44 protein-coding genes and 1 other annotated feature are annotated in these 51,058 nt (G+C 43.8%); of the genes, 30 read left to right on the top strand and 14 right to left on the bottom strand.

Translation table 11 applies throughout. The annotated features are described in order from the left end of the window. Both ACEQ1T_RS18555 and ACEQ1T_RS18550 read left to right on the top strand, forming a co-directional pair. Window positions 1-710: catalase-related domain-containing protein (locus tag ACEQ1T_RS18555; protein ID WP_370224145.1), on the top strand; the 710-nt coding region annotated here is incomplete at its 5' end. A gap of 407 nt (window positions 711-1,117) precedes the next feature. Continuing rightward, entirely contained in the window at window positions 1,118-1,981 is an 864-nt protein-coding gene (locus ACEQ1T_RS18550; RefSeq protein ID WP_370224144.1) for a GyrI-like domain-containing protein, read from the top strand. A gap of 42 nt (window positions 1,982-2,023) precedes the next feature. Here the strand turns inward: ACEQ1T_RS18550 and ACEQ1T_RS18545 are convergent, their stop codons facing one another. Then, window positions 2,024-3,538, bottom strand: coding sequence for a BCCT family transporter (locus ACEQ1T_RS18545; protein ID WP_370224142.1), 1,515 nt, complete (start codon window positions 3,536-3,538; stop codon window positions 2,024-2,026). A 141-nt stretch (window positions 3,539-3,679) separates the two neighbouring features. On the opposite strand from ACEQ1T_RS18545, the gene ACEQ1T_RS18540 reads away from it, so the two are divergent. Together ACEQ1T_RS18540 and ACEQ1T_RS18535 are read left to right on the top strand one after the other, a co-directional pair. Continuing rightward, complete coding sequence (locus tag ACEQ1T_RS18540; RefSeq protein WP_206841623.1) at window positions 3,680-4,144, top strand: DinB family protein; 465 nt, start codon at window positions 3,680-3,682, stop codon at window positions 4,142-4,144. Window positions 4,145-4,240: 96 nt separating this feature from the next. Next, a complete protein-coding gene (locus ACEQ1T_RS18535; RefSeq protein WP_206841638.1) occupies window positions 4,241-5,464 on the top strand; it encodes an MFS transporter in 1,224 nt (407 codons plus the stop codon). A 35-nt stretch (window positions 5,465-5,499) separates the two neighbouring features. Here ACEQ1T_RS18535 and ACEQ1T_RS18530 read toward each other — a convergent pair whose 3' ends face one another. After that, complete coding sequence (locus ACEQ1T_RS18530) at window positions 5,500-6,456, bottom strand: calcium/sodium antiporter (protein WP_370224140.1); 957 nt, start codon at window positions 6,454-6,456, stop codon at window positions 5,500-5,502. A 104-nt stretch (window positions 6,457-6,560) separates the two neighbouring features. Beyond that, window positions 6,561-7,283 carry a DUF3784 domain-containing protein gene (locus tag ACEQ1T_RS18525; RefSeq protein ID WP_370224138.1) on the bottom strand — a complete coding sequence of 241 codons (723 nt, stop codon included), beginning with the start codon at window positions 7,281-7,283 and terminating at the stop codon, window positions 6,561-6,563. 101 nt (window positions 7,284-7,384) lie between these two features. Here ACEQ1T_RS18525 and ACEQ1T_RS18520 point away from each other — a divergent pair, with 101 nt between their 5' ends. Continuing rightward, the gene (locus ACEQ1T_RS18520) at window positions 7,385-7,609 is read left to right on the top strand and encodes a hypothetical protein (protein WP_370224136.1); all 225 of its coding nucleotides are present in this window, start codon (window positions 7,385-7,387) and stop codon (window positions 7,607-7,609) included. A gap of 70 nt (window positions 7,610-7,679) precedes the next feature. Continuing rightward, window positions 7,680-8,288, top strand: a complete 609-nt coding sequence (locus ACEQ1T_RS18515; RefSeq protein WP_370224135.1) for an exonuclease domain-containing protein — start codon at window positions 7,680-7,682, stop codon at window positions 8,286-8,288. Between the two features lie 40 nt (window positions 8,289-8,328). Here ACEQ1T_RS18515 and ACEQ1T_RS18510 read toward each other — a convergent pair whose 3' ends face one another. Genes ACEQ1T_RS18510 through ACEQ1T_RS18500 form a run of 3 tightly spaced genes read right to left on the bottom strand, consistent with a single transcriptional unit; the run spans window position 8,329 to window position 10,013 of the window. After that, complete coding sequence (locus tag ACEQ1T_RS18510; protein WP_370224134.1) at window positions 8,329-9,582, bottom strand: ATP-binding protein; 1,254 nt, start codon at window positions 9,580-9,582, stop codon at window positions 8,329-8,331. A gap of 48 nt (window positions 9,583-9,630) precedes the next feature. Then, entirely contained in the window at window positions 9,631-9,825 is a 195-nt protein-coding gene (locus ACEQ1T_RS18505) for a YwbE family protein (protein ID WP_206841694.1), read from the bottom strand. Then, a complete protein-coding gene (locus ACEQ1T_RS18500; RefSeq protein WP_206841697.1) occupies window positions 9,825-10,013 on the bottom strand; it encodes a hypothetical protein in 189 nt (62 codons plus the stop codon). The genes ACEQ1T_RS18505 and ACEQ1T_RS18500 overlap by 1 nt, the downstream gene beginning before the upstream one ends. A 219-nt stretch (window positions 10,014-10,232) precedes the next feature. On the opposite strand from ACEQ1T_RS18500, the gene ACEQ1T_RS18495 reads away from it, so the two are divergent. Further along, complete coding sequence (locus ACEQ1T_RS18495; protein ID WP_370224131.1) at window positions 10,233-12,059, top strand: M6 family metalloprotease domain-containing protein; 1,827 nt, start codon at window positions 10,233-10,235, stop codon at window positions 12,057-12,059. Between the two features lie 42 nt (window positions 12,060-12,101). On the opposite strand, the gene ACEQ1T_RS18490 is transcribed toward ACEQ1T_RS18495, so the two are convergent. The 5 genes from ACEQ1T_RS18490 to ACEQ1T_RS18470 all read right to left on the bottom strand — a co-directional run bounded on the left by ACEQ1T_RS18490 (window position 12,102) and on the right by ACEQ1T_RS18470 (window position 17,546). After that, complete coding sequence (locus tag ACEQ1T_RS18490; protein WP_370224130.1) at window positions 12,102-13,022, bottom strand: ketopantoate reductase family protein; 921 nt, start codon at window positions 13,020-13,022, stop codon at window positions 12,102-12,104. Between the two features lie 57 nt (window positions 13,023-13,079). Further along, window positions 13,080-13,226, bottom strand: a complete 147-nt coding sequence (locus tag ACEQ1T_RS18485) for a hypothetical protein (protein WP_370224129.1) — start codon at window positions 13,224-13,226, stop codon at window positions 13,080-13,082. Further along, window positions 13,226-14,677, bottom strand: coding sequence for a carbon starvation protein A (locus ACEQ1T_RS18480; RefSeq protein ID WP_206841709.1), 1,452 nt, complete (start codon window positions 14,675-14,677; stop codon window positions 13,226-13,228). The genes ACEQ1T_RS18485 and ACEQ1T_RS18480 overlap by 1 nt, the downstream gene beginning before the upstream one ends. Window positions 14,678-15,076: 399 nt before the next feature. Then, the gene (locus tag ACEQ1T_RS18475; protein WP_370224127.1) at window positions 15,077-15,808 is read right to left on the bottom strand and encodes a LytR/AlgR family response regulator transcription factor; all 732 of its coding nucleotides are present in this window, start codon (window positions 15,806-15,808) and stop codon (window positions 15,077-15,079) included. Continuing rightward, window positions 15,777-17,546, bottom strand: coding sequence for a LytS/YhcK type 5TM receptor domain-containing protein (locus tag ACEQ1T_RS18470; RefSeq protein WP_370224125.1), 1,770 nt, complete (start codon window positions 17,544-17,546; stop codon window positions 15,777-15,779). The genes ACEQ1T_RS18475 and ACEQ1T_RS18470 overlap by 32 nt, the downstream gene beginning before the upstream one ends. A 263-nt stretch (window positions 17,547-17,809) precedes the next feature. Here ACEQ1T_RS18470 and ACEQ1T_RS18465 point away from each other — a divergent pair, with 263 nt between their 5' ends. The 6 genes from ACEQ1T_RS18465 to ACEQ1T_RS18440 all read left to right on the top strand — a co-directional run bounded on the left by ACEQ1T_RS18465 (window position 17,810) and on the right by ACEQ1T_RS18440 (window position 24,799). Next, window positions 17,810-18,631, top strand: a complete 822-nt coding sequence (locus tag ACEQ1T_RS18465; protein ID WP_370224124.1) for a DUF2268 domain-containing putative Zn-dependent protease — start codon at window positions 17,810-17,812, stop codon at window positions 18,629-18,631. Beyond that, window positions 18,632-19,279: an NUDIX domain-containing protein gene (locus tag ACEQ1T_RS18460; protein WP_370224123.1), complete on the top strand. Its 648-nt coding sequence runs from the start codon at window positions 18,632-18,634 to the stop codon at window positions 19,277-19,279. Window positions 19,280-19,414: 135 nt separating this feature from the next. Next, window positions 19,415-20,155 (top strand): type I methionyl aminopeptidase, encoded by a 741-nt coding sequence (gene map / locus ACEQ1T_RS18455; RefSeq protein ID WP_206841727.1) that lies wholly within the window; start codon window positions 19,415-19,417, stop codon window positions 20,153-20,155. 139 nt (window positions 20,156-20,294) lie between these two features. Beyond that, window positions 20,295-20,501, top strand: a binding site (T-box leader). 48 nt (window positions 20,502-20,549) lie between these two features. After that, entirely contained in the window at window positions 20,550-21,797 is a 1,248-nt protein-coding gene (gene tyrS, locus ACEQ1T_RS18450; protein WP_370224122.1) for a tyrosine--tRNA ligase, read from the top strand. A gap of 78 nt (window positions 21,798-21,875) precedes the next feature. After that, window positions 21,876-22,868, top strand: a complete 993-nt coding sequence (locus ACEQ1T_RS18445) for a zinc-binding dehydrogenase (protein ID WP_370224121.1) — start codon at window positions 21,876-21,878, stop codon at window positions 22,866-22,868. 140 nt (window positions 22,869-23,008) lie between these two features. Beyond that, window positions 23,009-24,799 (top strand): methyl-accepting chemotaxis protein, encoded by a 1,791-nt coding sequence (locus ACEQ1T_RS18440; RefSeq protein WP_370224120.1) that lies wholly within the window; start codon window positions 23,009-23,011, stop codon window positions 24,797-24,799. A 41-nt stretch (window positions 24,800-24,840) separates the two neighbouring features. On the opposite strand, the gene ACEQ1T_RS18435 is transcribed toward ACEQ1T_RS18440, so the two are convergent. Next, complete coding sequence (locus ACEQ1T_RS18435; RefSeq protein ID WP_370224119.1) at window positions 24,841-25,884, bottom strand: lactonase family protein; 1,044 nt, start codon at window positions 25,882-25,884, stop codon at window positions 24,841-24,843. 125 nt (window positions 25,885-26,009) lie between these two features. Here ACEQ1T_RS18435 and ACEQ1T_RS18430 point away from each other — a divergent pair, with 125 nt between their 5' ends. The 9 genes from ACEQ1T_RS18430 (at window position 26,010) to ACEQ1T_RS18390 (ending at window position 35,196) form a co-directional block, all read left to right on the top strand. Next, a complete protein-coding gene (locus ACEQ1T_RS18430) occupies window positions 26,010-26,774 on the top strand; it encodes a hypothetical protein (protein ID WP_370224118.1) in 765 nt (254 codons plus the stop codon). Window positions 26,775-26,963: 189 nt separating this feature from the next. After that, entirely contained in the window at window positions 26,964-27,287 is a 324-nt protein-coding gene (locus ACEQ1T_RS18425) for a hypothetical protein (RefSeq protein ID WP_206841747.1), read from the top strand. Between the two features lie 92 nt (window positions 27,288-27,379). Continuing rightward, a complete protein-coding gene (locus tag ACEQ1T_RS18420) occupies window positions 27,380-28,195 on the top strand; it encodes an STAS domain-containing protein (RefSeq protein WP_370224117.1) in 816 nt (271 codons plus the stop codon). Window positions 28,196-28,351: 156 nt separating this feature from the next. Beyond that, window positions 28,352-29,575, top strand: a complete 1,224-nt coding sequence (mtnK, locus tag ACEQ1T_RS18415) for an S-methyl-5-thioribose kinase (protein ID WP_370224116.1) — start codon at window positions 28,352-28,354, stop codon at window positions 29,573-29,575. 13 nt (window positions 29,576-29,588) lie between these two features. Continuing rightward, the gene (gene mtnA, locus ACEQ1T_RS18410) at window positions 29,589-30,650 is read left to right on the top strand and encodes an S-methyl-5-thioribose-1-phosphate isomerase (RefSeq protein WP_206842642.1); all 1,062 of its coding nucleotides are present in this window, start codon (window positions 29,589-29,591) and stop codon (window positions 30,648-30,650) included. Between the two features lie 396 nt (window positions 30,651-31,046). Then, window positions 31,047-32,318 (top strand): S8 family serine peptidase, encoded by a 1,272-nt coding sequence (locus tag ACEQ1T_RS18405; RefSeq protein ID WP_206841758.1) that lies wholly within the window; start codon window positions 31,047-31,049, stop codon window positions 32,316-32,318. Window positions 32,319-32,522: 204 nt separating this feature from the next. Beyond that, the gene (locus ACEQ1T_RS18400; protein WP_370224115.1) at window positions 32,523-33,311 is read left to right on the top strand and encodes a class II aldolase/adducin family protein; all 789 of its coding nucleotides are present in this window, start codon (window positions 32,523-32,525) and stop codon (window positions 33,309-33,311) included. 101 nt (window positions 33,312-33,412) lie between these two features. Next, window positions 33,413-34,747: a CoA-disulfide reductase gene (locus ACEQ1T_RS18395; RefSeq protein WP_370224114.1), complete on the top strand. Its 1,335-nt coding sequence runs from the start codon at window positions 33,413-33,415 to the stop codon at window positions 34,745-34,747. A 101-nt stretch (window positions 34,748-34,848) separates the two neighbouring features. Next, window positions 34,849-35,196, top strand: a complete 348-nt coding sequence (locus tag ACEQ1T_RS18390) for a VOC family protein (RefSeq protein WP_370224113.1) — start codon at window positions 34,849-34,851, stop codon at window positions 35,194-35,196. A 36-nt stretch (window positions 35,197-35,232) separates the two neighbouring features. Here ACEQ1T_RS18390 and ACEQ1T_RS18385 read toward each other — a convergent pair whose 3' ends face one another. Then, window positions 35,233-36,441, bottom strand: a complete 1,209-nt coding sequence (locus ACEQ1T_RS18385) for an MFS transporter (RefSeq protein WP_206841801.1) — start codon at window positions 36,439-36,441, stop codon at window positions 35,233-35,235. 268 nt (window positions 36,442-36,709) lie between these two features. Between ACEQ1T_RS18385 and ACEQ1T_RS18380 the strand changes: the two genes are divergently transcribed. The 4 genes from ACEQ1T_RS18380 (at window position 36,710) to tatC (ending at window position 40,964) form a co-directional block, all read left to right on the top strand. Then, window positions 36,710-38,167: a sodium:alanine symporter family protein gene (locus ACEQ1T_RS18380; RefSeq protein ID WP_206841803.1), complete on the top strand. Its 1,458-nt coding sequence runs from the start codon at window positions 36,710-36,712 to the stop codon at window positions 38,165-38,167. 180 nt (window positions 38,168-38,347) lie between these two features. After that, window positions 38,348-39,988 carry a PhoX family phosphatase gene (locus ACEQ1T_RS18375; protein WP_370224110.1) on the top strand — a complete coding sequence of 547 codons (1,641 nt, stop codon included), beginning with the start codon at window positions 38,348-38,350 and terminating at the stop codon, window positions 39,986-39,988. A 9-nt stretch (window positions 39,989-39,997) separates the two neighbouring features. After that, on the top strand, window positions 39,998-40,183 hold the full coding sequence (locus ACEQ1T_RS18370) for a twin-arginine translocase TatA/TatE family subunit (protein ID WP_009335004.1): 186 nt from the start codon (window positions 39,998-40,000) through the stop codon (window positions 40,181-40,183). Between the two features lie 55 nt (window positions 40,184-40,238). Continuing rightward, the gene (tatC, locus tag ACEQ1T_RS18365; RefSeq protein WP_197204899.1) at window positions 40,239-40,964 is read left to right on the top strand and encodes a twin-arginine translocase subunit TatC; all 726 of its coding nucleotides are present in this window, start codon (window positions 40,239-40,241) and stop codon (window positions 40,962-40,964) included. A gap of 63 nt (window positions 40,965-41,027) precedes the next feature. Here tatC and ACEQ1T_RS18360 read toward each other — a convergent pair whose 3' ends face one another. Further along, complete coding sequence (locus ACEQ1T_RS18360; RefSeq protein WP_206841809.1) at window positions 41,028-42,284, bottom strand: S8 family serine peptidase; 1,257 nt, start codon at window positions 42,282-42,284, stop codon at window positions 41,028-41,030. A 248-nt stretch (window positions 42,285-42,532) separates the two neighbouring features. Between ACEQ1T_RS18360 and ACEQ1T_RS18355 the strand changes: the two genes are divergently transcribed. From ACEQ1T_RS18355 to ACEQ1T_RS18340, 4 genes are all read left to right on the top strand, one after another. Next, entirely contained in the window at window positions 42,533-43,666 is a 1,134-nt protein-coding gene (locus ACEQ1T_RS18355; RefSeq protein ID WP_370224109.1) for a zinc-dependent alcohol dehydrogenase, read from the top strand. 138 nt (window positions 43,667-43,804) lie between these two features. Beyond that, entirely contained in the window at window positions 43,805-45,043 is a 1,239-nt protein-coding gene (locus ACEQ1T_RS18350; protein ID WP_370224107.1) for an ATP-binding protein, read from the top strand. A 262-nt stretch (window positions 45,044-45,305) separates the two neighbouring features. Next, complete coding sequence (locus ACEQ1T_RS18345) at window positions 45,306-48,824, top strand: bifunctional 2',3'-cyclic-nucleotide 2'-phosphodiesterase/3'-nucleotidase (RefSeq protein WP_370224106.1); 3,519 nt, start codon at window positions 45,306-45,308, stop codon at window positions 48,822-48,824. Window positions 48,825-49,055: 231 nt separating this feature from the next. Next, window positions 49,056-51,058: immune inhibitor A domain-containing protein (locus ACEQ1T_RS18340; protein WP_370224105.1), on the top strand; the 2,003-nt coding region annotated here is incomplete at its 3' end.

Genomic DNA, 51,058 nt, shown 5'->3' with positions numbered 1-51,058 from the left:
TCTGGAACAGCATGTCTGAAGTGGAAAAACAGCATATGATCGAGGCATTCCGCTTTGAAGTCGGAAAGGTTCAGAACAAAGAAGTGAAGCAGCAGGTTGTCGACATGTTCAGCAATGTGGATCATTTCCTGGCCGAGCAAATTGCCCTAGGAGTTGGAGCAATCGTGCCGGATGCTGCGAATGAATCGAAAGTGACGCTCTCTTCACCAGCATTAAGCCAAATGAACACAGCCAAATCACCTAAGACCCGAAAAGTCGCCATCCTTGCTGATAATGGCTTCAGCTATACTGAAGTCAAAACCGTAATGGAAGCCTTGAAAGGTGCTGGGATTATGCCTGAAATTGTCAGCAAAAACCTGGGTATGATCAAAGGAGACGGCGGAGAACTGGAAGTTATGAAAACATTTCTGACTTCACACTCCGTTATGTATGACGCCATCTATGTGGCAGGAGGAAAAGAAAGTGCCAAAGCTCTGAAAATGATGCCGCAGGCAAAGGAATTCGTCAGCGAAGCCTACAAGCATTTTAAAACCATTGCTTTTGGCGGTGAAGGAGCCGAACTGCTGCCTGCAGAAGCTTTAAACCTGATGGGGCAATCCCAAACTCTTTCCGATATGGGAATCGTCGAAATCAAAAGCGGCGAAGCATCCGCAAGCGAGAATTTAATTAATAGCATTGCCATGCACCGTCATTGGGGGCGTGCCATATAAAATTGAAGCCAGCTGCCCGCTATCGGGCGGCTGGCTTTTTTTCTGATTCCCTGATAGATTAAGGACTGACCGATATAGCTGGAAACTGACCGAAATATTGGAGAAACTGACCGATAAAATCGAATAGTAACCGATAAATTAAAAATATGACCGATAAAGCTGATGAAGTGACCGATAAACGGAAAAATGTTCGGCCATCGTTGAGTTCGGCCGAAAAATCTTAAATTTTGGCCGGTATTTTCCTGATTAACCCTTCCCGCCAGCAGCCGCAACAAAATTTCCCCAATATGCAGGTATTCCCCTCCTTTAATAAGAATTCTTTAATATCCACCTGCCAAAACAAAGCAAAAAATGACAGGAAGGCAAAAAGAGAAAAAGGTAGGATGAAATCAAGGGAGTGATCAGTAATGTCATGGATCGTATCGCTGCAGAAGGCGATTGATTATATAGAAGAGCACTTGCTGGAAGATGATCTTTCCATTGGGAAAGCTGCGGAGGCAGCGAACTCGTCCGTATTTCATTTTCAGCGTACATTTGCCATTTTGACAGATATGCCGGTCGGCGAATATATCCGGGGAAGGAGATTAACCCTCGCCGCACAGGACCTGGTCCTAACAGACCGCAAAGTGATTGATCTCGCCTATAAATACGGCTATGACACTCCCGAAGCTTTTACCAAAGCTTTCCGCAGGCAGCATGGCATGACCCCGACTGAAGCAAGAAACTTTTCCGGAAAGCTGAAATCATATAACCGCCTGGTGATCCAGGTGAGTCTGAAAGGGGCAGAACCAATGCAATATGCAATTGTCGAAAAAGAAGCTTTTCAAGTAGCAGGAATCAATAGGGAGTTCTCATTGTGCAATGAAGAGAATCTGGCCGGCATCCCGAAAATGTGGGATGAGGTAAATAGTAACGGGACCGCTGAGAAGCTATTCATGCTGAATAATGGCGAAATTAAAGGGATTCTCGGCGTATGTGTCGATAAACGCAGCGCGAAGCCTGACAGCATGGACTACTGGATCGGGGCAAGCTTCAAAGGCGATAAGCCTGACAGCTTAGAGTGCCTGGAAGTCCCTGCCTCCAAATGGGCGGTGTTCGAAGTTCATGGCGCCATGCCGCATGCCATGCAAAAGACCTGGAAAAAAATCTTCTCGGAATGGTTTCCATCCAGCGGCTATGAACATGCCGCTGCGCCAGAGCTGGAAGTCTATTCTGCCGGGGATGCGTCCAGTCCGGATTATTATTCAGAGATCTGGATTCCCGTAAAATAAACATTAGGAAAACCTGCAGACGCTAGATCTGCAGGTTTTCTATTAAGACTTCCTCTTCGGAATTCTCCCAATCCCCAGCTCCTTCGCTTCTTTCTGCAGTGCCTTGATCAGACTGAAGGTCATTAAAGCCATGATAACGGAAAAAGGAAGAGCTGCTGCAATCATCGTATTCTGCAACGCTTGCAGCCCTCCGGAATAGAGCAGGACCAATGAAATGGCAGCAAGCAATATACCCCAAACCATTTTTATCTTATTGCCAGGATGGTGCGAACCATTTGTTGTCATCATTCCTAATACATATGTGCCGGAGTCTGCAGAGGTAATAAAAAATGTACAAATGAGTAAGATGGCAATGACCGAAAGGACAGCTCCCATCGGAAAGTTCGAAAACACACCAAACAATGCTTCCTCAGTAGCCAATTCGGAAATTTTGACAACACCGTTATGCTCTTGGAGCATTGCAGTTCCGCCAAATGTTGCAAACCATATGAAGCCTATCAGAGAGGGCACAAGGAGTACGCCGAAAACAAATTCCCGTATGGTTCTCCCTTTTGAAACGCGGGCGATGAAAATCCCCACGAAGGGTGCCCAGGCAATCCACCAGGCCCAGTAAAAAATCGTCCAGCCATTAATCCATTCCCTGACCTCTGGATTTAACGGCGCAATTCTAAGACTCATGCCAGGTAAATTCTGCAGATAGGACCCAAGAGTATTGGTGAACAGGTTAAGGATGAACAATGAAGGTCCCAGGAAAAAAGTGAGCAGAAATAGAACCGCTGCTAAAATCATATTGGCATTGCTCAGGATTTTGATGCCCTTACCAAGTCCGGACCAGGCGGATATCATGAAAAGAACCGTAACAATTACCACAATAATGAACTGGACAGTAATACTGACCGGTATGCCAAAAAGATAGGACAGCCCGCCGTTAATCTGCACAGCTCCAAATCCCAGTGTCGTAGCTACACCAATCACAGTCGCAACCACTGAAAGAATATCGATGATCTTCCCTGCAGCTTTCTGAGTATGTTCCCCTAAAATCGGCTTCAAAGTGGCACTTATTAAACCAGGTTCCCCATGGCGGAAGTTGAAGTATGCCAGCACAAGAGCCACAATGCCATAAATCGCCCAGGCATGGATTCCCCAATGGAAGTAAGTATACCTCATGGCATTCCTAATGGCCTGGTCCGTCCCTACTTCTCCGCCTGTCGGGGACCCGACCGCATAGTGATAAATCGGCTCAGCTGCACCCCAGAAAACCAGCCCGATCCCCATACCAGCGCTGAACAGCATGGCAAACCACGTAGGGCGGGAAAATTCCGGTTTATCATCCTGCTTCCCAAGCTTGATTCTTCCTAAAGGGCTGATTAAAAAATATAAACAAACAATGACAATAAACGAAACAAGTATTAAATAATACCAGCCGAATTTATCTGTGATAAAAGCCTGTACATTTGCTGTCACACTCTCCAGCGAATCCGGGACAAAAACACCGAATAAAACAAGCAATAATAATATGCCCACCGATATATAGAAAACCATTAAGTTCTTCTTCACATACAATCCCCTTTCTTCTGTTGCCGCTTCCTTTAGGATTAAATACATTGGAAGTAATTATGCGGCTGAAAAAGAAATTTGCAGGAAATTCCCATATGCTGACGAAATTCCATAGGTAACTCAACAAGGAGGTAAGAGATTTTGCTGACATTATTTCGCTATAACTGGCAAGTGCGTGATGAGTGGTTTGAATGGTGCCGCCAGCTTTCAGCCGAAGAGCTGAATGCCAATCGGACCGGAGGAGCAGGGGGCATTCTGGAAACCCTTTTTCATATCGTGGATGTAGAATACAGCTGGATTTGTGTTATTCAGGGCAAGGAAGTGAAAGACCCCCTGTTTTCGGACTATGATGAATTGAAAAAAGTAATGGCACTATCTGAAGAATACCGCAGGGAATTAGAAAGCTTTTTTAAGGAGGAATGGCCTGTTCCATTCAATGAAATGGTTACACCGCCATGGATGGAGGAGGGGCAATACAAAAAGGGGGACATCCTGAACCATGCCATTGCCCATGAAATCCATCATATCGGCCAGCTGTCTGTCTGGGCAAGAGAGATGAATCTAAAGCCGGTATCAGCCAATCTGATTGGAAGGGAATTAAATTAAATAAAGGGAATGGCAAATGAAAAGAAAATGTCCCGATTCTGTGCATTTTTTTGATATGCTCATAATTGGAAAAATCTAAATGTATTAAGGTGATCTATGAAACCATTTAATTGGAAAATGGCGTCCTTCCTGCTGACAGGGATTGGAATATCCAGACTGGGAGATTTTATTTACCTGATTGCTATTAATTTGATTGTCTATGACATGACCGGATCAGCTGCTGCTGTTGCAGGATTATGGATCATAGGTCCAGTCACTTCCGTTTTAACTAATTCATGGAGCGGAGGCCTGATAGATCGGAAAAATAAAAAGAGCATTATGATTTGGACGGACATGGCCAGGGCCATGGGGGTAGCTCTGATACCATTTCTGGGAAGCATTGGCTTCCTTTATGCAGTCCTCTTTCTAATCAGTATGGCGAAGGCTCTATTTATGCCGGCTTCTGCAACGTATATAGCCAAGCTGGTTCCGATTGAAAGCAGAAAAAGGTTCAACTCCATCAACAGTCTTGTTACTTCAGGCGCTTTTATCGTGGGGCCAGCCATCGCAGGCGGATTATTTCTGATTGGAACCATCGAAACAGCCATCTTTTTAAATGCGGCTTCCTTTGTCTTTTCAGCTGTCATCATCTGGGTGCTTCCGGATATGGATAAAGATTTAAAGTACCCTTCGGTACAAACATCTGCCTATGAAACGCTCCGGTATGATTGGAAGAAGGTCATCACGTTTGGCAGGAAAGAGGTTTTTATCATTTCTGTCTACGGGTGTTTCCTAGCATTCGGCTTGTTCTCGCTCGCAATGGATTCTCAGGAGGTTGTTTTTATCCAGGATGTTGTTGGGCTGACAGAAGCGGATTATAGTTTCCTTGTCAGCATCAGCGGGATTGGCTTTGCGCTGGGAGCTCTCTTTATCACCATCGTTTCAAAAATGCTTAGCATCAAACAGCTCATGGGCTTTGGCATGCTTTTGACAGCTGCCGGTTATCTGATTTATGCCTTGGCAAACTCCTTTATGATGGTAGTCATTGGATTTACTGTACTCGGCATTTTTAATGCTTTCTCAAGTGCGGGATACCAAACCTTTTATCAGAATAATGTGCCTGTGGAAATCATGGGCAGAATGACCAGTGTGATCGGTGTCATCCAAAGCTTGGCGCAGATTATACTGCTCTTTGGAATCGGGGTTCTCGGAGATCTGTTTCCGCTTCGCTATACGATTGTTATTTTAGCAGGCCTGAATTTAATCCTTTCACTTCATGTCTGCTGGCAGCTGCTGAAGCCAGGGAAGCAGAAGTATTTTTCAGAAACAACTTCCGCTTAAAAAGAAACGCCGGCCCAATCGGACCGGCGCTGGCATTAATTACGCATAATGATATAAATCAAATACATAATGTAAGAGGCTGCAAGAAAGCTGCCCTCATATTTTCCTACGGTATAATGGCTTCTTGAGAAGATGAGCAGCACAAAGGTGATTAAAATTAGAATCGTAATATCGATGAATATTTTTGGGTCTACAGGAAGCGGCGATATGGCAGCTGAAGCTCCGAGGACAAACAGGATGTTGAAGATGTTGCTCCCTACAATATTTCCAAGAGCGATCTCACTCTCTTTTTTTATGGCTGCGGCGACTGAGGCCACCAGTTCAGGCAGAGAAGTCCCGATGGCAACAATCGTTAAGCCGACCAATGTCTCACTCATTCCCAAAGAGTAAGCAATCTCTGTACTGCTTCTGACGACCAAGTCACCCCCAAAGATAATGGCAGCCAGTCCGGCAATCGTCAAAAGGCTTTGCTTCGTCCATTGGCCTGCGCTTGTTTTAATAGGATCAGCCTTTGTACTGCTTCGGCTTTCCCGGGCCACTTCAAATAAATAGTACATAAATACAGCAAAAATCAGAAGCAAAACGAGACCATCACTGCGTGAAACCACATTGCTGCCAATAGAGTTCAGATATGTATCGCTAATGAAAACCATAAGTGCTACAGTGGCAAGCAATGTGAATGGGATCTCCTTGCGGATGGTTGTGCTTTCCACTTTCAGGGGGAAAATCATTGCGGTAATACCGACAACCAATGTGATGTTAAAAATATTACTGCCCACGACATTTCCAATAGCCACATCGGCACTGCCATCCAGGGCTGCCAGAATGCTGACTGTGGCTTCAGGCGAACTTGTTCCAAACGCAACTATTGTCAGCCCGACCAGCAGAGGAGAAATCTTAAGAAATCCGGCAATTTTTGAAGCGCCATCCACAAAAAAGTTTGCCCCTGCTATCAAAAGGGCAAATCCAATGATTAGAAGAAAATATGACACTTTTTAAGGCACCTCCCATTTTTACTATGTTAATCCAATTATGGAATGAATTTTATAAACCTTCAACTAAAAGCCACCGGAATGTACACAGGCGGCTTCATTTGTTACTCCGCTTCTTTTTTGAGCTCGTCATACCAGCTCTGAGTCTCGGCGGCATCTTTGCTGTTAACAAATATCTGCTCATCTTTAAGCTCAATGTACAAAATGGGCATATGGTCTTTTTGGATGAATAATAGGCTGCTGCCATAGCCAGTCACTTTAAAATGACCCTGTGAAAGGGTAGGGAGGCCGATGCCATTTTGTCTCCAGGTTACTTCAGGCATCACCTCCAATAATTGCACGGACTTAATATCTTCATAAGTCCATTCATTTCCGTACATCCCGGAGATTTCAAATGAATCCTCTGCTACTGCCATTTCATAGCCTTTCTGACTGGAGACGGTTAGATAAACGAGAGGTCCAAGCGTTACGATGGAGAGGATGATGGCGATTACATAACTGCGTTTTCTTTTGGCCAGCACTTCATATCTGGATAAGTAGATGAGTCCGCCAAGCAATACGAACAGCATGAAGCCGAATTGCGCTTCGGTTCCAAATCTGAATTCGGTAAACGATAGAGGCACAAGCATCAGCATTCCGATAGCGGTGCCGAAGAGCAGGCTGCCGATTTTTTGCGGATATTTGTTTTCTATTAATTTTTCCTTTTCTTCATCGGGCCGCGATGCAAATCCGGAAATGAGCCAGTAAGCCTTTTTGAATCTCACAGCCCATCCGAGAATCAGGAATAGCGCACTCACTGCAATCTGTGTAATGACAAGTCCGATCATGGTAAAAACCTCCTTACTATTCTTACGGAGAAAACCGCAGTTTTGTTTCGAATTTGGTATAATAATTAAGAAAGTTTCTTGAAATAAGGGGAGGAACATCCTTGAAAAGTAAAAATATTTTATTTTATATATTGCTTGCACTTTTGCTGACTACTGTTGTCAGCATTGTCATGGGCTACCATACCTTCGGCTTTGGGGTAGGTTTTTTGTTTGCATTTCTGTCACTTTCCACAGGATATTTCTATTCCATGAAAAACCGGGAATATATGCATCAGAATTACCATGCCGACTATGTGGACCGCTTAAAGAACGATAAAAAGATCTAGGAGCAGTTCCGCTGGCATTCAGCACTCCTCTATTATATGCTTAATTTAAAATGAATAGAGGAGGCTGGCCATGAGAAACCAGGAAAAGATGGGATTGCTGCTGGATGTGGAGACAACAGGCCTTGGACCAAATTCCGATGAAATCATCGAACTGGCATTAAAGCTTTTTTCGTACCGTTCGGATACAGGGGAGATCCTTGATATTAAGGATAAAGCTGCATTCCTGCGGGAGCCCATCAGCAAATCAGCCAAAAACAATTACAGCCGTGCTTTCAGGGTCCACGGGATTCCTTATGAAGCTGTCAGCGGAAAATGCTTTGATGACATTGAAATAAAAAAATACTTCTTTCATGCCGATTCCGTTTTTGCTCATAATGCATCCTTTGACCGCAGCTTTTTATACCGGATGTATCCTGAAGACATCAACGAATTAAAATGGTATTGCACGATGAGAAGTGTCCCATGGAAGGAATACGGTTTTACAGACAGCAAGCTGCTGACGCTCCTTCAGTCCCACCAGATTGCAGAAAGCCAGACGCATAGGGCCATGGATGATATTACATACCTCTTAGAACTGCTGAAACAAACAAATCCTGCCGGAGATTTCTATATGCGTGATGTTCTGGCCAAAGGCCCGATGAGAAAATACCAGCCTGCCGTTCAGGGACGGATTGGCTAAAAGACAATACAGCAAAAGAGTGCACACAGGCACTCTTTTTTTATTCACTCTTAAGCAGGGGCAGTATGATTTTCACTGTCGTTCCCTTGCCAATATCGCTTTCATATTCAATCGTTCCGTGCATTTCTCGAATGATTTTGTTCGTAACCATGCTGCCAAGGCCTGTGCCCTTGGTCTTTGTTGTATAAAAAGGCAATCCGATATTCTCTAATTGCTCTGATGTCATGCCCCGGCCGTTATCTGCAATGGTTATTTCAACCGTGTTATGAAAATAATCAGCAGAGGTGAAAATATGAATCCTTCCTTTTTCAGGAACTGATTCTATTCCATTCTTGATCACATTCATGATGGCCTGTTTTAGGTGGTGTTCATCTCCCTGCACATAAAATGGTCCTTTATCCGCGTACTCAATCACCACATTGGAATAAGAAGCAAGCGGCCTCATGAGCAGTACGCAATCCTGAATCACGTCATGCAGGGGGACATTAGCGAGATGGAACTGCTCGGGCTTTGATACTTTTAAATAGTTCGTAATAATGCTATTTGTACGATCCAATTCCTCAATAATGAGCGGGGAAAACTTTTTTAAGCTCTCATCCGCTGTATCCTGGCTCAAATATTGAATGAAGCCCCTCACAGTGGATAAAGGATTTCTGATTTCATGTGCGATAGAAGCTGCCAGCTGGCCGACCATTGTCAGCTTATCCATATACATCATTTCACTGATCTGTTTATTCGTTCTGAAAAGGTTTTCGATTACAAAGATAAGGGCAATAAATGTCAGGTAAAATGCCGCGAAGTAAGTCAGGTAAAAGAATGTATCCAGAAAAATGACGGCGGTAGCAATGATGGATATATATAAGTAAAAATAAAAGAACAGAATGAATGAACCAGTCACCACCCGATGGCTGGAATTAAGAAACACTCGTCTTAGAGAAAGGGTAATCACAAATGCCAGAATGGAAACCAAAATCCCAATATAAATAAACTGGCCACCTATCAAATAGCGGGTAATGACGGTACTTAGCATCACTATAGATCCGGGAAGCCATCCCGTATAGAGCGTCACGATCATGATGGCGACCATGCGCAAATCAAAATGGGTTTCCCCCAGTGTTTCAATGGGATAAAACATGCACAAAAGTGCTCCGAATGAACCAAGAAGTCCGTAAATCAATTTTTGTTTAAGGGTAAGAGGGGTCTTTGTCTGATATGGAAAAAACAAATTCCCGTTAAACGTAAACGAAAAAAGTATTGTAATATTTACCAGTAAAGGCTTGATCAGTGTAACCAATAGTCTCCTCCCAGTATATGCAATTCTAGTGAAAGGGATCTGTCCCTATTAACGTAATATTTGTTTTACGCGGCCAACCTGACCATCTTCGAGTCTCACTTTTATACCGTGCGGATGAGAAGGTGACTTTGTTAAAATGTCTTTCACGATTCCTTCTGTCAGCACACCTGTCCGCTGATCCTTTTTAAGAACAATTTTTACTTTTAATCCATGCGCAATGGCAGCGCGATTCTGCCCTTCCATTACACACCTGTCCGTTTCCGCTGATTATTGGTCTTCTTTGTCTGCTGGCTTTTCATTGCTTTCGCCGTTTTAACCGGAGTATTATTGAACTTTCCGCCAGCCTGCTCTTGTTTCTTATTCAAAAGCTGCTGTTTCATTGCTTCTTTAAGGCTGATTTTTTTTCGTTCATTGTCTTCTATATGAGTCATGTTAGAGTCTCCTTTATTTACAGATCCCTCTATTATAAATCATTAAACAGTTAAAGGAAATTTCACAGAGTAATTATCTTTATACCTGTAACTTTTCAGAAAAATAAGTCTTTTGGACCACGAGAAATCCTATCAAACCATCCTTTATTCCTATTTAGAAAATACTGAATATTCTATACTATTTAGATTACAGAAATAGATTATAGGGGAGTGAGTCATTTGTTAAAAGTTCTATCAACTTCAGCTTTATCCCTTGCTTTAGCAGGAAGTGCCGTTTTTGCAGGAGCGGGACCGGCAGATACTCAGGCCAAGCAGGAAAGTAAGCATCAAATCAGTCTTGCCCATCATGTAGGTGCGTCGCCGGAGCTTGCGGCAAAGGCGAAGGAATTGGGAATCGATCTGTCAAAAGTGGATCCGGCTGAGAAAGCAGCCAAGGCAGGTGCAAAATTCCAGCAGCCTGGTGACAATCATGTTGCGTATAAGGAAGCAACGGGGGATATACCAGTTCTGGTTCTTCTCGCAAAGTATCCGGATGGGGATGAGCCGGTCGGTGATATGCCTGGACAAGTTCCAGCTGAGTATTATGAGGATTTAATTTTTGGAACAGAGTATAATCCTTATGAGCTTCCTCAATTCCAGAAATATGATGGTGAGAATGTTCCAAAAGATCGCACGATGCAAAACGCTTATAAAGAATCCAGCTATGGAAAAACCAACCTGGTCCGCAAGGAAAACACCAAATTTGTATGGGTAGAGATGCCTAAAGGTGCTTCATACTACTTGGATCAGGAAGGTAAATATGCTGAAAATGGTACATACGTTAATGGCAATGTGAATGGGGATGCCCATACAGGCGAATTCATCCGCGACTTGCTGAAATCGGCAGACGAGCAGGTTGATTTCTCAAAGTATGCCGAGAATGGGGAAGTGCCTAACATTTTCGTCATCCATGAAGGCACAGGAGCTGAATTCAGCCGTGACCCGGCACAGTTCTGGTCACATAAGTGGAGCCTGCTAAGTGCTTTATATTATGGGAAATACTATGAAACTGGCAAACCTGCAGATGTACATGCTGGCATGTCTCAAAATGAATGGATTAATAAAACAGTTGCAGAAGATATGACCTATGACGGAGTAGTAGTCAATAACTACAACATTCAGCCAGGCATCGGCGGAAACGTTGCCGGTTTCGATGCAGCTACTAATACCTACAAAGAAGAAGCAAAAACGGGTCCATTCCCTGCACAAACCGGGGTTTACGCCCATGAATTTGGACATGCGCTAGGATTGCCTGATTTCTATGATACGGTTTACAGCTCTGAAGGTGTAGGAAACTACTCGATGATGGCAGGCGGCTCCTGGATGCGCTATCCGGATGCTGCTGCATATGCCGGAAACTCTCCAACGCACTTTGATCCGTTCTCTAAGATATTCTTGGGATGGGTAAATCCAATTGAAGTGAAGCCTGAAGAGGGCGTGCAAGAAATCACGCTTCCGGCGATCAATAAAGCAACTGCTGATAACGGCATCGTCAAAATGGAAGTGCCGGGCTCTAATGGCACTGAATACTTCCTATTTGAAAACGTTCAGCAGGATGGCTTTAACAAAGGCTTAATTCGCCAGGGGGCAGATTCTAAAGGGTTAATGGCATGGCACGTAGATGAGAACATCATCAACCTGTACCAGACTGCTGGCTTCCGTCCAAACAACGTGGAAAATTGGATGAACAAACGCTTCCAGTACAACCAATCTGAAACAGCAAGTGATGGTACAGTCGTAACACACTACGGCTTATCTGTTCTTCAAGCAGATGGAAAGTATGACCTGGAGAAAAATCTAAACCGCGGTGATGAAGGCGATTTCTTCAAAACCGGAGGGAAAATCACACCTGTATCCGGAAATGTTCACACTGGTTCTTACTACTTCTGGAAGGGCTATAGCTCAACGCCAGCTGATTCCGGAATCCATGTAACAGATATTAAAGAAAATGCCGATGGGTCCATCACGGCGAAATTCTTCTATAATACGAACAGCAGCACGAAATAATAGACTAAAAATCCGAGCAGGGAGTCCTGCTCGGATTTTTGTTTAAAGACTATTTTTTTCATAAACTTTTAAGTTAGCATAAATCGTACCGATAACAGGAGCATCCAAATCCAGCAGCTCTGCTTTTTTCAGCAAATAACCAAAGAAATGATCAGCTTCGATTGCCTGCTGTTTTTCCATATCGCGCTGCAGGGAGGACTTCATTTCATAGCCCATTTCTTTTATTTTTTGAACCTGAGCATCTTCAATCCCGACAGCGAGCGGTGCATCCAAGCCCCTCATTATGGCAGATGCTTCTTTCAAAACTTCTTTTACCGAACTCAATCCGAATGTTTGATCTCTGATCGGGCCAATTGGAGACCGGAATAGGGAGGTGACGCCAGAAAGTGTGGAGATAAAAAGATACTTATGCCACATCTCCTGTTCAATATTTTCGGAGAGGCGGAAGTTTGCTTTTGTACCTGAAAAAGCCTCATAAAGCTTCAGGATCCGCTCCGTTTTTTCACCAGATCGTTCCCCAAATACAAAGTCATGGACCGGGCTGGTTTGTATCACTTTCCCATTTTCACTGAGAGTGGTTTCAATAAAGCAAAGGCCGCCAAGAACGTTCGCTGCCCCAAAAGCAGCTGTCAATTTATCCATGTGGGCAATTCCATTTAAGAGAGGAAGAATCAAGGTACTATCGCCTGTGTATGGACGTATATCCTCTATGGCTCCCTCAAGATGATAGGCTTTTGTAGAGAGCAGGATGACATCGAATGCATCTGCCTTTTCCCCGGCCTGAATCGTTTTCGGCTCAGGGAACGTCATATCTCCATGCACACTTTCCGCCAGAAGCCCGTATTTCTCAAGCTGCTGCTTTCTTTTTTCTCTTACCAGAAAAGTAACATCCTCGCCTTTTTCCAAAAGCCTTCCGCCAAAATAGCCGCCAATGGCGCCGGCTCCGACAACTAATAATCTCATTTTTATTGTGCCTCCTTTGGTTAAATGGAAAAGTGCACGCATGTACGTGCACCTTTGCTAAGTTAAATAGAAGAATAACCCGATTACAAATATTAAACCAAAAATCAATTTGGCAGGAAGAGGAAGAGAATCTTTGCCTTTTTCATTTACTTTATTTTCTTCCTCATTTACCGTTTCACGGTAGTTTGAACTGCAGCAGCCCATTATGCGGATTTCTTCCAGCCAGAAATATCTTCTTCAAGCGGCAGGTTATTCGCCCGGGCCTTTTTAGCAGCGGAGAAGAACAGTGCCACAAGAATGACAGTACCAATGGCTCCGCCAATCCAGGAAGCATTCATCGATAAACCGAACCCGATTTGTGCGTTAAAGATATAAGTTAAGACCATTAACAGCATGAATGTACCCGGGATAAGGGAAATCCAGTAGTTTTTTTTCGCAATGTACAAATACATCGCACCGACAAACAGCGCAATAACCGCAGTTGATTGGTTAGCCCAGCTGAAGTATCTCCATAGGATGTTAAAGTCGATTTGCGTAAGTGCCAAAGAAAGAGCAAACAATGGGATAGCGATCCACAAACGGCTGGAAATTTTCTTCTGTGAGAAGTTAATATAGTCAGCAATAATCATACGTGCACTTCGGAAAGCCGTATCTCCGGAAGTGATTGGAAGTACAACTACACCAAGAATGGCAAGCGTTCCGCCGATTGCCCCAAGCATCATTGTGGAAGCTTCGCTGACAACTGCACCAGGACCTCCGTTAGCAAGGAAATCACTTAATCCGTTATAGCCATCGAATAAGCTCATTGCAGCAGCAGCCCAGATCATGGCGATGACACCTTCTGCAATCATCATGCCATAGAAGATTTTACGTCCCTGGTTTTCATTCTGAGTTGTACGGGAAATAATCGGTGTCTGTGTTGCATGGAAACCGGAAAGTGCACCGCAAGTGATCGTGAAAAACAGCAATGGGAAAATAGGTGCGTTAGCCGGATGGAAATTCTCCAGAGAAATTTCCGGAATATCAGCTCCGGTTGCAACTAAACCAATTCCAACACCAAAAGCACTGATCAGAAGCAAAGCACCAAAGTACGGATAAAGGCGTCCGATGATTTTATCAACAGGCAGCAAAGTCGCCAAAATATAATAAATGAAAATTGCAGCAATGATTAGAGTTAGTGAGATTTTCTGATCCATTACCACATAAAGCAGATCAGCCGGAGTTGTAACAAACACTGTACCAACCAATAACAGAAGAAGAACAGCGAAAGCGTTCACAACATGCTTCATGACTTTCCCGAGGAACTTGCTCGCAAGCTCAGGCAAATGCGCGCCGCGGTTGCGGATTGAAATCATTCCTGTTAAATAATCATGAACGGCACCGGCAAAAATACAGCCGACCACGATCCAGATAAAGGCTACAGGACCGTAAAGCGCTCCCATAATCGGGCCGAAAATCGGACCAGTACCAGCAATATTCAAGAGCTGAATCAACGAGTTCTTTGGTGTGCTCATAGCGATATAGTCCACACCGTCAGCATGAGTGTAGGCCGGAGTCGTCCGTGCCTCCTTCACACCGAAAACTTTTTCAACAAACTTGCCGTACGTAAAATAACCAATAATTAAAAGTGCAATACAGACTAAAAAAGTAATCATCATTATCCCCCTTTATGAATGCGTTTACATAAATTATATAAGAAGTGGAGGATATATGAACAATTTGTGTCCAACATGTAAAAAACAACGATTAAAATGCAGTGATGGGGGATTAACATGCATCGAAGGGTGGGAGTGTATAGAAAATTCATTATATTCGGGAGCCGGGCAGGGGAGCGCAGTTAAACTGGTATTTTGCAAAAAATCGCTGAAAGCGGAATTAAGCATTGAAGCAGCGCAATTCCACTCAAGGAAAGAGCAATTAATGATAATAACGGCTCAAAACCTAGCGGGAAAGCGCAATCCTCATCCAGCTCGGCGCAATCCCCGCCAAGCAAAGCGCAATCACCTCAAACTTGAACCCCCGCAAAACACAAAAAGCACCGTTCCCGATGCTTTTCACAATTCCAATCGTACCCGCAGTGCCTTCACATAATTCCTGCTAACAGACAGAAGTTCCTCCCGGCCATCCATCTCTAGCTGGTATGCACCGTTGAACCAGGGAGTGAGTCGTGTTACGTAATCCAGATTCACCAGGTAACTTTTGTGAATTCTGAAAAAAGAAAAGGGAAGCAGCCGGCTTTCCAAATCTTTAAGCGGGGTTTTGGTTTCATGCTCCCCGGTCCTGGTTATGATCCTGGATACTTTTTCATCCCGGTAGATATAAAGGATTTCTTTTGGCTCGAGGTATAGAATTTCTCCATCCTCTTCAACAGCCAGCTTACCGGCCGGCTTGCTGATGTCACTTTCCTTTTTTGCGCCAATCAATTTTTCCACGCGCCTGATGGTCTGTTCCAGCTGTTCCTCGTCGTATGGCTTCAGTAAATAATCAGTTGCTTCATAGCGGAAGGCTTCAGCAGCAAACTGCGGGTAGGCAGTTGCAAAGATGATGAGCGGCACTTTTTTCAGTTCCTGCAGTGATTTGGCAGCTTCCATCCCGTTCATTTTGGGCATCTCCACATCAAGGAAAACGACGTCCGGCTGAAGCTGGATGGCTTTCATTACGGCCGCTTCGCCCGATTCAGCTTCGCCGACAACCTGGATAGCAGGAAATTCCTCGAGTAAATGCTTTAATTCATCTCTGCTGTATCGTTCGTCATCAGCGATTAAGGTTCGGATCGTTTTTTCCATCAGTTTTTTCCTCCGTTTGCGGAATGGCGAATTGAATGTCAGTGCCGATGCCTGGTGTACTGGAAATTTGCAGCGAAGCTTCCTCACCAAACATCATAGTCAGCCGGCGGTTTACATTGTACAATGCAAGTCCGGAGCCCGATTCTGACTGCAGGGTTTCCTTGCCGAGCTGTTCGGCTCTTTCCCGGCTCATTCCCTGTCCATTATCCTTCACTTTTACTATCGTCATTCCGTCCTGTTTCTGAATTTTGATCATAATGATACAGTTCTGTTCCTTGTTCTTAATCCCATGCTTAACGGCATTTTCCACAATCGGCTGCAGAGTGAGCGGCGGAATTCTTTCCAAAAGAGCATCCTCATCAATGTCGTATATGACTTCGAGCCGATCCACAAACCGGGTTTCTTCAATTGACAGATAGGCCTTTACATGTCTGAGCTCCTGTTCAAGGCTCGTGCAGCTGACTGTCGTGGCCGTCAGGTTTTGCCGCAGAAAATGTGATAAGGATACGAGCAATTTCCGTGCCTGGGCAGGCTCAATCCGCACAAGGGAGATAATCGTATTTAATGAATTAAATAAAAAGTGCGGTGATATTTGCGCTTGCAGCGCTTTAATTTCAGCTTCTTTTGCCAGCTGGTAGGCTTTATCAGCCTCTGCGATCTCAAGCTGATTGCTGAGCAGTACACTTAGCCCTGAGATCAGCTCCATCACGAGATTAGTCATTTCTTTTTCAGAAGTGAAGTAAAATTTCAGAGTTCCGATCGTTTCGCCGCGAAGCTTTAAAGGAGCGACAATGGCTGCGCCAAGAGGGCAGTTTTCCTGCCGGCAGTGAATGGTCTGGTCATTGGCAACCACAATTTCCCCGTGCTGAATGACATCCCGTGTGATCTGGGTCTGGATCGGGCTTCCTGAACGGTGGTGGTCATTTCCCAGGCCGACATGTGCAAGGATTTCGGTGTGATTGGTGATTGCAACTGCTTTCATCTGAAGTTCCTTATGCAGTATCAGGCAGACTGCCAGAGCGGACGTATGATTAATGCCTTCCCGAAGATGGGCAAGCGTCTGGTCAGCGATCCTAAGCGTTTTCTGTGCATGAAAAGCACCTGCTTTTTCTTCTTCGTTAATAACATTTTTTATGATCAGCAAAAATAGGGCACTGCCAAGTCCATTTGCTATAATCATGGGAATCCCAATCATTTCGACAAGCGCAATCGCTTTTTCTATAGGACGTGAAATTCCAAGAATAATCAGCATCTGCACAGCTTCTGCCGTAGCACCAATAAAGAAGGCTGAGGATAGCTTCACATGTTCATTTTTTCGGCGGAAAAAGCCGGCAAGCAACCCTGCCACTATGGACGCCAGCCCGCAGGCAATCCCGGTAAAGCCGCCAAGTGTAAATCGGTGGAATCCTGCTATAAGCCCTGCGCCAATTCCTACTTTAGGGCCGCCAAGCAATCCCGCGAGCACGACCCCGATCACCCTGGAATTGGCAATGGCTTCATCTGAAGCAAGCTCGGATGCCCAGCGGTTAAACTGCAGTGTGTCCGTATTGAAGGCCAGCCCGGAATACGTTCCAATGATGCCAAAAAAACCGAAAAAAAGAATGGCTTTATACTCCTGCTGCCGTTTTAATCTTTCGCCATAAATCATCTCTCTGAAAAAGCGGAACCTTGTCAGAATCAGCGCAATGGTGACAATGATTCCAAGCCGCTCCAGCATCGTAATCAGCAATTCCAGCATCCGCAGGCCACCTTTAACCAAGTTGTTATCATTATTTTAATAGATTAAAGAGAAAATGAAAAATGACCCGTTTGAATTTTTCAAAAAAATGTACAGGCTTTTCCAGCATTTTTGTCGAAAATTTATTGTATTAAAGGGGTAGGAGGATTTTTGAATGGGTCTTTCTGATATAAAAGGGAGCTGATAAAATGATCGAATATGCAGTGAATCTAGAAGGAATATCATCCCTTCTGCTCACCTCTAATTAATAAGGAGGAATTTCTATGAAATACACCCTCAATCAAATTACACCTGAAGAACTAATTGTAAAACGGCTCAGCCTAAATGGCTTCCTTCAATCTCAGATCAGTCCCTTGATCGGAAGGAAATCGTGGATGCAGGATTGGGAACAGCTGGCCAAAAGATTTCAGCTCTTTAAATTTTCAGCTTTGCCAGAAGCAGAGGCTCTTAAATACAGCTGGTATCCTAAGGAAATAGAAGCAATCGTTGAAGAAACGTGCAAAGAAGCTGAGAGGCATCTTCACTTCGAAAGCCTAACCATAACAATCGTGCCTGCACTTCCGTTCCCATGGTTTCAAAACTTCGATCAATCACTGTGGACAAATGGCTACACAATAGGTCCAGATACCATCATTCTTGCTATTCCGCCTCACCCTGACCCCGACTATTTAAAATATATGCTTGCCCATGAGCTCCACCATGCCTCCCCTGAAAATCCGATCTACAATCTTACATTGGAAACCTTTACCCTTGCGGATTGGTATAAAATGGAGGGGAGCGCTGAGTATTTCAGTCTTTCACTTTATAAGGATAAACGCTGGTGGAAGAAAGAATTTACTGAGGAAATCGAGCAGAAGTATATAGAAATTGCCCGGCAAAATCTGAATACAGCAGACGACGTTTTAAAAAGCAAAATCTGTTTTGGCAATAAAGAGATGGGCATCCCGGTATTTGCCGGCTATTCATTTGCTTATAAAATGGTAAGGCATTATGCAGAGCAGGAGAAAATTACGAGGTATCGGAATTTATATCACGCAGACCCGCATGAAATTTTCAATAGCTATATAATCAAGGAGGCCATTTAATTGGAGACAGAACTTCTGAATATATTTGATGAAAACAGAAAACAAATCGGTGTGGCATCTCGTGATGAGGTCCATAAAAGAGGCTGCTGGCACGAAACATTCCATTGCTGGTTTGTCAGCAGGGAAAAAGATCAGGTTTATATTTACTTTCAATACCGCAGCAATGAGAAGAAGGATTATCCTGGCCTTTTGGACATAACTGCCGCTGGCCATCTCTTAAGCCATGAATCTGTTATGGACGGCATACGGGAAGTGGAGGAAGAACTGGGGATTCATGTTGATTTTGCGGACCTGGTGCCACTGGGCGTCATTGATTATATCGCGGAAAAAGAAAATTTTATCGACAAGGAATTGGCCCATGTGTTCCTTTATTACAGCAATCATTCATTAGAGGAGTTCAGCCTGCAGCCAGAGGAGGTTACGGGTATTTACCGGATTGCCCTGGAAGACTTTTATGAACTGTGGTTTGGCGGAAAGGAACTCTCTGAGGCAGAAGGATTCCAGGTCGGCAATGGCGTAAGAATCCCCGGCTCTATAACTGTGAGGAAAGGGGACTTTGTCCCGCATCAGGATTACTATTATAAGCGTGTGCTGCATTTGATGCGTGAGCAAATAATGCAATGGAGGCCGTTTCCCTTGCACAAATGAATGTGTTTGGAACATATAATTTTAAAAACAAACTAAACTAAGGTTTTTAGCAAGAGAAAATGCGAAATCTTATTAAGCGCGCCACATTTAGATTATAATAGAGAAATAACAACTAAAGAAAAGGCAGGATTCTGTATGATTGTAAAAAATGAGGAAGAATTAGCTAAACTGAAGGAAATTGGCAGAATTGTCGCCGAGATTCGCGATGCGATGATTGAAAAAACAAAGCCTGGCGTAACAACCAAGGAGCTTGATGACTTAGCCGGGGAGCTTTTTGAAAAGCATGGAGCGATTTCAGGCCCTAAAGGAGAATACGATTTTCCAGGCTTCACATGCATAAGCGTGAATGAAGAAGTGGCTCATGGCATTCCGGGAAGCCGAGTGATTAATGAAGGCGATCTTGTAAATATTGATGTTTCAGGATCAAAGGATGGCTACTTCGCAGATACAGGCCTATCATTTGTTGTTGGTGAAGACGAGAAGCTGCAAAAATTATGTGATGCGGCTCAGGAAGCATTCGATGAAGGACTGAAAAAATTAAAGCCGGGCGGCAAGCTGAGCCTTGTCGGAAAGACAGTTCATAAAGTTGCCAAAAACAATGGATTCAACGTTATCATGAATCTGACTGGACACGGTGTCGGCCGCTCCCTTCATGAAAAGCCGGACCATATCCTGAACTACTTTGATCCATGGGATAAACAGCTGCTAAAAGAAGGCATGGTTGTTGCCTTCGAGCCTTTTATCTCAAGCGGAGATGAAGAAGTAAGGGAAATGAGCGACGGCTGGACATTCGTTACACCTAGCAAAAGTCATGTCGCCCAATGTGAACATACCGTTGTCATCACAAAAGAAGGACCGATTATCTTAACCAAATAACCATGGACCAGGGACATTGCATGTTCCTGGTTTTTATCTAGTATTAAGGTTAAAGCACCTCTAAACTTCATTTATTGTTCTCACTAAAAAACACTTGAACAATTCCCTCCATTCCGCTAAAATGAAAAAAATTTCAAATTTTAAAGTAATGACAGAAACAAGTAGCTGTTTATCTCCCTGTTTTAGAGAGCTGATGCCTGGTGAAAATCAGCACAAAGATAACAGTGAATTACCTTCTTGAACTTTCTCTGTGAACAAAGTAGCAGGGAACGGCACGGACCGTTAATCCGCTGAGTGGAAGAGCAATCTTCAATAAGGGTGGTACCGCGTTAGCCACGTCCCTTTCTTAAGGGGCGTGGTTTTTTGTATTCCAATAACGGAAAGGATGGGGATCATGGAGAATTTTTTTGAAAAATTAACAGCCAAGCAAACACTCGAAACAGAGAGGCAGCTGGAGGTTTACCGCAATGGCGTCCAGGAGATTCTGCCAGAAGCGGAGCTAAAGAATAAAATAGCCAAATCCATTTTTCAAAATCAGCCTTTAAAAATTAAGCTTGGGCTAGATCCTTCTGCGCCGGATGTCCATATTGGCCATACGGTTGTGCTGAATAAATTAAAACAGTTCCAGGACAACGGTCATATCATCCAGCTGATTATTGGCGATTTTACCGGAAAAATTGGCGACCCGACAGGCAAATCGGCAGCCCGAAACCAGCTTACCGATGAAGAGGTGAAGCATAACGCCAAAACATACTTCGAGCAATTCAGCAAAGTGCTGGACATGGATAAAGTTGATCTTCATTACAATTCAGCATGGCTAACGGACCTCCAGCTCGAAGACGTTATCCGCCTGTCTGCCAGCATAACAGTTGCCCGCCTTCTGGAACGCAACGATTTTTCAGAGCGCCTGGCCACAGGAAAACCAATCTCGCTTCATGAATTTTTCTACCCGCTGATGCAGGGCTATGACTCGGTAGCTCTTGAAAGCGATATTGAGCTTGGGGGCAATGATCAGCACTTTAATGTCCTGATGGGACGCCAGCTGCAGGAGCATTTCCAAAAAGAAAAGCAGGTGGTCATTCTGATGCCGCTCCTTGAAGGCCTGGATGGGAAAGAGAAAATGTCCAAATCAAAAAACAATTACATTGGTGTGGATGAGGATCCCAAGAATATGTATGGCAAAACCATGTCCATCCCGGATGAGCTGATCGCAAAATACTTCAATCTCGCAACAGATCTGCCAGTAAAAGAAAAACAGCAAATCGAAACTGGTCTTGAAAACGGCGCTCTGCACCCGCGTGACGCCAAAATGCTTTTAGGGAGAACAATCGTCCGCATGTACCACGGCACAGGTGCAGCCGATAAAGCCGAACTGCACTTCAAAACTATTTACCAAAAGGGATCCATGCCGGATGACATACCGGAAGCCGAATGGAAGGGTGAAGGTGAAGTCCTCATAACAGACCTTCTTGCCGGCCTCGGTCTGCTTTCCTCCAAAACGGAAGCGAGAAAAATGATTGCCAATGGCGGCATCCGTTTAAACGGTGAGAAAGTCAGCAATGTTCAGATGCTCGTGAAAATCACAGACGGAGTAGTTCTTCAGGCAGGAAAAAGAAAATTTGTGAAACTAAAGCTGAACTAGGCAGATCGCTTTTTTCTCCCGTCCATTTCAAGATATGATAGAATAGACGAAATTTTTAAAGAAAAGCAGGTGGAGGAAATGAAAGCGATCATTCATGAAGGAAAAGCAGGAAGTGCCGGATTATCTTATGGTGAACTGGAAAAGCCCGAGCCGGGTGCCGGGGAGGTGAGAGTGAAATTAAAAACGGCAGGGTTGAACCATCGTGATTTATTTGTCCTGAACCGCCACAAGCCTGAGGATCCCGCGCTTGTCATCGGGTCAGACGGAGCGGGAATCATAGACGCAGTCGGAAACGGCGTTACAGACGTGAAGCCAGGTGATGAAGTCATCATCAATCCCGGGCTGGGCTGGAAGGAAAAGAGTGATGCTCCGCCGTCAGGCTTTGAAATTGTCGGCTTGCCGTTTCATGGCACATTCGCCGAATATATTACCATTCCGGCTGAAAACGCTGCACCCAAGCCGTCCTATTTAACCTGGGAGGAAGCGGGCGTCCTATCCCTGGCAGCACTAACCGCCTACAGGGCTTTGTTCACAAGAGGAAAGATTCAGTCAGGAATGAAAGTGTTCGTTCCCGGTATTGGAGGAGGAGTGGCCACCTTTTTAATGCAATTCGCAAAAGCAGCGGGAGCAACCGTTTACGCAGCTTCCCGTTCGGAGGAAAAATGTCAGAGAGCGCTTGAACTCGGTGCGGATAAAGCACTGAACAGCAGTGAAGATTGGACGGCAGTTCTTGGCGTGGAAAAAGTGGATCTTGTCATTGAATCAGTTGGCCCGGCAACATTCAATAAGTCGATCGAAATCCTGCGCAATGGCGGTACCATCGTTACATTTGGCTCCTCCACAGGCGATGTGCTGGAACTTAATCTCCGCAGCCTCTTTTATGCCCAGCAAAATCTGCTTGGCTCAACAATGGGCAGTGCAGAGGAATACCATGAAATGCTCCATTTTATTGAAAAACATCAAATCAGGCCGGTATTGGATCAGGCATTTCACCTGGAACAATACAAACAGGCTTTTGATAAAATCGCAAACGCGGAGCAATGGGGGAAGATTGCTTTTAATATCAGCTAAAACACAGACACCTCAGCAATGAGGTGTTTTTTATTATAGCAATAAAATTTTAAGAATGTTCAAAAAATTAATTGTTATAGATCTTTTGGGATGGTAAAATAGACTTAAATTCTACATGTTTCGACTTTTGGAGGGCTAATATGAAATTTTATCAAACTTTAAGATTTAAAATGAGTCTGATTATGATCCTTCTTTTATTAGTTCCGCTTATGATCATCGGTTTTTTATCCTATCAGCAGACTCAAGTACTTGAATATGCTATCATCCCCAAGAACTCATTGGAAGAAATCAATCCTGATTTTAAAAACATTTTTGCAGATTATGAGCAATTCCTTACAGCTTTGACAGAATCGGAAGAAATGGAGTCAGATACATACTCATTCCCAAATACAATGGAAAAAGAAATTACAAATATGCCGGCTGCCAACGATCCATTGAAAACCCTATTCTATGAAACATATCTGAGCAGCAGGGCAGAAAATTACGAGAACACCTTAAATCTATATTTTGCAACAGAGGATGAGGGAGAATTTTATCTCTCTAACATCCCGCCGGCTGAGGTTGATCTAAGGAAGTTTGATCCGAGGCAGCGTGACTGGTATTTAAGTGCCAAGCTGGCTGATGGGAAGATGGTCTGGACAGAGCCTTATATTGATACAGGAACCGGCAAATCCACTATTACATTAGCAAAAGCTTTTAAAGACGAAGATGGGAATATCGCTGGAGTGGCAGGACTTGATTTTGATATGCATAAGCTTGCACTGCTGATAAGGGCGGATTTTTTGAATAAGTCATTAGTTATTGCTGCTGTATCTGTGCTCGCAGGCCTGCTGATTGTTTATTTCTTTATGAAAGATTTCAATACAAGGCTTGGAAAAATACAGTCAGGCATGTATAGACTGGCACAGGGTGACCTTTCTGGCGAGAAGCTCCATTCTTCCCAGAAGGATGAACTCGGAAAGCTTGTATCAAGCTACAATGAAATGACAGAGCACTTAAAAGAGTTAATTACCAATGTGATGGATACCTCTCAGCAGGTGGCAGCCTCTGCGGAACAGCTGAATGCTAATGCTGACGAAGCAGCGAAGGCCACAGACCAGATTGCCGGTTCCATCCAGGAAGTATCAGAAGGGACTGAAGGGCAAGTTGGAAAAGTTGTCGAATCCCGTGAACATATCAGCCAAATTACAGAAGATGTCAGAGAAATTTCTTCTATGGCCGGAAAAGTAGCCCAGGCTTCTGAATATACTGCTGCAAAGTCAGAAGACGGCATGCTGATCGTTAATCGTGCCATAAAGCAGATGGAAATAATCAGCCAAAACACGGATGAGACTGGAAGCATTATTCATAGGCTGGATGAAAAGTCCGCAGAGATTGAAAAGATTCTTTCAATCATCAGTCAGATTGCAGATCAGACCAACTTGCTTGCTCTTAATGCTGCAATCGAGGCTGCCAGGGCTGGAGAGCATGGAAAAGGATTTGCGGTTGTAGCTGATGAAGTCCGAAAACTCGCAGAACAATCAAGTACATCAGCAAAACAAATCTCATCTCTCATTCTTGATATCCAGGATCGAACCAAAATCGCCGTTGAGTCTATTTCAAAAGGGGAAGGAACTGTAAAAGAAGGAATTACTCTTTTTAGTGAGGCCTGGAATTCTTTTGAGGAGATTTCCGCTGCTGTAAAAGAAACGTATGGACAAATGGAGCTTGTTTCAGGTTCAATTAAAAAGATTCAGCACAGCACCAGCCAGCTGTCGACCTCCTTTAACGCGGTAGATGAATATGCCGTTCAGGCAGCATCGCACACTCAGGAGGTTGCAAGTGCAACGGAAGAGCAGAGCGCTGCCATTGAAGAGGTATCTTCCGCAACAGGCGTACTTGCTGACATGGCACAGGAGCTTCACGAAAAAGCGTTGAAGTTTAAAATATAAAAAAGAAAGAGCGCTCATACAGGCTCTTTCTCTTCATTATCTTATGAGTGTAAAAACTTCACACAAACCGGATCCGGAACCATAACATCAGATTGAAGCAATGAAAGCTTCCCGGTATTATCATCACGGGAATACAAAACAATATTGCTCGAATTTTGGTTGGAGCCAATCACAAATTTTTCGGTTGGATCAAGCACAAAGTCGCGCGGCCAGTTTCCTTCTGTGGAGGTATGTTCCACAAACGCAAGCTCGCCATTATCCTGATTGACGGAGAACACAGCAATGCTGTCGTGCCCGCGGTTGCCGGCATAAATGAAGCGCCCGTCAGAAGAAATATGAATGGCACTTCCCTGGTTATTCTCCGTAAAACCTTCCGGTAGAGTGGAAATAGCCTGCTTTTGAACTAAGCTTCCATCCTGATGATATTGAAGCAAAAGAACCTCAGAGCTAAACTCGGTCATCACATAAGCGTACTTTCGATTTGGATGGAACACAAGGTGTCTCGGACCGCTTCCCGGCTTTACAGTCAGGGTGCTTTTTTCCTTCAGAATCCCTTCATTCATTTCATACGTAATTACCTGGTCCGTTCCCAGGTCAACTGCAACTAAATACATTTCGTCCGGAGTAAGTCCGGCATAATGAGTATGCGGCTTTTCCTGCCTGCTGTCAGGACCGGATCCGCTATGTTCAATAACTGAAATTGCAGGGTTTAGAGAGCCATCTTCATTTGTTAAGTAAGACTCTACTGTCCCTTTATGGTAGTTTGCACTGAAGACATAACGTACGGATGAATCCACACTGACATGGCAAGGAGGAGAGCCTTCTGCTACCTGGCTGTTGATCTTCTCAAGTGAACCGCTGCTGCTTTCCAGGCGATACGCAGCTACTCCGCCGGATTCGCCTTCCTTGGCTACCGAGTATAAAAATTGATTATTCCGGCTGATCGTTAAATAAGTGGGATTATTCAATTTCGCTGCCGATTTCACATCGGAAATTTTGCCTGCTTCTGTATCCAGAATAAATGTATAAATCCCTTCACTTTCACCCTTTGTGTATGTCCCTATGTATCCTCTGTACTTGGCCATATGAAGCCTCCTTTAAATGCGTTCTTCTGAAAATACTCTATCATACATCACAGTTCAAACAAAAGGAAGAGGAATTTTACAATCGAAAAAGAATAGTAAAAAGGTATAGATATGAGAGGATGATCATGTTGAACGCACCCCATTCAATATTGTCGATTTGGAAAAGGTTTGACTGTTTTCCGATGGAGACCCTGACAAAAGCATGGTTTTACGATAAAGCAGGAATTAAAAAGCAGCGGGATGTTTCCTTAATGAAGGAGCACCGTGCCCAATATGGTATTACCGGAAACTGTTTTGACCTGGCGATCTGGCTCCTGCATGAATTTAAGGAGGCTGGAATCGAGGCCTATCCGGTTGGCCACGAATTGAAAACGCCTTCTGCCCATGCGGCAGTGGTGGCAGTGGATGAAGAGGGGCGCCGCTATCTATGCGATCTGGGTGATCAATGGCTGCAGCCCATATTGATTGATCCAGAGGCAAGAGACTTTACGCCGGAAAAAGTAAGCGGATTTTTTCCAGCGGCAGATGTTCAGGTCTCATTTGAAGACGGACAGCTGGAAATTACCTATCACCGCCCGAACGGAAAAATATCGCGGCAGAGTTATGATACGGATACAGCAGACATGAACAGTTTCCTGAAAGCAGCTGAACGGTCTCAACACACTATTTATCCAAAGGCATTGCTGGAACAGCGGATTCCCTATAAAAACGAAACCGCCCACTGGGAATTTTATAATTGGAAAAGCTTTCTCAGTACTACAGAAGGCCTGTATCATGACGCCCCTGCGGATACTATTGAAGAATGGGCAGCCCGGATTCATGAAAAGACAGGGTATGATATTGAGTTTTTAATAGAAGCATTGGGCTTCTACAAAAAACTGGGAAATTGAAAAACTGCTGCGGGCTGAGAATCGCTTTTTTTCTGAATGTCTCTCAAAACCCGGATTCGCTTATAAAATGGGGATTTCGCTCATAAACACAAAAAAATCGCTCATAAAATAGGAATTTCGCCCATAAATACAAAAATCGCTCATAACATCCCAAGTTTCGCCCTAACGACAGCAACCAAAGGAGCTGCCATGTACATAAAACTCTATCAATATCATATCCGCCCGGAAAACGAACAGGAACTGATGGTGATCCAGCGGAAAGCTGGTCAAATCTACCGGAATTACATCGATGTTCAGACCAAAATGTTAAAAAACATAAAAGATGAGACAAAGTGGACAGAAATCAGTTTTTTTGAGTCGGAAGAAGACTATCAAAACAAACTGCCTCTGATCAACAGCGATCCCAATATCCGGGAGCTTTACAAAAAGTTTGAATCCCTGCTTATCAGCGATATAAGGGAAGAAGAGTATGAGGATGCCTTTAAAATCATACGTAATGACTTTTCCTCTTAAGGATTTCCTCCTATTTATTTCCCATTCTGTCATTTTGAAGATATAGTAGGATATAATCGAAGCAACATATAAGAGAGGGGATATACACACATATGGAGCCAATTCAAAATGTTTCAGCGTATCTTACTCAAAATGCGGAGGTTTTATCCGAAGAGATTGTTGCAGAAATTGTAAACCGGTTTGGTTTCGAAATTCCCAAACAGGAATTTGATGCGGCCGTTTCGATGTATGTTGAGTTTATAAAATATCTGGGAACCATGATTGCGAACATTGAAGACCGGGTTCCTGAAGGATTGGTCGAATGGAGTAAAGGAAACGGCGAACGGGCTGCCTCCATGGGAGGAAAAATTTCCGATATAGTCACCAGATATCCGGACACTCGCCTCGTTTTTACCGATAGATTGCGCAATATAGGGAAAGAGTTTGAGCTAACAGCGGATGAAGTTATTTCTATTGTGAAAAAAGTAAACTACATACTCGACATCAGCATTAATGAAACCGTATTCGCTTTTGAGCGCCACTCCGAGGAACAATTAAAGGTGACTCAATCCCAGGTAAATGAGCTTTCGGCAACCATCGTACCGATTCAGGACAGTATTGCAATCCTTCCATTGATCGGGAATATTGACTATGACAGAGCACAGATCATCATTGAGAAAACAGTTCCGCGGGTAAGCCAGCTGGGAATCGAAACCTTAATTATCGATTTTTCCGGCACGGTGAATATAGATATTGAAATCGCCAAGCATATTTTTGATATCCGGAATATCCTCCTTCTGATCGGTGTCAACACAATTGCCACAGGTGTCAGACCCGATTTGGCAAAGAAAGCCGTTACACTTGGCATTGATTTATCATCCCTTGAAGTCTATTCGAACGTCCTCCAGGCGATTAGAAGCATTAAATAAATGAAATGATTGAAGCTGCTCATAAAGCGGCTTCTTTTTATATAAAAAAATATTGTCGAACCCCCAATCACATGATAGTATTTAGATATTTTCAAATATATTAAATTCACAAAATCATAGAGACTATCAAAAAGATTCGTATTGGAGGCTTTTTGCATGACTGTTTTTACATCCGCCTATTTTACAATGACTGAACAGGAAGCCATTGAATATGCCAAAACAAGACTGAATTATTTTGCTCCAGATGCCGAATTGGACTGCAGGGAAATTGGCGATGGCAATTTAAACTATGTGTTCAAGCTGACGGACCATAAACACAATAAGTCTCTGATCATCAAGCAGGCTGGTCCGGTTGCCAGAATCTCTGATGAATTTAAGCTGTCTCCTGACCGCAACCGCATTGAATACGAAATTCTGGATCTGCAAAACAAACTCGCTCCAGGTTTTGTGCCAAAAGTGTTTAGCTACGATCCCATTATGAACTGTACCGCGATGGAGGATCTGTCTGATTATACCATCATGAGAACAGCCTTAATGCGGCATGAAAAATTCCCGCTGTTTGCTGACCATATCTCGACTTTCCTGGTAAATACCCTTTTGCTTACTTCCGATGTTGTAATGGGGCATAAGGAAAAGAAAGAGCTGGTCCAAAAATTCACCAACCCGGAATTATGCGAAATTTCAGAGGACCTCGTCTTCACAGAACCGTTTTACGATTGTCCGAGAAATGAAGTGTTTGAAGGCACCAGGGAATTTGCCAAAAAGGAAATATGGGAAGACCCGAAGCTTCAGCTTGAAACTGCAAAGCTTAAATTCGAGTTTATGACCCATGCCCAGTCCCTTCTGCATGGCGATCTGCACACAGGCTCGATTTTTGTAAAAGAAGATTCTACTAAAATCATTGATCCCGAATTCGCATTCTGCGGCCCTGCCGGCTACGATGTCGGCAACGTGATTGCCAACCTGATTTTCGCCTATGTGAACGCGAAATATACAATGGCTGATGGTGAAGAAAGACAGGTTCAGCTGGAATATCTCGAAAATACAATGGAAGATATTATCGACTTGTTCAAAACGAAATTTGTACAGGCATGGGATGCGAAAGCAACTGAGCAAACAGCGCGCTATGAGGGATTTAAAGAATATTATCTGGATACAGTTCTGCGTGACACAGCAGCTGCAGCCGGACTTGAACTGTGCAGGAGAATTATCGGGCTGGCATCTGTAAAGGATGTCACCTCCATTGAAGATTACAGCAGCAGAGCTGCAGCGGAAAAAATTTGTCTGGCAGCCGGTAAAATGTTTATTATGGATAGGGAATCTTTTAAAACAGGAGCGGATTTTGTGAGTGTGCTAAAAGACTGTGAAAAAAGATTCTAAAGGAGGAAGCATGATGGGGAAACCAGTGGATGTCATCCAGTCTGTCAGATTGGATGATGAAACCGACACGCTTATTCTATTAGATCAAACAGTTCTGCCGAATGAAAAGAACTTTTTGCATTTGAAAGAGTTAAAGGATATTTGGGATGCAATCTATCATTTAAAGGTCCGAGGTGCACCTGCCATTGGAATAGCCGCGGCTTACGGTGTCTATTTGGGCACAAAGCAATCAGCGGCAGTGAGCTATGAAGAACTTTATCAGGATTTTAAAAAGGCGAAGGAATTCCTGGCGTCATCGCGGCCAACTGCGGTTAATCTGTTTTGGGCGCTCGACCGCATGGAAGCCTGTTTTCAGAAGGAAGAAGGCAAAGCAGCAGCTGATATAAAGCAAGCCCTGAAAGTGGAAGCAGAAAAAATCCGCGCTGAGGATGAAAAAGTGTGCGAGTCGATCGGACAGCACGCGCTTTCCGTTCTTGAGCCTGGATGGGGCATTCTGACACACTGCAATGCCGGTACGATTGCGACCGCTAAATATGGGACAGCTCTTGCTCCGATTTATTTAGGGCAGGAAAAGGGCTATGATTTTAAAGTATATGCCGATGAAACCCGTCCGCTTCTGCAGGGGGCCCGCCTGACTGCATGGGAGCTCGAAGAAGCAGGGGTCGATGTTACGCTGATCTGCGATAATATGGCCAGCATCGTCATGAAAGAAGGCAAGGTTCAAGCGGTACTTGTCGGCTGTGACCGTGTTGCAGCCAATGGGGATGCAGCCAATAAGATTGGAACATCAGGCGTTGCGATTCTTGCAAAACATTATAAAATACCATTCTATGTTTGTGCCCCGCTGTCAACAGTCGATCTCGCATGCCAGACAGGGGACGATATTCATATTGAATTAAGAGATTCAGAAGAGATTACGTCTAAATGGTACGAAAAGCGGATGGCGCCAGAGGGTGTGCAAACCTATAATCCAGCATTCGATGTAACAGATCATGAACTGATCACAGGCATTATCACGGAGAATGGCATAGCTTATGCGCCGTTCACTGAAAGTCTGTCTAAAATGTTTAAATAGAAATAATATAGCCTCCTGGCCCAGTGGTCAGGAGGCATTTTCATGCTTTTGCTTCTATTCTTCATATCTTTAAAGCGTTCAACTAGGAAAATATCCCTGATTCCGATAAAGAAAGAGTGTAATTTAACTCTTTTCATCAATCAAATGTACTATTTAATTTGGGGTAATACTTTTAATTATGGAAAATTTATGAAGTAACCAATGCGCAGAGAGTAAAAACCAATTGTAAACCCGTCTAAATCCCTGTTACTTTTTTTGAAGCTATGTTTCTGGGCCTGATTCCAAAGTCTGATAATTAAATAATTTAGCATATTGTTAGAGTCTGAATATTTTAAATATACTTTAATTACAACAAGAAACGACAGGAAAAAATATAGATTCGAGAGGAGAAAAAGGATGAAGAAAAAAAGGGCATTAGGAGCAGCACTTCTAAGTATGACTATGGGTTTATCAGTTTTCACAGCGGGGGCATTTGCAAAAGAGCCAGAGTCTCAAAACGAAACCTATCGGGTATTAATCCAGGGGCCGTCAAACGCCAAAGCATCTCTGAATTCACAGGTGGACAAACGCTGGGATTTTGGCAGCGATGGCATGACAGCGGAAGTCAATGCAAAGCAATACCAGGCACTGCTGAAAAATAAGAACTTAAAGATTGAAAAGGTAAACGAAGTTACTCTTGATACTGCCAGAACGGAAGCGTCCAAGAAAGATTCTGTTTCTATTCAGGCAGCAGGATATCCTAGTGATCAGACACCATGGGGAATTGCTTCCATCTATAATAACAGCAGCATTACGAGTACGTCAGGCGGAAGCGGAATAAAGGTTGCTGTTCTTGATACAGGTGTTTATACAAGTCATATCGACCTGGAAGGCTCAGCAGAGCAATGTAAGGATTTCACTCAATCCAGCCCGATTGTAAATGGCTCATGCACTGATCGTCAGGGACATGGCACACATGTAGCCGGGACCGTTTTGGCACATGGGGGATATGATGGACAGGGAATTTATGGAGTAGCTCCACAGGCGAAATTATGGGCATACAAGGTGCTTGGCGATAATGGCTCAGGCTACTCAGATGATATTGCAGCAGCAATCCGCCATGTTGCAGACGAAGCATCCCGTACAGGATCAAAAGTGGTCATCAATATGTCACTTGGTTCAAGCGGTAAAGATTCTCTAATCAGCAGTGCGGTTGATTATGCCTACAGCAAAGGTGTCCTTGTTGTTGCCGCAGCAGGAAATTCCGGCTACAGCGCTAATACAATCGGCTATCCTGGAGCATTAAAGAATGCGATTGCGGTTGCAGCCCTTGAAAACGTTCAGCAAAACGGTACATACCGTGTAGCCAACTTCTCGTCCCGCGGAAACCCTAGCACTGACGGTGACTATGTCATTCAGGAAAAAGACGTGGAAGTGTCTGCACCGGGAGCAAGCATCGAGTCTACTTGGTATAACGGAGGCTATAACACGATTAGCGGAACATCCATGGCTACACCTCATGTAGCCGGCCTTGCAGCAAAAATTTGGTCATCCAGCCCATCCATGAGTCATACTCAGCTTCGCGCAGAGCTTCAAAACCGTGCCAAGCAATATGACATTAAAGGCGGATACGGAGCAGCAGCTGGTGACGATTATGCATCAGGCTTTGGATATCCTCGTGTGAAATAAGCAAGCATCATCATACCCCCGAAGAACCGTCCGATCCTCTGATCGGCGGTTTTTTTTAAAAGAATGAATGACTCGAATTACATAATATTTCCGCGGAAATGATCATATTTTAGCGAAAGAAGAAAACTTATAAAAATTGCTGATGCAAATTGTTTTTGAATATACAATAAGGAGTGAATGTGTTTAGGAAGGGAGCTGACAGCCATGGCTGTTCAAAATACATATGTAAGCGATTGGGAAGCAAAGGAACTGATCTGCGAAATCGGCAGAAGAGTGTACAATAAGAACTTCGTTGCAGCAAACGACGGAAATATCTCCATTAAGGTGGGGGACTATGAACTCTGGACAACACCAACTAGTGTAAGCAAAGGGTTTATGACCCCTGAAATGATGGTCAAAGTGGATCTTTCTGGAAATGTGCTTGAAGGCAATCTGAAGCCATCATCCGAAGTAAAAATGCACCTCAGAGTGTATCAGGAAAACCCTGAAGCAAAGGCAGTTGTCCATGCCCATCCGCCTGTCGCCACTTCGTTTGCCATAGCCGGAATCAGCCTGGAAAAACCTGTATCACCGGAAGCGATAGTCCTGCTGGGCAAAGTGCCGGTTGCCCCGTATGCCACTCCGGGCACACAGGAAGTGCCTGATTCAATTGCCCCTTACTGCAGGGGTTACAATGCCGTTCTTCTTGCTAACCATGGAGCCCTAACCTGGGGCAGGGACATCACAGAGGCCTATTTTCGTATGGAATCACTGGAACACTATGCACTCATGCTGCTGTATTCCGAACACATCATGCAAAAGTCAAACGAACTAAGCACAGAACAAATTGCAGAGCTGATCTCAATCCGAGAGAATATGGGCATTAAAACAGGTGGAATACCGGTTCCAGGCAGTGAGAAGAAAATCCGGACAGCCCCCGGCCTGCCGGAAGAAATGATCGAAAGCATTGTGCGAAAGGTAACGGAAGAAGTCCTGAAAAACGTTTTAAAATAGCCATAATGGGATAGCTATAAGGGTATAGCAATGTTGTATAATTTTAAACTTTTAACGAAACCTATCTTGAATACCTTATTGAAACGTGAGGAGAGATTCCGATGAAACTGCTGGTCATTGGCGGGGTGGCTGCAAGTATGTCTGCCGCATCGAAATTAAGGAGAATGGATGAATATGCTGAAATTACCGTCTATGAAAAAGGCAAATTTTTATCTTACGGTGCCTGCGGTCTTCCTTATTATATATCTGGAGAAAATGACGATTACCGGAAAATGATCGCAAGAACACAGGAGCAATTTTCTGAGAGGAACATCAAAACACATCTTCAGCATGAAGTATTAAAAGTGGATACAAGCAAGAAGGAAGTAACAGTTAAAGACCTTGCATCAGGAAAAATGTTTACGGATACATACGATAAGCTGATGATCGGAACAGGCACGTTTCCCATTATGCCCCCATTTCCTGGAGCCGATCTTGAGAACGTACAAGTGCTGAAAACAATGGAAGATGGGATGATATTAAAAGAAATTTCCTGCAAATCAGAAGTGAAAGATGTTGTCATTGTCGGCGGAGGCTATATTGGAATCGAAGTGGTTGAAGCGATGAAAACCCTCGGCAAAAATGTGCGTGTCATTGAAATGGGCGAGAGAATCCTGGCTCCTTTCGATAAGGAAATAACAGATATCGCTGAAAAAGAAATTCGTGATCACGGTGTAGAAATGAACCTGGGAGAAAAGGTAGAAAGCTTCAGCGGCAAAGGGAAAGTGGAGAGTGTCAAAACGGATAAAGGCACTTATAAAGCAGATTTAGTGCTAGTTGCTGTAGGTGTAAAGCCTGCTACGAAGTTTCTGGAAGGATCGGGTATAGAGCTGGCTAAAAATGGAGCCATCATCATTGACCGTGAAATGCAGACCAATATTGAAGGTGTTTATGCAGCGGGTGACTGCGCTCAGGTTTATCACAAAGTGCTTGAAGAAAATGATTATATTCCGCTTGGAACAAACGCGAATAAATGCGGCCGGCTGGCTGGGGCCAATATAGCCGGCAGCCATGAAAAATATGTAGGAACTCTGGGAAGCGCCGCGATTAAAATTTTTAATATGGAGCTTGGAAGAACGGGACTTTCCGAGGAGGATGCAAAAATGCTTGGCATTGGCTATACAACTGAATTCGTGAAAGCCGCAGACCATCCAAGCTACTACCCGAATCAGACTCCTATTTGGATCAAGCTGATCTGCGAAAAAGGAACAAATCGAATCCTCGGAGCCCACGCCATCGGCAATAAAGGGGTGGTTCTCCGAATTGACGTATTTGCCGTTGCCATTCACAATCATATGGCAGCAGAAGAACTTGGCATGGTGGATCTCTGTTATGCCCCGCCTTTTGCAGGTGTATGGGATGCTGTCCATATCGCAAGCAACGCAGCGAAAAAATAGATTAAAGTCGGCGGAAACGCTGGCTTTTTATTTTTCTCAGAAGGTTTTTGTAAGAAGATGTTGAATAAACTCCATATAAAATCCTTTTTATGGAGGCTCAAATGTTTACAAGAATCGATACAGTCTTTCTGCAGGTTACTGATTTTGGAAAAGCCATTGAATGGTACAGTACAGTGCTTGGTTTCCCGGTAAGGTGGAGGGATGACAAGGGAGGGTATGCAGCCCTGGAAATCGGAGAAACGCCATTAACCCTTGTGCGTTCTGAAAAAGTAATTCCTTCCTCTCATATGCCATTTAACTTTTATGTTTCCGATATTGATGAAGCACATCAGCATCTGGCAGGACAAAAGGTGAAAACCGGTCCAATCCAGGCGGATGAAACGGTAAAGTGGTTTGAGTTTGAAGATCCTGACGGCAATAAGCTTGGCGTATGCCATTTTAAAGAATAATGAAAAGCTGCCTTTTTAAGGCAGCTTTTCCAGTTACTAATAAGAATCCTTCGCAAGCTTGGGATGGCGGTTCATCGCTCCGAGCAGAATCAGCCCGCTCAGGATGAGGAGTAAGCTTGTGACAACGAACACTGCAGAAAAACCCAGATAGCCTGAGATCAAACCGCCGATGACCGGTCCGATGATGTTGCCGAAAAAGCGGAGGCTAGTGTTGTAGCCAAGCACTTCACCTTGCATGGCGACCGGTGCTTCCTGGCGGATATAAGCGATCCGGACAGGGATGATGCCTCCGATGGTTATTCCAAGCGCGAAGCGGACAAGAACAAGCTGCCACATGTTTGAGACAAATCCTCCCGGCAGATAAAACACGCCTGCGAGGAAGAGGAGAATAACCAATGTTTTAATATAGCCATGCTGGTCTCCGATTTTTCCCCATTGCCTGGCCATCAGCAGATTGCCAAGCCCTGCAGCCGAAAAAGCAATTCCCGCAAAGAATGCCAGATTTTCCGGTCCATGCAATTCACTGACATATAAAGATAATATAGGCTGGATGCTGAAGTGGGCGATTTGAACAAGCGTTGATATCAGCATGACTGTCAGCAGGACAGGATTGCTGATAATATGCTGGATGACTGCCTTGCTTGAATACCTTGTCTGCTCGCCCTTTTTTGTTTGAACTTTGTGTTCTTTTGTAAAAAAAACAAGAAAGGCAGAAACAAAGATGGCGATGGAGGTCCATTTAAAGGTATCTGAAAATCCGAATAAATCAGCGAGGACTCCGCCGAGAAGAGGGCCCATCAATGAACCTGTTATGCTTCCGGTCTGCAGTGTCCCCATCACCCTGCCGGCAATTTCCTTCGGAGTCTGCGTGGAAATAAACGCCTGGGACATTCCGATGAAGCCTGTAAAAATTCCCGTAAACAGCCTGAGAAAAAACAGCTGCCAGACGTTTGTCACGTACCCCATCAGGAAGATGGAAATGCCCATCCCGATTCCGGACAGAATCAATATTTTCCTTCGCCCAAAAAGGTCCCCGATTCTTCCCCACACAGGTGAAAAAAGAAACGCAGTCACAAATGTGATCGCAAACGTCCACCCTGACCAATGCTGCACATAAGTTGGAGAGTGGTCGCCAAAACTTTCTATATATAACGAAATAAAGGGAAGCACCATCGTCATGCTGCCTGCCACAAAGAAATTGGCAAACCACATGATCATTAAATTTCTTTTCGTCTGTTTTATCATGTTTGAAACACTTCTTTCCGGTCAACATTTCGTTTCCCTAAATATATAATACTAAAAATTTCAAAAAAGAGGAAGGGTTATGCTATTACTCTAATCTTTATATATCCTGTAAACTATGATAAAAACGGGTTTTTTTAAGGGAAATGCCACAATTTCTATGACATTTTTACCAGAGTCCGTGAAAAAAACATTGTCTTATAACAGTATTTATTCTATAATTCCTAATAGGAAAAAGATTCAGAATATATATGAAAAAGGGGGAAGTTATTTGGAAGCTTTTGTTAATCAGCTAAACGGCATATTATGGAGCACACCTGTTATTTACATCTGTTTAGCAATAGGGTTGTTCTTCTCAGTCTTAACTCGATTTTTGCAGGTCCGCCATATCAAGGATATGGTACTGCTCATGTTTCAAGGGAAAAGTTCCGCAGCGGGCGTTTCATCTTTCCAGGCCTTATCTATTGCTCTTTCCGGCCGTGTAGGAACTGGTAACATCGCAGGTACTGCGACTGCCATCGCAATGGGTGGACCTGGTGCTGTATTCTGGATGTGGGCCATCGCTTTTATCGGAGCAGGCAGTGCATTCGTTGAATCAACGCTGGCACAGATTTACAAAGTGAAAAAAGATGGGCTTTACCGAGGCGGTCCGGCCTATTATATTGAAAAGGGAATCGGAATTAAATGGTTTGCAGTCCTTTTCGCTATTTCTGCATTGCTGGCTATGGCGCTTTTAATGCCTGGCATCCAGTCAAACTCAATTGCACTTGGAATGGAAAATGCATTTGGGATAGATAAAACAGTAACAGGTCTTATAATTATCGGGTTACTTGCACTGATTATTTTCGGCGGTGTTAAGCGTATTGCAACTGTAGCTCAATATACGGTTCCTTTTATGGCAGTGGGTTATATTTTAGTCGCTTTAATTATTATTGCCATGAACATTGGTGAGCTGCCTGGTGTAATTTCGTTAATTTTCAGCAGTGCCTTTGGCGCAGACTCCATGTTTGGGGGAATTATCGGAAGCGCAATCGCCTGGGGTGTAAAACGCGGAATTTATTCAAACGAAGCTGGTCAGGGTACAGGCCCGCATGCTGCTGCAGCTGCTGAGGTTTCCCATCCTGCCAAGCAAGGTCTTGTGCAGGCATTCTCTGTATATATTGATACGCTATTCGTATGTTCCGCAACAGCTTTCATGATTCTATTTACTGGAATGTTCAATACAGTCGGCGCTGATGGAAAGACTCCAATTGTAGAAAACCTTCCAGGAGTGGAAGCTGGTCCTGGTTATACACAGGCAGCTGTTGAATCTGTTCTTCCAGGCTTCGGTGCCGGATTCGTTGCTGTTTCTCTTTTCTTCTTTGCTTTCACAACCATCATGGCCTACTACTATATGGCTGAAACAAACGTAGCTTACCTGATTAGCGGCAAGAACAGCAAGCTGGCGATGTTTATTCTGAAGATTGTCTTGCTTGCTGCAACATTCTATGGTGCTGTTAAAACAGCAGGCCTGGCGTGGGCACTCGGAGATGTTGGCTTGGGACTAATGGTTTGGCTGAATTTAATTGCCATCGTTATCTTAAGAAAACCGGCTCTGATTGCACTGAAAGATTACGAGGCCCAGAAGAAACAAGGTCTTGACCCAGTATTCAATTCCAAGAAGCTTGGCATTAAAAATGCTGAGTATTGGGAAGAGGAATACAAGCCTCAGGAAGAAAAAGTATCTTAATAGAAAGATAATAGTTGTCCGGCTGATGCCGGGCATTTTTTTTTACAATTTTTAAATCTACTTTTACAATTTTCAGGTTATTTCTTAGCATTCTCTTAATATTCATCTTTTAGTATTGTACTTGGGTTTGGTACATAAATACGATGCAATCATTTCAAATAATATGAAGAGGTGCTTAGGATGACTGAATTGAATCGCCGCAAGTTTTTAACGTATGTAGGTACAGGTGTGGGAGCATTGACTGTAGCTTCGACAGGTTTGGGGGCAATGGTTCCAAGAGCGGAAGCTAAGGGTGTTGAGGCAGCCTCCCATTTATTCGGATTCCAGAAGAAAATCTCTGGTTTGAATTTTAAGCCGATTGACCCGACAGATAAAGACGATCTTGTTTTGCCGCGTGGATACAAATACGATGTTGTGGCAGCCTATGGGGATGTCATTAACAAAAAAGGCGATACATTCGGCTTTAACAATGACTTTACATTATATTTTCCAATTGATAAGGACAAGCGCGGTCTCTTATGGGTGAATCATGAATATTCAAGCGATCTATTTGTTCATGGTGCAAGGCCGGCAAATGGCAAATATACCGCAGCGCAAATTCAGAAAATGCTTTACAACCAGGGCGGATCGATAATCGAGGTCTACCGTGATAAAGAAGGTACATGGAAAATGGATACGGATTCCAAATATGCGCGCCGTATTACAGGCTTGACTCCGTTCCAGCTTACAGGTCCTGCCAAAGGTTCAAAAGCAGTGGGCGGTGCAACGAATGTACAGGGGACCTTTGCCAATTGTTCTGGCGGCATGACATTGTGGGGCACAGTTTTATCAGCTGAGGAAAATTTCGAATCTACCTCTAAGGATGCAGGATTAAATGATACACATTATGGCTGGATTGTGGAAATCGATCCGTTTGATCCTAATTTTAAGCCGCGCAAGCACACAGCCCTTGGCCGTTTCAACCATGAAAATGCAGCAGTTGGCCTGACCAATGACAATCGGGTTGTGGTATATATGGGTGATGATAAAAAGGATGCATGCGTGTATAAGTTCATCAGCAAAAATAAATATGTAAAGTCCCGCGGAAAAGCCAACGCAGACCTTCTGGAAGAAGGGACACTTTATGTGGCTAATATGGGTAGCGGAAAATGGGTGCCATTAACGATCGAAAATGTGCAGAAAGCCGTCAAGGGGGATGCAGACCTTTTAAAGAAATTCCAGACACAGGCTGATGTGGCTGTTCACTGCCATGAAGCAGCTCTGCTTGTGGGCGGAACGCCTACTGACCGTCCAGAAGATGTAGAAATCAGCCCGTTCGATAAAACGGTATTCATTGCCCACACCAACAATGATAAACATGGCAACTTCCACGGCCATATTACCAGATTTATCGAAGAAGGAGATGACCTGGGGGCACTGACTTTTGATTTTGAAATCTTCGCAGCCGGCGGAAAACAGAGCGGATTTAGTGCACCTGATAATCTGACTTTCGACAGCCTTGGAAATCTTTGGACTGTAACAGATATGTCATCAAGCAAGCTGAATACAGGAATCTACACGCATTTCGCCAACAATGGCATGTTCGTCATCCCGACGATCGGAAAAAATATCGGTGAAGCCTTTCAGTTTGCTTCAGCTCCAGTTGAAGCGGAACTAACTGGCCCATCCTTTACACCAAACGAGACAACCCTGTTCCTGTCCATTCAGCATCCGGGAGAAGAGACGGAAGACCTGAACAATCTGACAAGCAAATGGCCGCACCGCAAGGGAGATACTATGCCGCGTCCGGGAGTTGTGGCGATTACAGGCTTTAAATACTAGGAGGTTACTATGCTATCAAATATCGGGATACCAGGATTGATAATTGTTCTAGTGCTGGCGCTGATCATTTTCGGCCCATCCAAGCTTCCTGAAATCGGAAGGGCATTCGGCACAACCCTGAAAGAATTCAAGAAATCCACACGCGAACTTGTTTCCGACGAACAGCCGGAAGAAAAGAAAAAAGAATTGCTATAAGAATGAATAGGGAAGGGAGGGATATCTTCCTTCCTTTTATATTGAGGTGATTAATATGAATAATGAGGCAGTAAATGTTCTCCAGCATTTTGAAGAGCTCCGGAAGAGGCTGATGATTATAGCTGCTGTCTTTATAGCGTTCCTGGCACTATCCTTTATTTTTGTCAGCGACATTTACCAGTGGCTGGTTAGGGATCTGGACTTTAAATTGGCTGTTCTCGGACCCTCTGAGATTTTATGGGTCTATTTCATGCTTGCGTCTGTTGTCGCCATTGCAGCCGCCATCCCGGTTGCTGCCCATCAAATCTGGCTGTTCGTCAGCCCGGCACTTACCGGAATGGAGAAAAAGGTGGCCTTATCCTATATTCCCGCGTTATTTTTCCTGTTCATTACCGGTATAGCATTCGGATATTTCATCCTTTTGCCGCTGGTTCTGAATTTTTTAATGACCTTATCAGGAGATATGTTCACCGCCTTTTTTACAACGGAAAAATACTTTCGATTCGTGCTGCATTTAACACTGCCATTCGGCTTCCTGTTTGAGCTTCCGGTTGTGATTATGTTCCTGACCAGTCTTGGCATCCTCAATCCTTATTCACTGCAGAAGATTAGGAAGTATGCATATTTCGTGCTGATTGTGGTTGCGATTTTGGTTACACCCCCTGATTTTATTTCAGATATATTGGTCACATTGCCTCTTCTGCTGCTGTACGAGGCGAGTGTGAGCCTGTCCAAAATCATTTATAACCGAAAGCAGAAAAGGCAGGCTCTCTTGCAGTAACTTTAATTTAAATCAGAACAAAAAAAGCTTGGACCGCAATGTCCAAGCTTTTCTATTATTCACTTACTTTACTCGCGGGAAGCCAAAGCCTGATGCATAATCGTCACCAGCGGCAGCTCCCGTTCCGCCAAGAATATCATTTTGCTTGGCGCGGTTCTGAAGCTCGGTGCGAAGCTGTGCATGGGACATTGATGGATTCTGGGCCCAGATCTTAGCAGCCAATCCGGATACATGAGGAGTAGCCATGGATGTGCCGCTGATTGTGCTGTAGCTGCCATCATACCATGTGGATTCAATCGCTCTGCCTGGTGCAGACACCTCGACATCACGCTCCTGGATGAGGTAGTCTCCATCAGTTGCAGGGTTGCCCCTTGATGAAAAATCGGCAACACGGTATGAACCATTTTGCTGAACATTTTCCAGAGCGGCCACTGCAACAGCATTCACTAATGCGCCGGGATAGCCAATCGTATTATCGGCAGGACCATCGTTTCCGGCAGCAGCAACTACGAGGACACCTTTGCTGTAGGCGTAATCAACTGCATCCGCAATCAATGTGCTCTTAGAGCTTGAACCTAATGACATGGAAATGACCACTTTAGATCCTGTGCGGACCGCTTCATCGGCCGCATGCTTAATAGCTCCTGCGATGTCATCAGAATACCCTGATCCTCTGTCGTTTAACACCTTATATGCCCAAAGATCTGCGTCTGGCGCTACTCCGTAAACACCTTGTCCGTTCTCGCCGCCATGAGCCAGCACAGTACCCGCAACATGTGTGCCGTGTCCGTTCTTGTCCCCGCAGCTTCCGTCAATTAAAGGGGACTTTCTTTGTGTAAAGTCCTTGCACTGTTCAGCTTGCCCGGCGAGATCAGCATGTGCTGTATTTACTCCTGTGTCCAGAACGGCAACTTTTACCCCGTTTCCGCCTGAAGTGCTTTGGATGGAGCTGTCATTGTAAATGGCCTCAATTCCCCAAGGTGTACCATCTGCCGGAGCTGACGCAGCCCCCGATCCAGGTTTCGCTGCGGTCACAGGTGAGTTCTTAACTTCTTCAACTCTATCAATCTTTAAGTTTTTATTTTTTAAAAGTGCCTGATACTGTTTAGCATTTACTGTAGTAGTAAAACCATTCTGTCCAAAATCCCATCGTACTCCATAGTTCGATTTTGCCTTTGCTTTTTCTGCACTTGGGCCCTGAATGACGACCCGATAGGTTTCATTGCTCTCAACCTGCTGACCGAATGCCCCTGACGCAAATACGGATAGTCCCATTGCTGCACTTAGTATTGCTGACCCAATGACTCTTTTTTTCTTCATTCAAAATCTCCTCTCAGAATATGTATGGTCACAGCTGAAGAGCTGTAACTCTATTATATTTATAAAATTCAGAATAATAAAACAATACTTTGGGCCTATATTTGCTTAAATTTATCATTTCTATTAAAAAACCCCAGACAGGCATCCTCACTTGCATAATAATATTCTTTCAGTAATAGGTAAATATTTCATATTGTGAAGTTAATCATGCAATAAGGAGGGTAAAAGTCTATAAAGGAGTGTGAAATATGAGAGCAGTAACCTACCAGGGAGCGAAAGATATTCAAGTAAAAAATGTGGAGGATCCCAAAATTGAAAAGCGGGATGATGTCATTGTCCGGATCACCTCAACTGCCATTTGCGGATCGGACCTTCATTTATATCAGGGGAATATGCCATTGCGGCCCGGCTATGTTATCGGGCATGAACCCATGGGAATCATTGAGGAGACAGGTCCTGATGTGACAAGGGTAAAGAAAGGCGACAGGGTGGTCATACCATTTAATGTATCGTGCGGGCATTGCTTCTATTGTCAGCATAATATGGAAAGCCAATGTGATAATTCGAACCCGCATAATGATTCAGGCGGCTATTTTGGCTATACTGAGAAATACGGAAACCATCCGGGCGGTCAGGCAGAGTTTCTCAAGGTGCCGTTTGGCAATTTCATGCCATTTGTTATACCGGAGTCGTGCGAGCTGGAGGATGAATCACTGCTCTTTTTATCGGACGTTCTGCCGACAGCCTATTGGAGCGTGGAACATTCAGGCATTAAAGCGGGAGACACGGTCGTCGTCCTCGGCTGCGGTCCCATCGGGTTAATGACTCAGAAATTTGCCTGGATGAAAGGAGCTAAACGGGTAATTGCAGTAGATCATCTCGATTACCGCCTCAATCACGCCAAGCTTACCAATGATGTGGAAGTCTATGACTTTACGAAATATGATGACATGGGAGCATATATAAAGGAAATCACCCAGGGCGGAGCTGATGTGGTCATTGATTGCGTCGGCATGGACGGGAAGAAATCCGCTGTAGAGAAAATAGAACAGAAGCTTAAGCTCCAGGGCGGAACGCTTGGCCCGATCCAAATCGCGACGAAAGCAGTCCGTAAATTTGGTACTGTCCAGCTGACCGGTGTGTACGGGCTGACTTATAATCTGTTCCCGCTCGAGGAATTTTTCTCGAGAAACATCACCATTAAAATGGGCCAGGCCCCTGTGGTGCACTACATGCCTGAGCTATTTGAAAAAATAACGAATAAGGAATTCGATCCGAAGTCAATCATCACTCATCAGATTTCTCTCGAAGAAGCAGATCGTGCGTATAAAATTTTTAATGACCATGAAGATGACTGCATTAAAGTCATCTTAAAACCGTAATAAATACAAACCGGCCTGGATATCCCATGGCCGGTTTTTTGAAGTTTAAGAATATAACATATTATACATGTTTCGACATAAACGTATATAATAGTGCTAAAGACACAATATTAATAGAGTTAACCAAGGAGCATGTAGATGAAAGGCTTTAATCAACAGACTTTGATAAAAGAAGAAACAAAAGCAGTTATGCTTTTTATATGGCTATTCTATATCATTTTAACACTTTATGATTTGTTTTATTATTATCTGCTTCCCCTCAATACTGGCGGCAGCATCGGGCTTCCAAAGGGCGGGCTTGGATGGGGTTATTATCTGGCTATTATCGGGCTCTTGCCTTTAGCGCTGTATTTAATCAGGACAAAACGCCCTTTTCAGGTAAAATACTTATTTTTTGCAGGGTTTTTCCTGATAGATTTTAGTAACAGCATGCTGATCTATTTCGGAGAATCGAAGGAATTTCAGAGCGGAAGTGCAGTAGAACTTTTATTTATTATATTTTCACCGATTTTTGTGAATAAGCGCTATTTTTGGATAGTAACCGGCGGAATGATTGCGAAGTATCTGCTTGCCGGCTTACTGTTGAGCAGCCAAAAGGTAATGGTGCCAATCGTGCTTATGGCCATTTTTTCAAGTGTTTCATATGTTCTGCTGAACCGTTTCTATTCCTATATTCACTCGCTGACACATGTTTTCCAGGAGCTCCGCCAGACTGAAAAGCTGGCTGCTGTCGGTCAGATGGCTTCGGCAGTCGGCCATGAAGTAAGAAATCCTTTAGCAGCATTAAGAGGGTTTACTCAGCTGCAGATGGAAAAACATCCTGAAGATCAGGACCGCTATAAAATCATGATTGAGGAAATCGACCGCATTAATCTGATTGCCGATGACCTTATGATCTTAAGCAAGCCAAGACTGCCTATGTTTAAAAGAGTTGAACTGAATGCAGTGATTAACTATGTTATCTCGATCATACATGAACAGGCAGCCAATCAGAACATCCGTCTTGAAACAGAAAATCTGGAAGCTGTTCCTAAAATTCAGTGCGACGAAAATATGCTTAAGCAGGCTTTTATTAATTTGGTTAAGAATGCGATGGAATCTATGACAGAAGGCGGCACGATCCTGATTTCGGCCAAAATGGCGGAGGGCGATCAGGTTTTGATCAGTATTAAAGATGAAGGCTGCGGGATCGATGCTGAAAATATGGAACGGGTCGTGGATCCATTTTATACAACTAAACCGGATGGAACCGGTTTAGGGCTGATGGTTACCAAGCAGATTGTGGATGAACACAAGGCGGGAATCACTTTTGAAAGTGAAAAGGGGAAAGGGACAATTGTGAACCTTACTATTCCTATAGAGCAGCCAACCCAATAAAAAGAATTCAGGAGGATGTCATTTAATGTTCAGGGCAGACCTGGAAAATAGTAACTGACATTATAATAATACTATTCGAAATCGTACAGCACCCTATGAGGGTGCTGTATTTTATTAGGTAAATAGGCTTCTTTTTTACAAAAATTTAATAATTTTCCTATGTTAATTCCGACTAATTGCTCATTCTCAAATAAGTCTAAAAATAGATAGAATTATGAATGTTATCATCCTAATCTACTATAATTTGAGGAGATGTATTCATTTGAAAAAGCCTATGCGCAAACTTGGAAAGACGATACTCGCAACAACGATGGCCCTATCTGTCTTAGCAGCTCCTATTTCATATGATTCTGTCATGGCGGCAAAGCCTGATCATGCAGGGAAACCGGAAATTAAATTCAGCCATGAAGTAAGCCTGCGGATACTGGGAACAACAGATATACATACACACCTTTATAACTATGATTACTATAAAGATGCAGAAACCATTGAATTTGGTCTGGCTAAAACAGCTACCTTAATCAAACAGGCAAGAAAAGAAGCAAAGAATACATTATTATTTGACAACGGAGACCTCATTCAGGGTAATCCGCTTGGCGATTATAAAGCAAAAGTAGATCAGCTTGAGGATGGGGAAATGCATCCCGTGTTCAAGGCTATGGAACTATTAGATTATGATGCCGCTACGGTAGGAAACCATGAATTCAATTATGGCCTCGATTATCTGGATGAGGTTCTGGATGATGCGCCATTTCCTTATGTAAATGCCAATGTCTACAAAGACGACGATGATAATAATCCGGAAAACGATAAAAATTACTTTAAACCATATAAAATCATCAAGAAAAAAGTCGTTGATGAAAAAGGAAGAAAACAGGTCATTAAGGTTGGGGTTATCGGTGCTGTGACTCCGCAGATTACACAATGGGACAAAGCCAATCTTGATGGAAAAATCATCACAAAAGACATTGTAAAATCAGTAGAAGCCAATATTCCTAAAATGAAAGAAGAGGGTGCGGACATTATCATTGCACTTGCGCACTCCGGCATGGGGGACGCAGCATATGCTGAGATGGAAGAGAATGCAGCCTACGACTTAACAAAAGTAGAAGGCATTGATGCGGTTATTTCCGGACACAACCATAAGAATTTTCCGGGAGATTTCACCGATCTTCCTGAAGTGGATGCAGAAAAGGGAACGGTCAACGGGGTGCCCTTCATCATGCCGGGCAGCTGGGGCAATCAGCTTGGCGTTATGGACCTGACTATTGCCAAGGTAAAGGGCAAGTGGGAGGTTAAGGATTCCCAGTCATCTTTAAGGTCTATTTTCAGAAGCTATAAAAATGAATCCGGCGCGACCGTCAAGGAAAGCCTTGCAGATGCAGATCCTGCTATTTTGAAAGCTGTAAAGGAAGAACATGAAGGAACCGTGAATTATGTCCGCCAGCCTGTCGGGGAAACAACAGCTGATATCCACAGCTATTTTGCACTTGTAAAAGATGACCCGTCCATTCAAATTGTGACGAATGCACAGAAGTGGTATATTGAGAAGCAATTAAAAGGAACACCAGATGAAAATACACCAGTGCTTTCGGCGGGAGCTCCTTTTAAAGCAGGCGGCCGCAACGGGGCAAGCTATTACACATATATCCCTGAAGGCACAATCGCCATTAAAAATGTAGCCGATCTATACCTGTATCCGAATACAGTCGCTACGGTAAAAATTAAAGGGGCAGATGTGAAGGAATGGCTTGAAATGTCTGCAGGCCAGTTCAATCAGATAAAAGATAATGAAGCGGGAGAACAGTCACTCATTAATAATGATTTCCCTACTTATAACTATGATGTAATCGATGGTGTGACATATGAGATCGATGTAACAGAACCTGCTAAGTATGATAAAGATGGCAAGCAGGTTAATGCTGATGCAAACAGAATCAAAAATCTTCAGTATAACGGAGCACCTATTGATCCGGATCAGGAATTCATCGTTGTGACAAATAATTATCGGGCCAGCGGCACTTTCCCTGGAGTCAGAAACAACACGGCAGTAGAGCTTTATCCGGATGAAAACCGCCAGGCGATCATTGATTATATCCGAGAAGAACAAACCATCGATCCTTCTGCAGATGCCAATTGGTCATTTGCACCGGTTGCCGGTGGCGTAAATGTAACGTTCGAATCTTCACCGGATGCAAAGGATGCGATTGCTGAAGGCAGCGGAATCGGCTATGCGGGGGAAGCAGCCAATGGCTTTGCGAAATATTCGCTTCAATTCCCGGAGCCAAAGCCATTTGAAGTCCAACTTTTGGGGATCAATGATTTCCATGGTCAGCTTGATACATTTAATTCCGGTTTGAATGCGGGTGGAATCGAGTATTTAGCTGCACACTTAAAACAGCGTGAAGCAGAGAATCCCAATACAATTATGCTGCATGCAGGTGATGCAGTAGGGGCGAGCTCCCCTGTTTCGGCCCTACTTCAGGACGAGCCAACAATTAAAATGCTTAATGAGATCGGCTTTGATATAGGTACAGTCGGCAACCATGAATTCGATGAAGGGGTAGACGAAATGCGACGCCTTATCAATGGCGGGGCCCATCCAAAAACTGTAGAGAAGTATGGCGAGTTTGAAGGAGCAAACTTCCCGTATGTTGCAGCTAATGTAGTGGATGAAACAACAAAGGAGCCAATCCTTGATCCCTATGTAATTAAAGAAGTAAATGGAGTGCCAGTCGGCTTTATTGGCATTGCCTATTCCGATACTCCTGGAATTGTTACGCCAAGCGGAACGGCAGGTGTAGAATTCACGGACGAAGCGGAAGCAATCAACAAGTACACAGCTGAGCTGAAGGAACAGGGTGTTAAATCGATTGTGGTCATTACTCATAACCCTGTAAAGTCCGATATAGATGGGTCTAATCCTCAAGAGGAACTCGCTGACATTGCGAATGCAGTTGATGATGAAGTGGATGTGATGTTTGGCGGCCATAACCATCAGTACACAAATACTGTGGTGGACGGGAAATTGCTTGTTCAATCTTATTCCTATGGAACTGCTTTTTCCGATGTGGACTTAACAATTGATCCAGTGACGAAAGATATTGTTGCTAAAAAGGCTGAAATCGTAAGCGCCACACGTGACGTTGAACCTGATGCAGAAATTAAGCAAATGCTTGATGCTTATATTGCTGATGTCGCTCCGATTTTAAATGAAGTCATCGGTCATACTTCAACAGGTATTACGAGAGAGGTAAATGCTGATGGAGAATCTCCGATGGGCAACCTGATTGCAGATTCCATGATTGCGCAGACCAATACCGATTTTGCCTTCATGAACTCAGGCGGCGTCCGTGCAGGCATTGATGCTGGAGATATTACGTGGAAAGAAGCTTTTACGGTACAGCCTTTCGGAAATGACCTTGTGACATTGACATTGACCGGTGCCCAGATAAAAGAACTTTTTGAACAGCAATGGGGTTCAAAAGAAAGAATCATGCATGTTTCCGGCTTAAAGGTGACGTACGATTCTTCGAGAGCTGCTGGAGATCGGATTGTTTCTTTAGTAAAGAACGATGGAACGCCAATCGCTGCAGAACAGGAATATTCTGTGACGGTAAACAACTATATGGCTGATGGTGGAGACGGCTATAGCGCCCTTTTAAACGGCAGGAACCGCACTGTGGATATCGTCGACCTTGATGCTTTAATCAACTACATTAAAGAGCAGAAAGAAGTAAACCCGGCGGTTGAAGGAAGAATTACTAAATTGAATAAATAACAGGAAGGGAGCATCAGGCAGTCTGATGCTCCTTTTCTATATCCCTCGAAAATAGGTATAGGTACCCGTTTTTTCTTTTAGCGGCGGATAAATTGATTAAAATTACCTACTCAAATGTTATCAAAATATTAAAATAACAGTATTGTTAGACTATTAAAAACTTTATGTTAATTTGATAGAATTAATCTCGCACTTCGAAAATTCAGAAAAACTAAATAGGAGGCTATAAGAATGAGTAATAAGAAAAAACCTTTTAAGGTTGTATCTTCCATTACAGCCAGCACGATGATGGCAGCTGCACTATTTGCGGGATCTTTTGCCGGGACAACAGCAGCTCCTTCAAAAGTTTCAGCAGAGGAACTTTCTGCACCGATTGATTTGAATATTGTGAATGAAGACAGGCTGGGGAAGGCATTAAAAGACAGAGGATTGGTTAAAAAGGATGCTTCCTCTAAAGAAATAGAAAAGGCAGTTAAGGAGTACATAAAAGAAAAGCAAGGTGAAAAGCAGCCTGGAAATTCAGCAAATAGCCATGACCATAAGGATGAGTTTGATAAAAAAACAAAGGATTTCTTAACGAAACAAAAAGAACAGATGACAAAGCAGCTGAATAAAGGTCATAAAAACTATAAAAAGGGCAAACCGGACGGCTATGTAAAAGTAGATCCGGCCAAAGAAGCAAGCTACAATGGTGATGTCAGAACAGACAAAGTGCTTGTGCTTCTAACTGAATTTGAAGATTTCAAGCATAACAATGTAACTCAGGAAGAGGGATATATGTACGCTGAGGATTTCAACAAAGAGCACTATGAGAAGCTGATGTTTGGCGATACTGAATTTGAATTATTTAATGGAGATAAAGTAAAAACGTTTAAGCAGTTCTATGAAGAGCAGTCCGGCGGCAGCTACACTGTGGATGGCACTGTGTCAGAATGGCTGACAGTCCCTGGAAATGCGAGCGATTATGGTGATGATAGTCCTGCCGGAGGTCATGATAATCTATCACCTCTTGGACCTCGCGACTTAGTAAAAGAGGCTTTAAAAGCAGCTGTGAACGCTGGAATGGATCTTTCGGAATATGATGAATTTGATTTATATGATTTAGATGGAGATGGAAACTTTAATGAGCCTGATGGATTAGTTGATCACCTCATGATTATCCACGCCGGCACAGGACAGGAAGCTGGCGGCGGAGCGCTTGGTGATGATGCCATCTGGTCACACCGCTGGACACTTGGCGGAGTATTTGCTGTTCCGAATACTACAGCCAAGGTAGATTATTGGGGCGGAAAAATGGGTGCATTCGATTATACCATTCAGCCTGAAGATGGAGCGGTCGGGGTGTTTGCCCATGAGTTTGGACATGATTTAGGATTGCCGGATGAGTATGATACGCAATATACCGGTCAAGGTGAGCCGGTTGCTTCATGGTCCATCATGAGCGGCGGCAGCTGGAACGGCGAAATAGCAGGTACTGAACCAACTAGTTTCTCACCGCAAAATAAAGAATTTTTCCAAAAAGGCATGGGCGGAAACTGGGCTAATATTATGGAAGTAAATTATGAAGATATTGATAATAAAGGTTTGGCAACTGTTATTGACCAAAGTGTAACCAAATCTAAAAACCCTGGAATTGTAAAAGTAAATCTTCCAGAAAAAGAAGTAAAGGGGATTGCACCTGCGTTTGGCGAGAAATATTACTACAGCACGAAGGGTGATGATCTTCATACGACTTTGACGACGCCTGAATTAGACTTAACAAATGCGGAAACAGCTGCCTTCAATGCGAAAGTTTACTATGATATTGAGTTTGATTATGATTATCTGACTGTTACTGCAAAAGCAGACGATGGGACAGAAGCTGAGCTCGATGTAATTGGTGATGATGATACAGATGGGGATGCCCGTGCTGAATCTTCAAAAGGCGAATGGGAAGATAAGACATATGACCTAAGCGGATTTGCCGGTAAAAAAGTTAGCCTGACATTCGAATATGTAACAGATGGCGGCTTGGCATTGGACGGATTTGCGATTGATGAAATCACTGTAACTGCTGATGGAAATGTGATTTTCACAGACGATGCTGAAGGCGGGACACAGATGACTCTTGACGGATTCATTGTTTCCAACGGAATCAGCTATGCGAAGAACCATTATTATCTGGAGTGGAGAAATTACGCAGGCTCCGACGCTGCCCTTGCCCAATCAAGAGGAGTTATATACATCACTGGTTT

Origin of the sequence: Cytobacillus sp. (genome assembly GCF_964223445.1) — a bacterium.
Taxonomy (GTDB): Bacteria; Bacillota; Bacilli; order Bacillales; family Cytobacillaceae; genus Cytobacillus.
This window is presented reverse-complemented; position numbering and strand designations above follow the sequence as displayed.

Coding starts and splice junctions, on each gene's coding strand:
- ACEQ1T_RS18550 (WP_370224144.1), top strand. CDS start 1,118: ATGTCATGGATCGTATCGCTGCAGAAGGCGATTGATTATATAGAAGAG.
- ACEQ1T_RS18535 (WP_206841638.1), top strand. CDS start 4,241: ATGAAACCATTTAATTGGAAAATGGCGTCCTTCCTGCTGACAGGGATT.
- ACEQ1T_RS18525 (WP_370224138.1), bottom strand. CDS start 7,283: ATGATCGGACTTGTCATTACACAGATTGCAGTGAGTGCGCTATTCCTG.
- ACEQ1T_RS18515 (WP_370224135.1), top strand. CDS start 7,680: ATGAGAAACCAGGAAAAGATGGGATTGCTGCTGGATGTGGAGACAACA.
- ACEQ1T_RS18505 (WP_206841694.1), bottom strand. CDS start 9,825: ATGGAAGGGCAGAATCGCGCTGCCATTGCGCATGGATTAAAAGTAAAA.
- ACEQ1T_RS18500 (WP_206841697.1), bottom strand. CDS start 10,013: ATGACTCATATAGAAGACAATGAACGAAAAAAAATCAGCCTTAAAGAA.
- ACEQ1T_RS18490 (WP_370224130.1), bottom strand. CDS start 13,022: ATGAGATTATTAGTTGTCGGAGCCGGCGCCATTGGCGGCTATTTTGGC.
- ACEQ1T_RS18485 (WP_370224129.1), bottom strand. CDS start 13,226: ATGGGCTGCTGCAGTTCAAACTACCGTGAAACGGTAAATGAGGAAGAA.
- ACEQ1T_RS18480 (WP_206841709.1), bottom strand. CDS start 14,677: ATGATTACTTTTTTAGTCTGTATTGCACTTTTAATTATTGGTTATTTT.
- ACEQ1T_RS18475 (WP_370224127.1), bottom strand. CDS start 15,808: ATGGAAAAAACGATCCGAACCTTAATCGCTGATGACGAACGATACAGC.
- ACEQ1T_RS18470 (WP_370224125.1), bottom strand. CDS start 17,546: ATGCTGGAATTGCTGATTACGATGCTGGAGCGGCTTGGAATCATTGTC.
- ACEQ1T_RS18465 (WP_370224124.1), top strand. CDS start 17,810: ATGAAATACACCCTCAATCAAATTACACCTGAAGAACTAATTGTAAAA.
- map (WP_206841727.1), top strand. CDS start 19,415: ATGATTGTAAAAAATGAGGAAGAATTAGCTAAACTGAAGGAAATTGGC.
- tyrS (WP_370224122.1), top strand. CDS start 20,550: ATGGAGAATTTTTTTGAAAAATTAACAGCCAAGCAAACACTCGAAACA.
- ACEQ1T_RS18445 (WP_370224121.1), top strand. CDS start 21,876: ATGAAAGCGATCATTCATGAAGGAAAAGCAGGAAGTGCCGGATTATCT.
- ACEQ1T_RS18440 (WP_370224120.1), top strand. CDS start 23,009: ATGAAATTTTATCAAACTTTAAGATTTAAAATGAGTCTGATTATGATC.
- ACEQ1T_RS18435 (WP_370224119.1), bottom strand. CDS start 25,884: ATGGCCAAGTACAGAGGATACATAGGGACATACACAAAGGGTGAAAGT.
- ACEQ1T_RS18430 (WP_370224118.1), top strand. CDS start 26,010: ATGTTGAACGCACCCCATTCAATATTGTCGATTTGGAAAAGGTTTGAC.
- ACEQ1T_RS18425 (WP_206841747.1), top strand. CDS start 26,964: ATGTACATAAAACTCTATCAATATCATATCCGCCCGGAAAACGAACAG.
- ACEQ1T_RS18420 (WP_370224117.1), top strand. CDS start 27,380: ATGGAGCCAATTCAAAATGTTTCAGCGTATCTTACTCAAAATGCGGAG.
- mtnK (WP_370224116.1), top strand. CDS start 28,352: ATGACTGTTTTTACATCCGCCTATTTTACAATGACTGAACAGGAAGCC.
- mtnA (WP_206842642.1), top strand. CDS start 29,589: ATGGGGAAACCAGTGGATGTCATCCAGTCTGTCAGATTGGATGATGAA.
- ACEQ1T_RS18405 (WP_206841758.1), top strand. CDS start 31,047: ATGAAGAAAAAAAGGGCATTAGGAGCAGCACTTCTAAGTATGACTATG.
- ACEQ1T_RS18400 (WP_370224115.1), top strand. CDS start 32,523: ATGGCTGTTCAAAATACATATGTAAGCGATTGGGAAGCAAAGGAACTG.
- ACEQ1T_RS18395 (WP_370224114.1), top strand. CDS start 33,413: ATGAAACTGCTGGTCATTGGCGGGGTGGCTGCAAGTATGTCTGCCGCA.
- ACEQ1T_RS18390 (WP_370224113.1), top strand. CDS start 34,849: ATGTTTACAAGAATCGATACAGTCTTTCTGCAGGTTACTGATTTTGGA.
- ACEQ1T_RS18385 (WP_206841801.1), bottom strand. CDS start 36,441: ATGATAAAACAGACGAAAAGAAATTTAATGATCATGTGGTTTGCCAAT.
- ACEQ1T_RS18375 (WP_370224110.1), top strand. CDS start 38,348: ATGACTGAATTGAATCGCCGCAAGTTTTTAACGTATGTAGGTACAGGT.
- ACEQ1T_RS18370 (WP_009335004.1), top strand. CDS start 39,998: ATGCTATCAAATATCGGGATACCAGGATTGATAATTGTTCTAGTGCTG.
- tatC (WP_197204899.1), top strand. CDS start 40,239: ATGAATAATGAGGCAGTAAATGTTCTCCAGCATTTTGAAGAGCTCCGG.
- ACEQ1T_RS18360 (WP_206841809.1), bottom strand. CDS start 42,284: ATGAAGAAAAAAAGAGTCATTGGGTCAGCAATACTAAGTGCAGCAATG.
- ACEQ1T_RS18355 (WP_370224109.1), top strand. CDS start 42,533: ATGAGAGCAGTAACCTACCAGGGAGCGAAAGATATTCAAGTAAAAAAT.
- ACEQ1T_RS18350 (WP_370224107.1), top strand. CDS start 43,805: ATGAAAGGCTTTAATCAACAGACTTTGATAAAAGAAGAAACAAAAGCA.